The 43,686-nt window shown below is 72.1% G+C and carries 47 protein-coding genes and 1 pseudogene; 22 read left to right on the top strand and 26 right to left on the bottom strand.

Annotated elements, in window-relative coordinates:
- The coding region (locus ABD361_RS29700; RefSeq protein WP_344433288.1) for a biotin carboxylase N-terminal domain-containing protein at nt 1–127 on the bottom strand (127 nt) is incomplete at its 3' end.
- A gap of 293 nt (nt 128–420) precedes the next feature.
- A complete protein-coding gene (locus ABD361_RS29695) occupies nt 421–1,179 on the bottom strand; it encodes an IclR family transcriptional regulator (RefSeq protein WP_344439979.1) in 759 nt (252 codons plus the stop codon).
- Nucleotides 1,180–1,298: 119 nt separating this feature from the next.
- Between ABD361_RS29695 and ABD361_RS29690 the strand changes: the two genes are divergently transcribed.
- Entirely contained in the window at nt 1,299–1,874 is a 576-nt protein-coding gene (locus ABD361_RS29690) for a hypothetical protein (protein WP_344439977.1), read from the top strand.
- Nucleotides 1,875–1,877: 3 nt separating this feature from the next.
- Here the strand turns inward: ABD361_RS29690 and ABD361_RS29685 are convergent, their stop codons facing one another.
- From ABD361_RS29685 to ABD361_RS29665, 5 genes are all read right to left on the bottom strand, one after another.
- The gene (locus ABD361_RS29685) at nt 1,878–2,483 is read right to left on the bottom strand and encodes a Maf family protein (protein WP_344439975.1); all 606 of its coding nucleotides are present in this window, start codon (nt 2,481–2,483) and stop codon (nt 1,878–1,880) included.
- A gap of 55 nt (nt 2,484–2,538) precedes the next feature.
- Nucleotides 2,539–3,990 (bottom strand): peptidoglycan D,D-transpeptidase FtsI family protein, encoded by a 1,452-nt coding sequence (locus tag ABD361_RS29680; RefSeq protein WP_344439973.1) that lies wholly within the window; start codon nt 3,988–3,990, stop codon nt 2,539–2,541.
- Between the two features lie 103 nt (nt 3,991–4,093).
- Nucleotides 4,094–4,222 (bottom strand): morphogenic membrane protein MmpB, encoded by a 129-nt coding sequence (mmpB, locus tag ABD361_RS29675; RefSeq protein ID WP_344439971.1) that lies wholly within the window; start codon nt 4,220–4,222, stop codon nt 4,094–4,096.
- Nucleotides 4,223–4,301: 79 nt separating this feature from the next.
- Nucleotides 4,302–4,508 carry an acyl-CoA carboxylase epsilon subunit gene (locus ABD361_RS29670; RefSeq protein WP_344439969.1) on the bottom strand — a complete coding sequence of 69 codons (207 nt, stop codon included), beginning with the start codon at nt 4,506–4,508 and terminating at the stop codon, nt 4,302–4,304.
- A 68-nt stretch (nt 4,509–4,576) separates the two neighbouring features.
- Nucleotides 4,577–6,181 (bottom strand): acyl-CoA carboxylase subunit beta, encoded by a 1,605-nt coding sequence (locus ABD361_RS29665; protein ID WP_344439967.1) that lies wholly within the window; start codon nt 6,179–6,181, stop codon nt 4,577–4,579.
- Between the two features lie 125 nt (nt 6,182–6,306).
- Between ABD361_RS29665 and ABD361_RS29660 the strand changes: the two genes are divergently transcribed.
- From ABD361_RS29660 to hutH, 5 genes are all read left to right on the top strand, one after another.
- Complete coding sequence (locus ABD361_RS29660) at nt 6,307–7,158, top strand: biotin--[acetyl-CoA-carboxylase] ligase (RefSeq protein ID WP_344439965.1); 852 nt, start codon at nt 6,307–6,309, stop codon at nt 7,156–7,158.
- 130 nt (nt 7,159–7,288) lie between these two features.
- A complete protein-coding gene (locus tag ABD361_RS29655; RefSeq protein ID WP_344439963.1) occupies nt 7,289–8,443 on the top strand; it encodes an adenylate/guanylate cyclase domain-containing protein in 1,155 nt (384 codons plus the stop codon).
- Nucleotides 8,444–8,716: 273 nt separating this feature from the next.
- Nucleotides 8,717–9,517: an enoyl-CoA hydratase/isomerase family protein gene (locus tag ABD361_RS29650; RefSeq protein ID WP_344439961.1), complete on the top strand. Its 801-nt coding sequence runs from the start codon at nt 8,717–8,719 to the stop codon at nt 9,515–9,517.
- A gap of 117 nt (nt 9,518–9,634) precedes the next feature.
- Entirely contained in the window at nt 9,635–10,744 is a 1,110-nt protein-coding gene (locus ABD361_RS29645; RefSeq protein WP_344439989.1) for a diguanylate cyclase domain-containing protein, read from the top strand.
- A gap of 98 nt (nt 10,745–10,842) precedes the next feature.
- Nucleotides 10,843–12,381: a histidine ammonia-lyase gene (hutH, locus tag ABD361_RS29640; RefSeq protein ID WP_344439987.1), complete on the top strand. Its 1,539-nt coding sequence runs from the start codon at nt 10,843–10,845 to the stop codon at nt 12,379–12,381.
- A 147-nt stretch (nt 12,382–12,528) separates the two neighbouring features.
- Here hutH and ABD361_RS29635 read toward each other — a convergent pair whose 3' ends face one another.
- Nucleotides 12,529–12,795: a hypothetical protein gene (locus ABD361_RS29635; protein WP_344439959.1), complete on the bottom strand. Its 267-nt coding sequence runs from the start codon at nt 12,793–12,795 to the stop codon at nt 12,529–12,531.
- Between the two features lie 326 nt (nt 12,796–13,121).
- Here ABD361_RS29635 and ABD361_RS29630 point away from each other — a divergent pair, with 326 nt between their 5' ends.
- Nucleotides 13,122–14,399 carry a L,D-transpeptidase gene (locus tag ABD361_RS29630; RefSeq protein WP_344439958.1) on the top strand — a complete coding sequence of 426 codons (1,278 nt, stop codon included), beginning with the start codon at nt 13,122–13,124 and terminating at the stop codon, nt 14,397–14,399.
- 70 nt (nt 14,400–14,469) lie between these two features.
- Here ABD361_RS29630 and ABD361_RS29625 read toward each other — a convergent pair whose 3' ends face one another.
- Nucleotides 14,470–14,832, bottom strand: a complete 363-nt coding sequence (locus tag ABD361_RS29625) for a hypothetical protein (protein WP_344439985.1) — start codon at nt 14,830–14,832, stop codon at nt 14,470–14,472.
- A gap of 153 nt (nt 14,833–14,985) precedes the next feature.
- Between ABD361_RS29625 and ABD361_RS29620 the strand changes: the two genes are divergently transcribed.
- From ABD361_RS29620 to ABD361_RS29610, 3 genes are all read left to right on the top strand, one after another.
- Nucleotides 14,986–15,129, top strand: coding sequence for a hypothetical protein (locus tag ABD361_RS29620; protein ID WP_344439956.1), 144 nt, complete (start codon nt 14,986–14,988; stop codon nt 15,127–15,129).
- Nucleotides 15,126–15,434, top strand: a complete 309-nt coding sequence (locus ABD361_RS29615) for a hypothetical protein (RefSeq protein ID WP_344439955.1) — start codon at nt 15,126–15,128, stop codon at nt 15,432–15,434. The genes ABD361_RS29620 and ABD361_RS29615 overlap by 4 nt, the downstream gene beginning before the upstream one ends.
- Nucleotides 15,435–15,526: 92 nt before the next feature.
- The gene (locus tag ABD361_RS29610) at nt 15,527–16,756 is read left to right on the top strand and encodes a DUF2786 domain-containing protein (protein ID WP_425583363.1); all 1,230 of its coding nucleotides are present in this window, start codon (nt 15,527–15,529) and stop codon (nt 16,754–16,756) included.
- Nucleotides 16,757–16,801: 45 nt separating this feature from the next.
- Here ABD361_RS29610 and ABD361_RS29605 read toward each other — a convergent pair whose 3' ends face one another.
- A complete protein-coding gene (locus ABD361_RS29605) occupies nt 16,802–17,485 on the bottom strand; it encodes an HNH endonuclease family protein (protein ID WP_344439953.1) in 684 nt (227 codons plus the stop codon).
- Nucleotides 17,486–17,665: 180 nt separating this feature from the next.
- Between ABD361_RS29605 and ABD361_RS29600 the strand changes: the two genes are divergently transcribed.
- The 3 genes from ABD361_RS29600 to ABD361_RS29590 all read left to right on the top strand — a co-directional run bounded on the left by ABD361_RS29600 (nt 17,666) and on the right by ABD361_RS29590 (nt 20,345).
- Complete coding sequence (locus ABD361_RS29600; RefSeq protein ID WP_344439951.1) at nt 17,666–17,860, top strand: DUF1918 domain-containing protein; 195 nt, start codon at nt 17,666–17,668, stop codon at nt 17,858–17,860.
- 122 nt (nt 17,861–17,982) lie between these two features.
- Complete coding sequence (locus ABD361_RS29595; RefSeq protein WP_344439949.1) at nt 17,983–19,236, top strand: M20 metallopeptidase family protein; 1,254 nt, start codon at nt 17,983–17,985, stop codon at nt 19,234–19,236.
- A 182-nt stretch (nt 19,237–19,418) separates the two neighbouring features.
- A complete protein-coding gene (locus tag ABD361_RS29590) occupies nt 19,419–20,345 on the top strand; it encodes a ribosome-inactivating family protein (RefSeq protein ID WP_344439947.1) in 927 nt (308 codons plus the stop codon).
- A gap of 9 nt (nt 20,346–20,354) precedes the next feature.
- On the opposite strand, the pseudogene ABD361_RS29585 reads toward ABD361_RS29590, so the two are convergent.
- The 5 genes and pseudogenes from ABD361_RS29585 to ABD361_RS29565 form a co-directional block, all read right to left on the bottom strand.
- Nucleotides 20,355–20,653, bottom strand: a pseudogene (locus ABD361_RS29585) (histidine phosphatase family protein); the annotation flags it as partial.
- Between the two features lie 98 nt (nt 20,654–20,751).
- Nucleotides 20,752–21,198 (bottom strand): hypothetical protein, encoded by a 447-nt coding sequence (locus ABD361_RS29580; RefSeq protein ID WP_344439946.1) that lies wholly within the window; start codon nt 21,196–21,198, stop codon nt 20,752–20,754.
- A 179-nt stretch (nt 21,199–21,377) separates the two neighbouring features.
- Nucleotides 21,378–22,217: an ammonia-dependent NAD(+) synthetase gene (nadE, locus tag ABD361_RS29575; protein ID WP_344439981.1), complete on the bottom strand. Its 840-nt coding sequence runs from the start codon at nt 22,215–22,217 to the stop codon at nt 21,378–21,380.
- Between the two features lie 371 nt (nt 22,218–22,588).
- Nucleotides 22,589–23,878, bottom strand: coding sequence for a glycosyltransferase family 2 protein (locus ABD361_RS29570; RefSeq protein WP_344439944.1), 1,290 nt, complete (start codon nt 23,876–23,878; stop codon nt 22,589–22,591).
- A 224-nt stretch (nt 23,879–24,102) separates the two neighbouring features.
- The gene (locus ABD361_RS29565; protein WP_344439942.1) at nt 24,103–24,570 is read right to left on the bottom strand and encodes a hypothetical protein; all 468 of its coding nucleotides are present in this window, start codon (nt 24,568–24,570) and stop codon (nt 24,103–24,105) included.
- 1,337 nt (nt 24,571–25,907) lie between these two features.
- On the opposite strand from ABD361_RS29565, the gene ABD361_RS29560 reads away from it, so the two are divergent.
- On the top strand, nt 25,908–26,258 hold the full coding sequence (locus ABD361_RS29560; RefSeq protein ID WP_344439940.1) for a hypothetical protein: 351 nt from the start codon (nt 25,908–25,910) through the stop codon (nt 26,256–26,258).
- Between the two features lie 29 nt (nt 26,259–26,287).
- Here the strand turns inward: ABD361_RS29560 and ABD361_RS29555 are convergent, their stop codons facing one another.
- Nucleotides 26,288–27,058, bottom strand: a complete 771-nt coding sequence (locus ABD361_RS29555) for a MerR family transcriptional regulator (RefSeq protein WP_344439938.1) — start codon at nt 27,056–27,058, stop codon at nt 26,288–26,290.
- A gap of 161 nt (nt 27,059–27,219) precedes the next feature.
- Between ABD361_RS29555 and ABD361_RS29550 the strand changes: the two genes are divergently transcribed.
- The gene (locus ABD361_RS29550) at nt 27,220–28,011 is read left to right on the top strand and encodes a trypsin-like peptidase domain-containing protein (protein WP_344439936.1); all 792 of its coding nucleotides are present in this window, start codon (nt 27,220–27,222) and stop codon (nt 28,009–28,011) included.
- Nucleotides 28,012–28,042: 31 nt separating this feature from the next.
- Here ABD361_RS29550 and msrA read toward each other — a convergent pair whose 3' ends face one another.
- Together msrA and ABD361_RS29540 are read right to left on the bottom strand one after the other, a co-directional pair.
- Nucleotides 28,043–28,666 (bottom strand): peptide-methionine (S)-S-oxide reductase MsrA, encoded by a 624-nt coding sequence (gene msrA, locus ABD361_RS29545; protein WP_344439934.1) that lies wholly within the window; start codon nt 28,664–28,666, stop codon nt 28,043–28,045.
- 148 nt (nt 28,667–28,814) lie between these two features.
- On the bottom strand, nt 28,815–29,894 hold the full coding sequence (locus ABD361_RS29540; RefSeq protein ID WP_344439932.1) for a hypothetical protein: 1,080 nt from the start codon (nt 29,892–29,894) through the stop codon (nt 28,815–28,817).
- 106 nt (nt 29,895–30,000) lie between these two features.
- Here ABD361_RS29540 and ABD361_RS29535 point away from each other — a divergent pair, with 106 nt between their 5' ends.
- Entirely contained in the window at nt 30,001–31,146 is a 1,146-nt protein-coding gene (locus ABD361_RS29535; RefSeq protein WP_344439930.1) for a cystathionine gamma-synthase, read from the top strand.
- 59 nt (nt 31,147–31,205) lie between these two features.
- Here ABD361_RS29535 and ABD361_RS29530 read toward each other — a convergent pair whose 3' ends face one another.
- The 3 genes from ABD361_RS29530 to ABD361_RS29520 form a co-directional block, all read right to left on the bottom strand.
- Complete coding sequence (locus ABD361_RS29530; protein ID WP_344439929.1) at nt 31,206–31,448, bottom strand: hypothetical protein; 243 nt, start codon at nt 31,446–31,448, stop codon at nt 31,206–31,208.
- Entirely contained in the window at nt 31,445–31,867 is a 423-nt protein-coding gene (locus tag ABD361_RS29525; protein WP_344439927.1) for a sigma factor-like helix-turn-helix DNA-binding protein, read from the bottom strand. The genes ABD361_RS29530 and ABD361_RS29525 overlap by 4 nt, the downstream gene beginning before the upstream one ends.
- Before the next feature lie 88 nt (nt 31,868–31,955).
- Complete coding sequence (locus ABD361_RS29520) at nt 31,956–32,459, bottom strand: MarR family winged helix-turn-helix transcriptional regulator (RefSeq protein ID WP_344439925.1); 504 nt, start codon at nt 32,457–32,459, stop codon at nt 31,956–31,958.
- A 347-nt stretch (nt 32,460–32,806) separates the two neighbouring features.
- On the opposite strand from ABD361_RS29520, the gene ABD361_RS29515 reads away from it, so the two are divergent.
- Both ABD361_RS29515 and ABD361_RS29510 read left to right on the top strand, forming a co-directional pair.
- On the top strand, nt 32,807–33,790 hold the full coding sequence (locus ABD361_RS29515; RefSeq protein ID WP_344439923.1) for an ATP-binding cassette domain-containing protein: 984 nt from the start codon (nt 32,807–32,809) through the stop codon (nt 33,788–33,790).
- Nucleotides 33,787–34,665, top strand: a complete 879-nt coding sequence (locus ABD361_RS29510) for an ABC transporter permease (RefSeq protein WP_344439921.1) — start codon at nt 33,787–33,789, stop codon at nt 34,663–34,665. Before ABD361_RS29515 ends, ABD361_RS29510 begins: the two co-directional genes overlap by 4 nt.
- 76 nt (nt 34,666–34,741) lie before the next feature.
- Here ABD361_RS29510 and greA read toward each other — a convergent pair whose 3' ends face one another.
- Complete coding sequence (gene greA, locus ABD361_RS29505; protein ID WP_344439920.1) at nt 34,742–35,239, bottom strand: transcription elongation factor GreA; 498 nt, start codon at nt 35,237–35,239, stop codon at nt 34,742–34,744.
- A 211-nt stretch (nt 35,240–35,450) separates the two neighbouring features.
- Nucleotides 35,451–35,867: a DUF4307 domain-containing protein gene (locus ABD361_RS29500; protein WP_344439918.1), complete on the bottom strand. Its 417-nt coding sequence runs from the start codon at nt 35,865–35,867 to the stop codon at nt 35,451–35,453.
- A gap of 123 nt (nt 35,868–35,990) precedes the next feature.
- Between ABD361_RS29500 and mca the strand changes: the two genes are divergently transcribed.
- The 3 genes from mca (at nt 35,991) to ABD361_RS29485 (ending at nt 39,227) form a co-directional block, all read left to right on the top strand.
- Nucleotides 35,991–36,860, top strand: coding sequence for a mycothiol conjugate amidase Mca (mca, locus tag ABD361_RS29495; RefSeq protein ID WP_344439916.1), 870 nt, complete (start codon nt 35,991–35,993; stop codon nt 36,858–36,860).
- A 4-nt stretch (nt 36,861–36,864) separates the two neighbouring features.
- On the top strand, nt 36,865–37,083 hold the full coding sequence (locus tag ABD361_RS29490; RefSeq protein ID WP_344439914.1) for an RAMP4 family protein: 219 nt from the start codon (nt 36,865–36,867) through the stop codon (nt 37,081–37,083).
- Between the two features lie 113 nt (nt 37,084–37,196).
- On the top strand, nt 37,197–39,227 hold the full coding sequence (locus tag ABD361_RS29485; RefSeq protein ID WP_344439912.1) for a thioredoxin domain-containing protein: 2,031 nt from the start codon (nt 37,197–37,199) through the stop codon (nt 39,225–39,227).
- Between the two features lie 118 nt (nt 39,228–39,345).
- Here the strand turns inward: ABD361_RS29485 and ABD361_RS29480 are convergent, their stop codons facing one another.
- Nucleotides 39,346–39,969 (bottom strand): TetR/AcrR family transcriptional regulator, encoded by a 624-nt coding sequence (locus ABD361_RS29480; RefSeq protein ID WP_344439910.1) that lies wholly within the window; start codon nt 39,967–39,969, stop codon nt 39,346–39,348.
- 282 nt (nt 39,970–40,251) lie between these two features.
- Entirely contained in the window at nt 40,252–41,016 is a 765-nt protein-coding gene (gene trhA / locus ABD361_RS29475) for a PAQR family membrane homeostasis protein TrhA (RefSeq protein ID WP_425583362.1), read from the bottom strand.
- Between the two features lie 276 nt (nt 41,017–41,292).
- Here trhA and ABD361_RS29470 point away from each other — a divergent pair, with 276 nt between their 5' ends.
- The gene (locus ABD361_RS29470; RefSeq protein WP_344439907.1) at nt 41,293–43,113 is read left to right on the top strand and encodes a phosphoenolpyruvate carboxykinase (GTP); all 1,821 of its coding nucleotides are present in this window, start codon (nt 41,293–41,295) and stop codon (nt 43,111–43,113) included.
- Between the two features lie 60 nt (nt 43,114–43,173).
- Here ABD361_RS29470 and ABD361_RS29465 read toward each other — a convergent pair whose 3' ends face one another.
- On the bottom strand, nt 43,174–43,434 hold the full coding sequence (locus tag ABD361_RS29465; protein WP_344439905.1) for a hypothetical protein: 261 nt from the start codon (nt 43,432–43,434) through the stop codon (nt 43,174–43,176).
- Nucleotides 43,435–43,686: the final 252 nt, after the last annotated feature.

The following is a 43,686-nucleotide window of genomic DNA, read 5'->3' as shown; positions in this document are numbered from 1 at the left end:
CGCGGACATGCACCGCATCACGGTCGGGGTCCGCATAGACCGCCACACTGGCGATCCCCGCATCCCGGCACGCACGAGCGACACGGACAGCGATTTCGCCACGGTTGGCGATGAGCACCTTGCGCACGATGGCTCCCTCCTTGAAACAAGGTGAGTTTAGGTACTGGCGACACTCTGTGCCGACCCGAGTTCCGGGGTGACCTTGCCCACACGGAGCGTGAAAAGGGAGCCGTGCCCGGGCCCAAGTCCCCAGATCATCCACGGTACGCCCGGTCCGCCGGAGCGTCGGTCGCACCTTTGTGTGGTCAAGCTCTCGGGAGCGGGCCGGGAGTGGCACCGCCGAATTTTTGTGGAGTCCCTACGAACGGGTGACGCAAAGTTTGCGGTCCGTCCCGCACGGTAGGGGCGCTTTCCTCAGGTCTACCCGTCAGTAGAGGGGCTGATGTCCGCCGCATTCGGAAAGCTCGCGACCTCCGCCGCCACCTGGCGCAGCGCCTCGGCGACCGCCGGCCCGCGCCGGCGGAAGTCGGCGAGCGGCAGCGCCGCCGAGACGGCGGTGAGCGCACCGCGCACCGGCACCCGTACGGCCACGCAGGCCACGCCCGCCGCACTCTCCTCGATCTCCACCGCCACCCCCTCCCGCCGCACGCCCGCGAGCTGTGCGTCCAGGTGTTCGGGGGAGGTGATCGTCCGTGGAGTGAGCGCCCGCATGCCCGCCGCGTCCAGATAGCGGTGCCGGGCGGCCCGTGGCAGCGCCGCCAGCAGCACCTTGCCGTGCGCCGTGGCGTGCGCGGCGTCGTCCTGGCCGGTGCCGAAGCCGCCGGTGGGCGGGTCGGCGGCGGTCGCGCCCGCGAGGACGGCGATGTCGCCGTCGCGGTAGGCGCTGTAGTACGTGTCCGCCCCGGCCGTGCGGCGCGCCCGCACCAGCAGCTCCTGCACCTCGTCGCCCAGGCGCATCTGGCGCCGGAAGGAGCGGTGCAGCTCGGGCGTCCGGTAGCCCAGCGCGTACCCGCCGGGCGTACGGACCAGGTGGCCCCGGGCCGTCAGGGAGCCCAGCAGCTCGTACGCCGTGGAAAGGCCGCAGCCCAGCCGCCGGGCGAGGACCTTGGCCGGCACGGGGCCGGGCGAGGCGGCGACGGCGTCCAGGAGGTCCAGGGCGCGGTCCACGGACTGCGGCATGACGGGTGGGGCTCCTTTGCTGTGGAGGGTCGGGGGTCAACTGAGGCCGCCGGGGCGGGAGTAGGTCCCGGTGGTGCAGCGCATCGTGACCGATATTCCCCGACATCGTTGATGAAGTCATGATCAAGCGCATTGCTGCCGCTGCCGTTCTGGCCGGCGCCGCACTTTCCGTGTCCTCCGTCGCCACTGCCTCCGCCGAGCCCGCCGCGCCCACGCCGGTGGCCCCGCCGCCGTCCTCCAGCGCCGGGCCCATGACGGTGACCGCCCCGTCCGACGGGACCCCGGCCAAGCCGGTGCCGAAGGCGTCCAAGGCGCCCAAGGATTCGAAGGGCTCGAAGGGCTCGAAGGGGATGCCCCACAAGGGCGCCCCGGCGAAGCCCGCCCCGGCCAAGGGCACGGCGGGCAAGGGCGCCCCCGCGAAGCCCGGCTCGGCGAAGGCCGGCTCCGCGAGGACCGGCTCCGCAAAGGCCGGCTCCGCCGGGAAGGCGGCTCCCGCGCCGGCCGTCCGCGGCGAGTCCGCGCCGGCCGGTGCCCCGGACATGTCGAAGCCGCCGGCCGGCGTGCCCACCGAGGAGGAGATGCTGCCCTCGCAGGACCAGAGCCTGTACCCCGGCGTCGTCAACGGCCTGGGCAAGCTCAACAAGCTCGGCGAGCTCAAGCAGGTCGGCAAGGCCGCCAGCGCCCTGCCGCTGTAGGACTCACGCCCACAGGTCGGTGATGCCGACGCCGAGGTCCGCGAGCAGCCGCCGCAGCAGCGGGAGCGAGAGGCCGATGACGTTGCCGGGGTCGCCGTCGATGCCCTCGACGAACGGCGCCGAACGGCCGTCCAGGGTGAAGGCGCCCGCCACGTGCAGCGGCTCGCCCGAGGCCACGTAGGCGGCGACCTCGGCGTCGGAGGGCTCGCCGAAGCGGACCGTCGTCGAGGCGGTCGCCGAGGCGCGGCGGCCGGAGGCCGTGTCGATCACGCAGTGGCCGGTGCGCAGGACGCCGGCACGGCCGCGCATCGCCTTCCAGCGGGCGGTGGCCTCCTCGGCGTCGGCGGGCTTGCCGAGGGCCTGCCCGTCGAGCTCCAGCACGGAGTCGCAGCCCACGACCAGTGCCCCGGCCGCCGCGGGCATCGCGGCCACGGCCGCGGCCTTGGCCTCGGCGAGCACGAGGGCCAGCTCGGCGGGGGTGGGGGCGTCGAGCGCGTCCTCGTCCACACCGCTGACGATCACCTCGGGGGCGAGACCGGCTTGGCGGAGCAGCCCCAGCCGGGCGGGGGACTGCGAGGCGAGGACGAGGCGGCGGGTGCGGTTGCTCATGGGGGCAAGGTTAGGGGGTCTGTTCCCCGGCCCCGCGGAGAAGCCGCCCGCGGGGCTACCGGCCCAGGACCGCCTGCATGACCTTCTTGGCTATCGGGCCCGCCAGCTTGCCGCCGGAGATCTCGTCGTCCGGGACGCTGTCGTCCGGGTCGACCATGACCGCCACCGCCACCGGCGAGCCGTCGTCCGTCTTGGCGTAGGAGATGAACCACGCCAGGTTCTTCTGGTCCTTGCCGCGCTCGGCGGTGCCCGTCTTGCCGCCGACCGTGACGCCGTCGATCAGGGCGGCCTTGCCGGTGCCCTTGGTGGCGGTGTCCTCCATCATCTTCTGCACCTTCTTGGCGACGTCCGGGGACGTGGCCTGCGAGAGCTGTTCGGGCCGGTGCTTCTCGATCGTCTTGAGGTCGGGGTCGCGCAGTTCCTCGACCATGTACGGCTTCATGAGCTTGCCGTCGTTGGCGATGGCGGCCGTCATCATGGCGACCTGCAGCGGGGTGGCCGTCAGGCTGCCCTGGCCGATGCCGGCCATGGCGGTCTGGGACTTGTTGATGTCCTTGGGGAAGACGGACTTGCTGGCCCGCACGGGGGTGAGGACCTCGTCGTTGAAGCCGAACTTCTCCGCGGTGGCGCGCATCGTGTCGCGGCCCAGGTCCGAGCTGACCTTGCCGTACACCGTGTTGCAGGAGTTCTGCATGGCGACGTTGAGGGAGGCGTTGCGGCAGGGGGCGTTGGGGTTCTGGTTGGGCAGCTTGGTGACCGTGCCGGGCATGATCCACGGGTCGGGGGAGTCGGTGGCCGCGTCGACGTCGGTGTAGAGGCCGTTCTCCAGGGCCGCGGCGGCCGTCACGATCTTGAACGTGGAGCCCGGCGGGTACGTCTCGCGCAGGGCCCGGTTGTTCATGGGCTTGCTCTTGTCGCTCTCCAGGGCCTTCCAGGCCGCCTGGTCCTTCGTGGAGCTGCCGGCGAAGACCGAGGGGTCGTAGGACGGGGTCGAGGCCAGCGCGAGGATCTTGCCGGTCCGCGGGTCGAGGGCGACGACGGCGCCCGTCCGGTCGCCCAGCCCCTCGTACGCGGCCTTCTGCGCCTTGGGGTCGATGGTCGTCACCACGTCGCCGCCCCGCCGCTGCTTGCCGGTGAGCATGTCCGTGGTGCGCTGCAGGAAGAGCCGGTCGTCGGTGCCGCTGAGCAGCTTGTTGTTGACGCCTTCGAGGAAGGTGCTGCCGTAGCTCTGCGAGGAGAAGCCGGTGACGGGCGCGTACATCTTCCCGTCGGTGAACGTGCGCTTGTACTTGAGGTCACCGCCGGTCTCCGCCGATCCCGTGATCGGCCGGCCTCCGACGATGATGTTGCCGCGCGGCTGGGAGAAGCTCGCGATGGCGACCCGCCGGTTCTTCTCGTGCGACGACAGCTCCTCGCTGCGCACGAACTGCACCCAGGTCGCCCGCACCAGCAGCGAGAGCACGAGCACTCCTGTGAAGACCGCTATGTGGCGTACAGGCTTGTTCATGCCCGTCATGACGGGAATCGGACGAATACGGTTGCGGTCGGGGCAAACCTATGAGGCCACTGTGGCGTCTGTTGCGGCGCCCGTTGCGATGCCGGTTGCGACCTCAGTGCACTCCCAGCACCAGGAACAGCACCACCATCCCCACCGCCAGCACCACACCCGCCCGCCGGAGCATGGCCTGCGCCTCGCGCAGTTCCTCGGGCGGTTCGTCGGACGGGTCGGACCAGAGCATGACCTCCATGCTCCGACCGGAAGGCGCGCGGCGCCTGAGTACGCGTACTCAGGCGCCGCGGCCCGGCGGATCCCGCCGGTCAGGCGGGCCAGTACGTGCTGCGCCAGGCGCCCGGGCCGGGGCGCGGCGTGTGCCGCGCCGCGGCGAGCCGGGCCGGGGCGGACCACTGCGTCAGGGCGGGGGCGTCCGGCGGGGCGGCCGCGCCCGCCGCCGCCCGCGCCTGGACCACCGCCAGTGCGGCGGCCAGCTCCTCCGGCGTCGGATTGCCCCGTACGACCTTGATCACTGCACCCTCCCGAGGGCCTCGATGCGGATCCGGACGATATGGATCCGGATGCGGATCCGGATGCGGATCTAGAGCGGAATGTTCCCGTGCTTCTTCGGCGGCAGCGCCTCGCGCTTGTCGCGCAGGGCGCGCAGCCCCCGCACGATGTGGCGGCGGGTGTCCGACGGCATGATCACCGCGTCCACGTAGCCGCGCTCGGCCGCCACGTACGGGTTGAGCAGCGTGTCCTCGTACTCCGCGAGCAGCTCCGCGCGCAGCGCCTCCTGCTCCTCGGGCGAGGTGGCCGCCGCCAGCGAGCGGCGGTGCAGGATGTTCACCGCGCCCTGGGCGCCCATGACCGCGATCTGCGCGGTCGGCCAGGCCAGGTTGAGGTCGGCGCCCAGGTGCTTGGAGCCCATGACGTCGTACGCGCCGCCGAACGCCTTGCGGGTGATCACCGTGATCAGCGGGACCGTGGCCTCCGCGTACGCGTAGATCAGCTTCGCGCCGCGCCGGATGATGCCGTTGTACTCCTGGTCGGTGCCCGGCAGGAAGCCCGGGACGTCGACGAAGGTGAGCACCGGGACGTTGAACGCGTCGCACGTGCGCACGAAGCGTGCGGCCTTCTCGCTCGCGGCGATGTCCAGGCAGCCCGCGAACTGCATCGGCTGGTTCGCGACGACGCCCACCGGCCGGCCCTCGACCCGGCCGAAACCGGTGACGATGTTCGGGGCGAACAGCGCCTGCGTCTCCAGGAACTCCCCGTCGTCCAGCACGTGCTCGATGACGGTGTGCATGTCGTACGGCTGGTTCGCCGAGTCCGGGATCAGCGCGTCCAGCTCCCGGTCGGCGTCGGTGAGCTCGGTGTCCGCCTCCTCCGGGAAGGCCGGCGGCTCGGAGAGGTTGTTCGACGGCAGGTACGACAGCAGCGCCTTGACGTACTCGATGGCGTCCTTCTCGTCGCCCGCCATGTGGTGCGCCACGCCCGAGGTGGCGTTGTGCGTGCGCGCGCCGCCCAGCTCCTCGAAGCCCACGTCCTCGCCGGTGACCGTCTTGATGACGTCCGGGCCGGTGATGAACATGTGCGAGGTCTGGTCGACCATGACCGTGAAGTCCGTGATCGCCGGCGAGTACACCGCGCCGCCCGCGCACGGCCCGACGATCAGCGAGATCTGCGGGATCACCCCCGAGGCGTGGGTGTTGCGGCGGAAGATCTCGCCGTACATGCCCAGCGAGGCCACGCCCTCCTGGATGCGGGCGCCGCCCGAGTCGTTGATGCCGATGACCGGGCAGCCCGTCTTGAGGGCGAAGTCCATCACCTTGACGATCTTCTGGCCGAACACCTCGCCGAGCGCGCCGCCGAAGACCGTGAAGTCCTGCGAGAACACCGCCACCGGGCGGCCGTCCACCGTGCCGTACCCGGTGACGACCCCGTCGCCGTACGGGCGGTTGGCGTCCATGCCGAAGTTCGTCGAACGGTGCCGGGCGAACTCGTCGAGCTCCACGAACGAGCCCTCGTCCAGCAGCAGATCGACCCGCTCGCGCGCCGTCAGCTTGCCCTTGGCGTGCTGCTTCTCCACCGCCCGGGCCGAGCCGGCGTGCGTCGCCTCCTCGATCCGGCGCTGCAGATCCGCGAGCTTGCCCGCGGTGGTGTGGATGTCGAATCCATTGACGTTGACGTCTGTCTCGGACACGGGATGCGGCTCCTGCTCGTCCGGAGGGAGGGTTACCGGGTCGTAGCGTAACGGCGGGACTGCACCGCGGCACTGCGTCCTTGGCCACACCGATTCCTCCCCGCTCGCCTCCTATGGTGGGTCTCATGACCCCCTCCGACGCCCCCCGAGGCCGCTGGTCCGACCTCGACCGCCCCCCGCTCAACGCGACCGCCCTGCGCCGGGCCCTGCTGCGCCCCGGCGGCCTGTGGACCTCCCTCGACGTCGTCGAGCGCACCGGCTCCACCAACAGCGACCTCGTCGCCGCCGACGGCCCCGAGGGCGCCGTCCTCGTCGCCGAGGAACAGTCCGCCGGCCGCGGCCGGCTCGACCGCACCTGGAGCGCCCCGCCCCGCTCCGGCCTCTTCCTCTCCGTACGCCTGACCCCCGGCCCCGGTGTCCCCGCCGACCGCTGGGGCTGGCTGCCCCTGCTCGCCGGCGTCGCCACCGCCACCGCCCTCGCCCGCGTCGCGGGCGTCGACACCGCCCTGAAGTGGCCCAACGACCTGCTGGTCACCGTCGGCGACGAGGAGCGCAAGACCGGCGGCATCCTCGCCGAGCGCACCGGCGACAGCGTCGTCGTGGGCATCGGCCTCAACGTCACCCTGCGCGCCGACGAGCTGCCCGTGCCCACCGCCGGCTCCCTCGCCCTCGCCGGCGCCGAGCTCCTCGACCGCGACACCATCCTGCGCGCCGTGCTGCGCTCCCTGGAGGAGTGGTACGGAACCTGGCGCGCCGCCGGCGGCGACCCCGCCGCCAGCCGCCTGCAGGAGGCCTACGCCGCCGGGTGCGCCACCCTCGGCCGCACCGTGCGCGCCGAACTCCCCGGCGGCACCGACCTCGTCGGCGAGGCCGTCGCCGTCGACGGCGACGGCCGCCTGGTGCTCGCCACCGCCGACGGCGTCCAGGAACCGGTGGGGGCGGGTGACATCGTCCATTTGCGGTCCGCCGCCTCGTAAACGTCGTAAAGAGTGAGCACTGACCCGTGGGGAGAGTGAGCTACGGCACACCTGACGTATCGTTGTGCGCGGAACCTAAGCGAGCAGCGATCGGCAGGGCAGTGCGCACGGATCGGACAGGGGGCGGGCGGTGACCGCCGACGACGGGGGCACCTCCCGTGCCGTCAGGGCCACGGGGGAGGACGGCGCCGCGCACGGCGCGGCGACCGGCAGCGGGCACGGACGCCCGGGCGAGACGCACGGCAACCACGACAACGGCCACGCCGAGGAGGGCGACCCCCTCGCGCTCCGGCTCGAATCCCTCATCCTCGGCGCCGAGCGCCGCTACACCCCCTTCCAGGCCGCCCGCGCCGCCGGCGTCTCCATGGACCTCGCCGCCCGCTTCTGGCGCGCCATGGGCTTCGCCGACATCGGCCAGGCCAAGGCCCTCACCGAGGCCGACGTGCTGGCCCTGCGCCGGCTCGCCGGCCTCGTCGAGGCCGGGCTGCTCAGCGAGCCCATGGCCGTCCAGGTGGCCCGCTCCACCGGCCAGACCACGGCCCGGCTCGCCGACTGGCAGATCGACTCCTTCCTCGAAGGCCTGACCGAGCCTCAGGAGGGTCTCAGCCGCGCCGAGATCACCTACCCGCTCGTCGAGCTGCTCCTGCCCGAGCTGGAGGAATTCCTCATCTACGTCTGGCGGCGGCAGCTCGCCGCCGCCACCGGACGCGTGGCCCAGGTCGCCGACGACGCCGAAATGGTCGACCGCCGCCTGGCCGTCGGCTTCGCCGACCTCGTCGGCTTCACCCGGCTCACCCGGCGGCTGGAGGAGGAGGAGCTCGGCGAGCTCGTCGAGGCCTTCGAGACCACCGCCGCCGACCTCGTCGCCGCCCACGGCGGCCGGCTCATCAAGACCCTCGGCGACGAGGTCCTCTTCGCCGCCGACGACGCCGGCACGGCCGCCGAGATCGGCGTACGGCTCATCGAGACCCTCTCCCACGACGACACGATGCCGGAGCTGCGCGTGGGCATCGCCTTCGGCACGGTCACCACCCGCATGGGAGACGTCTTCGGCACCACGGTCAACCTCGCCAGCCGCCTGACCTCGATAGCACCGAAGGACGCGGTGCTCGTCGACGCGGCCTTCGCGGAGGAACTCTCCCGCAGCGGCGACGCGCCGACGTCCGAGGCGGAGGTCCCGGAGGAGGAGCGCGCGAAGTACCGCTTCGCACTCCAGCCGATGTGGCAGCGCCCGGTCCGTGGCCTCGGCATGGTCGAACCCTGGCTCCTGACGCGCCGCGCGTGACCCCTGCTTGTGCCCGCACGACGGCGCCCCGTAAGGGGCGCGGGCAGTGCGTCGGCTGCGGGCCGCCGGTGGCCGTTCGCGCAGTTCCCCGCGCCCCTGACGGGGCACATGCCGCACCACGACAGGGGCGCGAGGAACTGCGCGACAAGCCACGACGCAGCTGCAGACCGGCACTGCCCCGCGCCCCTACGGGGCACACGGGTATGGCCCCAGCCGCAGCGTCCCGGCATGATCGGGGGCACCCATCGCGCCGACACCGAAAGGGTGACCCCCGTGAGTGAACGCCGCTTCGGCGAGTGGATCGCCGTCCGCCGCCACGACGACGGCCACGTCGCCGAGCTCGTCCTGGACCGCCCCAAGGCCATGAACGCCGTCTCCACCGAGATGGGCCGCCTGATCGGCGAGGCCACCGCGGCCCTGGCCGCCGACCGGGACGTCCGCGTCGTCGTCCTGACCTCCACCCACGAGCGCGCCTTCTGCGTCGGCGCGGACCTCAAGGAGCGCAACTCCTTCACCGACGCCGACCTCGTCCGCCAGCGGCCCCACGCCCGCGCCTGCTACACCGGCGTGCTGGAGCTGCCCATGCCGACGATCGCCGCCGTGCACGGCTTCGCCCTGGGCGGCGGCTACGAGCTGGCGCTGTCGTGCGACGTCATCGTGGCCGACCGCACCGCGGTCGTCGGCCTGCCCGAGGTGTCGGTCGGCGTCATTCCCGGCGGCGGCGGTACGCAGCTGCTGCCGCGCCGCGTGGGGGCGGCCCGCGCCGCGGAGCTGATCTTCAGTGCCCGGCGCGTGGAAGCCCCCGAGGCAAAGGAATTGGGCCTGATCGACCAGCTCGTCGACGAGGGGCAGGACCGTACCGAGGCCCTCGCCCTGGCCTCCCGCATGGCCCGCAACTCGCCCGTGGGGCTGCGGGCCGCCAAGCGGGCGCTGCGCCTGGGCCACGGACTGGACCTGCGGGCGGGGCTGGAGGTGGAGGACTCCGCCTGGCGTTCGGTGGCCTTCTCCGGCGACCGTGCCGAGGGCGTGGCGGCGTTCAACGAGAAGCGCCCGCCGAACTGGCCGGGCGAGTAGCGCCCGGCGTTCTTACCCTGGAGTGCGGGACGCACGTGCACGGAATGTGAGGCTCGGGTGGCTGGTGCCGGGGAGTTCGACGACCGCCTGCGCGCCGTGGTGGAGCTGGCGCAGGCGATGGCGGCGGCCCCCACCCCCCTGGAGAGCGTGGAGGCCGCGGCCGAGGGCGCCCGCCGCGCGCTGGGCGGCACGTTCGCGGCCGTGTCGGTGTGGGAGCGGGAGCGGGGACGGCTGCGGGTCCTGGCCAACGCCGGTGAGCTCGCCGAGGGGGAGGAACGTTTCCCCCGCGACGAGTCGTACCCCGTCGACGTCTTCCCGGAGATCGCCGAGTTCCTGCACGAGAACTGGCTGGGCGGCCAGCCGCACGCCTGGGTGGAGACCGCCCGCGCCGAGGAGGAGGCCGGGCCGCCCTCCCAGCGGGTCGCCGCCCTGCGCCGGCGCGGCCGCGGCTCCTGCGTCGTCGCGCCGATCGTGCTGCACGGCCGCGCCTGGGGCGAGCTGTACGTGGCGCGGTCGGTGCGGGCGCCGGTCTTCGGCCCGGCCGACGCCGACTTCGCGACCGTCCTCGCGGCCGTCGCGGCCTCCGGCATAGCGCAGAACGAGCGGCTGGAGGAGGTGCGGCGGCTGGCCTTCACCGACCCCCTCACCGGCCTGGCCAACCGCCGGGCCGTGGACGCGCGGCTGGACGAGGCCGTCGAGCGGCACCAGCGCGACGGCACGGTGGTCAGCCTCATGGTGTGCGACCTCAACGGCCTCAAGCGCGTCAACGACACCCTCGGGCACGCGGTGGGCGACCGGCTCCTGGAGCGGTTCGGCTCCGTGCTCTCGCTGTGCGGCGCCAAGCTGCCGGGGGCGCTGGCGGCCCGGCTGGGCGGGGACGAGTTCTGTCTGCTGGCGGTGGGCCCGACGGCGGACGAGGTCGTCCGGGTGGCGGACGAACTGTGCCGCCGGGCCGGGGAGTTGGAGCTGGGGGAGGGGGTCGCCTGCGGCGTCGCCTCCACCGGCGACCCCATCGGGCCCGTCCGCTCGGCGCGCCGGCTGTTCCGCCTGGCGGACGCGGCGCAGTACCGGGCGAAGGCCGCCCGCGCGCTCAAGCCGGTCGTCGCCGGCCGCGAGGGCGGCGGCCCGGGCCGGGAGGACCCGGTGGTGCGGCTGGCGAACCGGCCGCCGGAGCGCCCGCAGGCCGGCGAGCGCCGCCGCTTCCGCGGCCGCGGCGCCCGGGACTGAGCCGGTCGCCCTCCGTGTGCGCGGCGTACCGGAATGGTTGCCACCCGGACGACTAGTGACAGCTAGCGATTCAGTCTCTAGGGTGCCTGAATATGGATATGCACACTGTGGTGGTGGGGACGTCCGGCACGACCGCCGAGGACGTGCTCGCCGTGGCCCGCGGGGGTGCCCGCGTCGTCGTCTCGGAAGAGGCCCTCGCGGCCGTGGCGCGCTCGCGGCAGGTCATCGACGACCTCGCGGCCAAGCCCGACCCCGTCTACGGCGTCTCCACCGGCTTCGGCGCCCTCGCCGTCCGGCACATCAGCCCCGACCTCCGTACCCAGCTCCAGCGCAACATCGTGCGCTCGCACGCCGCCGGCATGGGCCCGCGCGTCGAGCGCGAAGTGGTGCGGGCCCTGATGTTCCTGCGGCTGAAGACCCTCGCCTCGGGCCACACCGGCGTGCGGCCGGTCGTCGTCGAGACCATGGCCGCGATCCTGAACGCCGGCATCACCCCAGCCGTCCACGAGTACGGCTCCCTCGGCTGCTCCGGCGACCTCGCCCCGCTCTCGCACTGCGCGCTCACCCTGATGGGCGAGGGCGACGCCGAGGGCCCCGACGGCACCCTGCTCCCGGCCGCCCACCTGCTGGCCGAGCACGGCATCGAGCCGGTCGTCCTGCGCGAGAAGGAGGGCCTCGCCCTCCTCAACGGCACCGACGGCATGCTCGGCATGCTCGTCATGGCCTGCTCCGACCTCGCGCGCCTGTTCACCTCCGCCGACATCACCGCCGCCCTGTCGCTGGAGGCGCTGCTCGGCTCGGAGAAGGTGCTCGCCCCCGAACTGCACGCCATCCGCCCGCACCCCGGCCAGTCGGCCAGCGCCGCCAACATGCTGCGGGTGCTCGACGGCTCCGGCCTCACCGGCCACCACCAGGACGAGGCGCCGCGCGTGCAGGACGCGTACTCGGTGCGCTGCGCGCCCCAGGTCGCCGGCGCGGGCCGCGACACGCTGGCGCACGCCCGGCTCGTGGCCGACCGCGAGCTCGCCGCCGCCGTCGACAACCCCGTCGTCCTGCCCGACGGCCGGGTGGAGTCCAACGGCAACTTCCACGGCGCCCCCGTCGCGTACGTCCTGGACTTCCTCGCCATCGCCGCCGCCGACCTGGCCTCCATCGCCGAGCGCCGCACCGACCGGCTGCTCGACAAGAACCGCTCCCACGGACTGCCGGCCTTCCTCGCCGGCGACGCCGGCGTCGACTCCGGCCTGATGATCGCCCAGTACACGCAGGCCGCCCTGGTCAGCGAGCTCAAGCGGCTCGCCGTACCGGCCTCGGTGGACTCCATCCCCTCCTCCGCCATGCAGGAGGACCACGTCTCCATGGGCTGGTCGGCGGCGCGCAAGCTGCGCACGGCGATCGACGCGCTGACCAAGGTCGTGGCGGTGGAACTGGTCGCGGCCACGCGGGCCGTCGAACTGCGCGGGCTGTCCGCGGCCGCCCCCGCCGCACGCGCCGTCGTGCAGGCCGCGCGGGCCGCGGGCGTCGAGGGCCCGGGCGAGGACCGCTTCCTCGCCCCCGACCTCGCGGCGGCCGAGGCCTTCGTCCGCAGCGGCGCCCTGGTCGCCTCCGTCGAACCGGTGACGGGACCGCTCGCCTGACGCTCCTTCCGGCGCCCCACAGGGGCGCGGGGAACTGCGCGATCAGCCACGACGCGCCCGCAGGCGAGGTGCTGTGCTGCGCCCGGAGGCCAGGGTGGCGCGTCGGCTGCGGGCCGTCAGTGGCTGGTCGCGCAGTTCCCCGCGCCCCTACGGGGCGCTGTGCGCCCCGGGGCGGCGGGACGCTCGTACAGCCGTCGTGACCAGCGCACCACCCGCCGTGACGAACGCAAGACCGCCGATGACGTACGGCGTGGTGTCCACGCCACCCGTGTCGGCGAGAACCGCCCCCGGCGCCTCCTGCACGCTCCGCGGAGCGGCCGGCTCGGGCGTGGCGTCCGCGGTCGGTACGAACCACAGGGCGCTCAGCACCGTACCGGCGACGACGGCGGTGATCAGCGGACGGCGTGCGGTCACGAAAAATCTCCCTGGGCGCGGCGGAGATTGACGGGGGATCGGCCGGGCCGATCGGCGGGCGCTGACAGGATGTTAGTGAGACCGCGCCCGCCGGGAAAGCCGCGTGCGCCATCGGCCCCGTATTCCCCCATCCGTCCCTGCCGCGTTTGTCAAGACCCGGGTTGCACCGACCTCCCCCCGAGGGGCTTTACTGGCGTGGTCTTCCCCACACATGGCCGAGCGCTGGAACGGCTGGGGCTCCACAGGCGTTCCCTGAGTAGTAGCCGGGATACGTGTAGCCCCATGAGCCCCACGACCGGCTCGGGGGATTCCGGGGTCCAGGAGCAATGGAGAAGCGTGTGATGACGTACGGCAAGCGCCGCAAGGGCCTGGCGGCCGCGGCCGCTGTGCTCGGCGGTGTACTGACTCTGGCCGCGTGCAATGGCGACGGCGGTGACGACGCCAAGGGCGGGGGCGACGGCAAGGGGGCGTCGCAGGGCCAGATCGATGCCGCGGCCGCCAAGGAGGCCTCCAAGGCGCAGATCACGATCACGCCCAAGAGCGGTGTCACCGACGCCGGCATCACGCCCGAGGCCGTGAAGGTCACCGTCAGTGACGGCGAGCTCACGAGCGTCAAGATGACGACGGAGAAGGGCACCCCCGTCGAGGGGACGATCTCCTCGGACAAGAAGTCCTGGAAGCCGAACGCCCAGCTGGAGCGCTCGACCAAGTACAAGGTCGTGGCCGAGGCCAAGGACTCCAAGGGCCGCAAGGCCACGGAGAACTCCTCCTTCTCCACGGTCTCGCCCCAGAACAGCTTCATCGGCTCCTTCACGCCGGAGGACGGCCAGACGGTCGGCGTGGGCATGCCCGTGTCGATCAACTTCAACAAGCCCATCAAGGACCGCAAGTCCGTCCAGTCCCACGTGCAGGTCACCAGCAGCAGCGGCCAGCAGGTCGTGGGCCACTGGTTCAACGACCAGCGCCTGGACTTCCGCCCGCAGGAGTACTGGAAGGCCGGTTCGGACGTCACCCTGAAGATGGATCTCGACGGCGTCGAGGGCGCCCCGGGCATCAAGGGCGTCCAGAAGAAGACCATCAACTTCAAGATCGGCCGCAGCCAGATCTCGACCGTCGACGCCAAGACCCACAAGATGACCGTCACGCGCGACGGCCAGGTGATCAAGACCATCCCGATCTCGGCCGGCAGCGCGAAGAACCCGACCTACAACGGCAAGATGGTCATCTCCGAGAAGTTCGTCGAGACCCGCATGGACGGCTCCACCGTCGGCTTCTCCAAGTCCGACGGCAAGGGCGAGTACGACATCAAGGACGTCCCGCACGCCATGCGGCTGTCCACCTCCGGCACGTTCATCCACGGCAACTACTGGGGCGGCGGCGTCTTCGGCGTCACCAACACCAGCCACGGCTGCATCGGCCTGGAGGACAAGCAGGGCGCCGACGACCCCAACACCCCGGGCGCCTGGTTCTACAGCCAGTCGATCATCGGCGACGTCGTCGAGGTGAAGAACTCCGACGACAAGACCATCTCCCCGGACAACGGCCTCAACGGCTGGAACATGGACTGGCAGCAGTGGGTCGCCGGCAGCGCCACCGGCGCCTGACCGACCCCGCACCACCACCCCAAGGGCCCTCCCGGCACGCCGGGAGGGCCCTTGGGGCACCACCGGCCGATCAGGCCGCGCCGGCCGGCGGGTCGGCCTCGGCTTCTGCGGCTTCGTGGATCCGCCTGATCTCGGCAATGGCTTCTACCGGGTCCTGCGTCCCCTCGTTCACCAGGCGTTCCAGTTCACGCAGGCGGGCGGCGCGCTGGGGGTGCCGTTCGATGGCGACGAAGACCGCCCAGGAGTGGACGAACGCCCGCAGGGGGGCCAGGTTCTGGCTCTGCTGGGCGTGCGTGGTCGCCTCGAAGAGGTGCTGCGTGAGCGCGGGAATGCGGCTCGGTGCGATCCGGGCGACAGCGGTCCGCAAGGCCTCCGGCGTCAGCTCCGGCATCGGGATCAACGGCCCGTACGGGCCGTCGGGATGCGCACTCACGATGACCTCCGGTGGGTCGAAGTCGGTCCGCACCACCGTACCCGCAGGGCCCCTCGTGACTTGGGCGTAACAGGCGCGCGTGCGTGCGGTGCGTGGGACGCTTGAGCGCACACCGCGAGCGCGTGTCGGGGTTCGGGAGAGCGGGAGAGCCGTATGAGCAGCGGCCAGGGGTTGCCGCCGGAGAAGGAGTGCGACGACTGCGGGGGCGAGGGCAGCGTCGTGTGGGAGGCGTACGACGGGGGCCGCGTGACGACCTCGTGCAGTTCCTGCGGCGGTACGGGCACGGTGCTCGCATGAGCCTGTTCCCGGCGCAGACCTACGCCGCCGAGCTGCCGCCCGAGCGGGTGCCGCTGGGCCAGGCGGCCTGCCCCAAGTGCGAGGTGCGGCCCATCAAGCTCGCCGGGGTGCGCAGCTGGCTGTGCCTGCACTGCTACGCCACCGAGTGCCGGGAGCTGGCCCGGCAGGCCGGCCGGGGCCAGAAGTACGCGGCGGCGATCGTCGCCGGGCCCGAGTGCCCGGTGTGCGGCGGCAGCGAGGTCGACGCCAACGGGCGGCTGTGGTGGTGCCGGCCCTGCGAGCTGGTGCAGCGGGTGCGCGACTGAGGCAGAGGGGTGCGGCACATGATTTCGGCCGCTCGTCCGCGCGTGCGAGAAAATGGAATCTCCTGCCCCACAAGGAGAAACCGGAGAACCCCGTGCACAGCACCGAGTCGCCCCTGGAGACCGTCGCGGCCGCCGTACGGGGACTGCGCACGGTCCGCGGGGACGCGCTCGACGACGCGGTGTACGCGGCCGCGTCCGTCCTCGCGGCCGCCCCCGCCGGCTACGAGGCCGTCAGCGCCGCCGTCGTCCGGCACGCCTCGGCCACCCTGCGCCGCTGCTGGGAGCACGGCTGGCAGCCCGCCGACGTCCTGCGCGTCGTACGGCGCGAACTGACCGCCACCGACGTGCGCTTCGCCGTCGACCTCGTCGCCGCCGAGGCCCGGCGCTACGCGCCCGACACCCTCGGCGCCCGCTGGTCCGCCCAGCTGGAGGAGCACACCGAACCCGTGTGGTGGGACACCGACGACACCTTCCTCGACGGCTTCGCGCGCCGCGAGCGGCTGAGCCGCTTCGAGACCGCCGCCTGCGCGCTCGGCACCCTGCGCCTGATCGACGGACTGCCCCGCATCGGCGCCGTCGGCCCCCTGCCCGGCCACGCCGGCCGCCCCCGCCCCGGCACCGGCACCGGCGCCGCCGTCGTCCCGCCGCGCATGCTCGGCCGCGTACGGGCCCTGCTGGCCAAGGCCGAGTCGACGCAGTTCCCCGAGGAGGCGGAGGCACTGTCCGCCAAGGCGCAGGAGCTCATGGCGCGCCACTCGATCGACGAGGCCCTGCTGGCCGCCGGCACCTCCGCCACGGCGGACGACGGCCCCGGCGCCTGCCGCATCGGCATCGACGGTCCGTACGAGTCGGCGAAGGCACTGCTCCTCGACGCGGTGGCCGCCGCCAACCACTGCCAGGCGGTGTGGTCGAGCGAGTACGGCTTCTCCACCGTCGTCGGCTTCGACGCCGACCTCGAACTCGTCGAACTCCTCTACACCTCCCTGCTGGTGCAGGCCACCACCGCCATGAACCGCGAGGCCGACCGCCACCACGCCCGCGGCCGCGCCCGCCGCACCCGCGACTTCCGCGAGTCCTTCCTGATCGCCTACGCGGGCCGCATCGGCGACCGCCTCGCGGCGGCCGTCCGCGACGTCGCCGTCCAGGAGGCCCGCCCCGAAGTACTCCCCGTCCTCGCCGCCCGCGACGTCGCCGTCGGCGAAACGGCGGGCCGCCTCTTCCCGGAGACGACGTCGTTCCGGCTGCGGGGCCGCGACCTGGACGGCTGGGAACGCGGCACCGCCGCCGCCGACGCCGCCCGCCTGGCGCGCGGGGGCGCGTAGGTCGCGGAGCGCCACGGTTCCCCGTCAGGGGCGCGGGTGACGCGATCAGCTGCCACAGGTGTCGAGCATGTCGACGAGGGCCTCCTGCTCGGGCTTGGTGACGTTCAGGCCGTACGTGTGCTTCACGTGCGTCCAGGCCCGGGCGTACGTGCACCAGTAGGACTTCAGTGGCGGCTTCCACTGGTCCGGGCTCTGGTCGCCCTTCTGGCGGTTCGAGGCGGCGGAGACCGCAACGAGCTGGGGGCTGTCCAGGTCGTTCGCGAACCGCTTGCGCCGCGGGGTGTCCCACTTGTCGGCGCCGCTGCGCCAGGCGTTGGCGAGCGGGACGACGTGGTCGATGTCGAGCTGCCCGGCGACGGCGAACTGCTTCCCGTCGTACGGGCTGACCCAGGTGCCGGCGACCGCCCGGCACTGTGCGTCGGTGCGGACGTCCCTGCCGTCGCGGGCCAGGACCGTCTCGCGGGTGTCGCACTGCCCCTGCTGGATGGCCCAGTGCGGGAACTTGGCCCGGCTGTAGCCGGTCATGGAGTGCGGGGCCTCGACGTCGAGCTCGGCGAGCTCGTCGCGGGCGACGTCCGCGGAGGGCGGCTCGGGCAGGTCGAACCGGGCGGCGGCGGGGGACGTGGCGGGAGTGGCCGTCGCGGGGGAGACAAGGGCGGCGGCCAGGCACAAGGTCGCTGTGGCGATGACACGGGCCCGGCCCCTGCCCCCGAGGAAACGTTTGGTCATGCCACAACGGCTACCGGCTCGGCCTCGTGCACCGACGGAATGTCACTCAAAAGAAGACGCGTCCTGAATGGCCTGTTGACCTCCTGGGCCGGGTGGGCGAATTGGAGTGCTGGTGGAATACCGGAGGTGGTGCCGGGGGAGTCACCATCCGGTCGGTTCCAGAAGGGTGGTTGAGTGGCAATGCGCGCGACGAACGGTGACCGGATCCGGATCCATGGCCGCAACGTGGGGATGGGGGAGCAGAGCGGTGAGATCGTCGAGGTGCGGGGGCCGGAAGGCCAACCGCCGTACCTGGTGCGCTTCACGGACGGTCGCGAGTCGCTGATCTTCCCCGGCCCGGGCTGCGTCATCGAACAGCGCCTCGTGGAGGACTGAAAGCAGTACCGGCAGGGGGTTGTCCCCACCCCCTGGACGGCGGTTCACCGGATGGGCGCCGGAGCCTCCGACCCCGAGGATCTACGGAAGAGATCGACTTCCGGGATCAGGGGGAAACGGCCATGAAGACGGTGAACCGTCGTACGGTGCTGGGCGGCGCGGTGGCGGCCGCGGCGGGAATCGTGTGGGGCGGCGCGGGACGGGCCGCCGCGGCGCCTCCTCCCGTACCCGTATCCGTACCCGACCTGACAGCGCTGCGGCGCGACCTGCACGCCCACCCCGAGGCGCCGGGCCGGGAGGCGCGTACCGCCGCGGTGGTGGCCGGCCGCCTGCGGGCGGCCGGGCTGGCCGTCACCACGGACGTGGGCGGCCACGGCGTCGTCGCCGTCCTGCACGGCACCCGGCCGGGCCGCACGGTCGCGTACCGCGCGGACATGGACGCCGTACCCCCGCAGGACATCGTCGGCGGGGGCACGGCCGCCGCCCACCTCTGCGGCCACGACATCCACACCACGGTGGCCGTCGGCGTCGCTGAGGCCCTGGCGCGGCAGCGGTCCCGACACGGCCACGGCCACGAGCTGAGCGGAAGCGTCGTCTTCCTCTTCCAGCCCGCGGAGGAGGCCCTGGCCGGGGCCCGCGCCCTGCTGGACGCGGGAGTGCTGGAACGGCACGGCGTCGAGGAGATCCACGCCCTGCACTGCGGGCCCTTCCCGGTCGGGCAGTTCGCGGTGACGCCCGGCTACGGGCTGCCCGGCCAGGACCGCGCCGAGATACGACTGGCAGGCGTGGCCGGGGCGGCTGCCGGCGCCGCCCGCCGCCTGGCCGCCGACATCGCCGCGCTCGCCACCGTGACCCCGCCGCAGACGCCGGCCGAGCTGGAGAAGATGGTCGCCGACGTCCGGACCCCGGACGGCCCCCTCGCCCGTTTCGTGGCCGTCCGGGCCAGGGCCGAGGAGGCCACCGTCCGGGTGTCCTTCCGCTGCTGGCCGCAGGAACGGTACGTCGGGATCCGCGAGGAGATCCGCCGCCTGGCTGGCGCCTGTGCGGGGGCCTCCGTCACCTTCCCCGCCGCGCCCTTCCCGGCCATGGTCTGCCCGGAGCCCGAGGCCCGCGCCCTCGCCCGCCACCTGCGCGGCACCCTCGGCCGGCAGTCGGTCACCGAACTCCACGCCGCCTTCCCCTTCAACGGCGAGGACTTCGCCCTCTACCTCGACCGCGTCCCCGGCACGTACACCTTCCTCGGCGTCCGCACCCCCGGCGCCCCGGTCACCACCGCCTACCCGCACTACCCCGACTTCACCCCGGACGAGCGCGCCATCGGTACGGGCGTGCGCGCGATGACGGGCTGGATCGCGGAACGGACGCGGCGGGGGTAGCAGGGGGGCGAACGCGGGCAGGGCCGGCCGGGCCGGCCGGGCCGGCCGGGCCGGCTGTGCGCTGCGGGAACAGAAGGGTGCACGCAGAGAACGCTCGCGCCACCGACCACGGCAATACGTTGCCTGTGACCGAGCGCCCCCGCGCCCCGCGTCCCGCGCTTCACCGAAGGAATGACATCACCATGCGTACGTCCCGGCTCGCCCGTTCCCTCCTCATGACCGGCCTCGGCCTCGCGGTCACCGTCACCGGCACCGTCGCGTCCACCGGTACGGCGGAGGCGCGCACGGACTGGCGTCACCTGTCGCACGTCTACATGAACCTGTCGGACGACGGGGCCGGCGAGCGCCAGCGCATCGACTACTCGAACTTCCTCGCCAGCCTCCGCGCCGCGGCGGCGGGGCCCAACGGGATGGAGACGCAGCTGGAGGACTTCGGGCTGATCAGGGTCACCCTGGGGGCGCCGGACGACCGCCACGTCCGGCGCGAGGCAAGCTTCTGGATCAACCCCGCCAACCTCTATGTGTGGGGCTTCTCCAACGAGAACGGCATCACCTACCAGTTCAACGACATCAACGGCGCCCTGCGCACCCGCATGGCGGAGACCACCACGCCCGCCCCCGGCGTCAACACCGACGTCCGCACGCTGAACTTCGGATCCAATTACAACTCGCTCAGCGGAACGGCCAACCGCGGTCGCGAGAACATGCCGATCAGCTGGAACGACATCCGCGCGTCGATCGTGCAGCTGGCGACCGCCGACAATCCCAGCAGCGGCAGCCAGCGCGAGAACACGGCCCGTTCGCTCAGCCTGATGATCCAGATGCTGTCGGAGGCCGCGCGGTTCAACGACGTCGAGGGCACGTTCCGCGCGGCCATGGGAACCTGGGGCGTCCAGCACCTGCCGCAGCAGCAACAGGAGCTGGAGAACGCCTGGGCCGCGCTCTCGGAGAACTGGCAGCGCTCCTCCGCCCGCCTGCAGACCACCCCGGTCCGCATCCCCTCGATCGGCAACGTCAACGGCACCGACCAGGTCCGGCGCTACGTACGGCTGTCCCTCGGCCGCCCCGGCCTGACCAGGGGCGGCGACTGGGGCCACGACGAACTCTGACCGCCGCAGCTAGGCGGGCAGATGACCCGTGTCGTTGAACATCACGACGCAGGACGGCCGCCCCGGCGCGTAATGGATGACGGTCAACGCGGCGTTGCCGTGGTTCAGGCCCAGCCAGCGCCACGCGGGGGCGTCCAGGGCATCCCGTACGAGCCAGCCGAGTCGGCCGGCAGCTCCTGCCGGCCCGGGAAGTACGGCACGTAGTCGCCGGCGGCCTCGTCGGCCCGGACGACGGCGCCCTCCAGGTGCTCACCGATCAGCTGTGCGGTCCGGGCGGCCCGGGCCAGCGGCCCGTGGTGCACCACCGACGGACGCGGGACGGAGGATCACCCACCGCATGGAGTAGACGGGCGGACGTACGGCAGAAGGCGGCGGTCGGGTGACCGCCGCCCGTGGGCCGGGTGCTCTACTCCGCTTCGATCGGGCTCACGAACTCCAGCGTCCACGTCTCCTGGAACTCGGGCTTGGGCGGCACGATCTCGATCTGCGCGCCCCGGTGCCCGGCGCGCAGGGCGAGGCCCTTGTCCGAGAGGATCTTGACGCCGCCGATGACCCGCTCGAACGTGAACTTCGCCCACTCGGAGCGCTGGACGCTGTTCACGAACAGCTTGTCGTCGGCGATCACCAGCCCCGCCGCCTCGTGCTGGGCGAGGTGGATCACGTACGGCGCCCCGGGCACCGGCTCGGCGGGCTCGATGATCCACTCCTGTTCGATCGGGAGCGGGTTGAGGCGGTCGGTGATGACGGGGGCACCGTGCTTGACCGCGAACTCGGTCGCCGTCAGCAGGCTGGTCGGACCGATGATGTGGGCGTGGATCTTGTAGATGCCAGGCTTCACCGGGATCGGAGGCATGCGCGAACGTTCCTCTCGCTCGGTCCACTTCCCCGGCGGCGAACCGCCACCGGGCGTCCTCCACCACCATCAGCGGACGTCCGGCCTCGACGCAGCACCGGATGTCGCCAAGTCGAGGACGGCGCAGACCGCTCGATCGCAGGAGCGAATGCGGTGCCGACGGCGCCCGCGGCGCCGGCTCAGGGAGCGATCGGCAGCTGCCGCTTGTGCTCGGTGAGCCGGTAGCGGCGGACGATGGCCTCGAACGCGGCCTCGGCGACCGGCGCCCCCTCCAGGAAGTCGTCGATGTCGTCGTACGTGACGCCCAGCGCCACCTCGTCCGGCTTCCCCGGATCCAGCGTCTCCAGGTCGGCGGTAGGGGTCTTCTCGGTCAGCGACGCGGGCGCGCCCAGGACGCGCGACACGGCCCGTACGCGCCGCTTCGTCAGGCCCGTGAGCGGAACCACGTCCGCCGCACCGTCGCCGAACTTCGTGAAGAAACCGGACACCGCTTCGGCCGCGTGGTCCGTACCCACGACCAGACCGTCGTGCGCACCCGCAACCGCGTACTGCGCGATCATGCGCTGCCGGGCCTTGATGTTGCCGTGCACGAAGTCCTGGTGGTGCGCGTCACGGAAGACCGTACCGGCGGCCACAGCCGCCTCCAGCGCGGCATCGCTGGCGGGCTTCACGTCCACCGTCAGGACGCGGTCGGCCCGGATGAACTCGAGCGCCAGCTGCGCGTCCTTCTCGTCGGCCTGCACCCCGTACGGCAGCCGCATCGCGAAGAACGTCGCCTCACGGCCGGTGGCCCGCACCCGCTCGACGGCGAGCTGGCACAGCCGCCCCGCGGTGGTGGAGTCCACCCCGCCGCTGATGCCCAGCACCAGGGAACGCAGCCCCGAGGAGATCAGCTGCTCGGCAAGGAAGGCCACCCGGCGCTCGACCTCCTGCTGCGCGTCGAAGGACGCGCTCACCTGGAGATCCCGGGCGATCTCCTGCTGCAGGGATATGGACGCCTGGGTCCGGTCCTGGTCGATCACGGTTGCTGCTCCTTGGGGGCGGGCACGAGCGGGGCCTCAAGCACTTTAAGCGAGCGGGTGCGGGTGCCCGTCCGTGGGCTGGTGCGGGTCAGAGCTTTGGCCGGCTACGAGGGGAGGGGTGGGGGGCGTGCCTTTGTCGCCGGGCTGCGGGCCGGTGGGGTGCTGGTCGCCGTTCTCGTGCCGTCGCGGGGTGGGGGTGCGTGAGGAGATCGCGCTCTTGGTTCGTGGCTGAGGGGGAGCCGGCTGCTGCCGCGATGTGGCTCGGGCCGGTGGAGACGCTCCGCTCGTTTCCGGTGGGTACGTGGCCGGGCGTCCGGCTGCGGACCGTCCGTGGTGACAGCAGGAACCTTCACCGGTGGGAGGGGACGTCAAGCGTGACCGTCGGCAGTTCGTTCGTCGGCGCGGTCGGTCTTGCTCCACCCGTGGCGGCCGGTGGCGATGCGGTAGATGGCGCGCCAGCAGGCGATGAAACTGACATAGAGCCACGGCATCAGCAGATGAGCGCAGACGATCGCCCTCCACAGGGGGAGGTCCTCCGCACGGCGCCAGTAGACCACCGCCCAGGCCAGGTGGGCTGCGAAGGTCATGACGTAGCAGGTCAGAGCACTCAGCCAGGGCGATCCGGGTACCGGCCCGGGGCCCTCCAGGAGGCGCAGGAGGAGGAGCTGCTGGATCACGGAGTAGGGCAGCGTGATCAGGTAGGGAACGAGCAGATAGCCGGTGAGCTCCAGCCGCCCGGCGAACCCGATGGCCCCTGGCTTCCAGAGTTCGGGCAGGCGGGTGATCGCGCTCATGTGGCCCTGGGCCCAGCGGGTGCGCTGCCGCAGCAAGCGGCGTGGATCGGTCAGCCCCTGCTGTGAAACGAACGCACCCGTGCAGGAGACCACCTTCCAGCCCCGGGCCGCGAGACTGATCCCCAGGTCCAGGTCCTCGGTCAGCGAGGCCGACCACGGCTCGGGACCGACGCTGTCGAGGGCGGAGAGCCGGGCGAACTGGGCGTTGCCCGCCATGCTCACGGTGCAGGTGGCGATCCGGCCCAGCTGAGTCAGCGCGCTCAGGCCCCAGAACTCGAAATCCTGGATGCGCAGCGCCCAGTGGCTTCGCCCTCGGATGCTGACGACCAGCTGGGCACCGCCGACTTCTCGATCGTCGAAGAGGGAGACGACCCGAGCGGCTGCGCCAGGGGACATCCGTCCGTCGGCGTCCATGACGCACACCAGCACCCGGCCCGGATCAAGGCCTTCCACCCCGACCTGCCGGCGCACGACGGACAATCCGGCATTGAGGGCGGCACCCTTGCCCTGCCGCGCAGCGGGCAAGGACCGGCGAACCAAGGTGACACGCCCTTCACCGGCCATGACGGCGGTCTGCGCGGTCGCATCGTCACTGCCGTCATCGATGACCACGACGCGCACGCCCGGCTGGTCGTCGAGCAGGTTGCGCACGGTGGGGCCGATGACCTTCTCCTCGTTCAGGCAGGGCACCATTGCAAAAACGATCCACCCCGCCGGGAGCGCGGTGACAGCGCCGGCGCTCAGCCTGGTACGGGACCGCAGCGAGCTGCCGGACCTGCGGACCACCACGATGCCGGTCACGATGAGCGGAACGTTGTACAGAAGCGTGTAGCCGAAAACGACATATGCCGCACGCTCCAGCACGGCCCCCCAAGTCACCATCCGGCCTTCCCCCCGGGCCTCGACGCCAAAAACAGCCGACAAGGGGACTGTGCCCGCTATATACCAAATGGAACGAGGGTGACTATTTGTAGCGTCGTCGTGTGCAGCACGTCGGCTGGTAATGAGCCAAAGTTCTGACCCGCACCAGCCCACGGACGGAGACCCGCACCCGGAAGCTCGGGGGCGCGGGCTCCGTGCCGTGTGGGTTACCGGCCCCAGATCCTCCAGGTCACGTTCGCGTTGTTGCCCGAGCCGCCCTCGCGCACGAATAAGAAGGCGTTACCTCGCTCGCTGTACTGGTTGGAGCCGACGTACGGGTTGTCCCAGTGCAGCTCGATCTCCTTGTAGTTGAGCGACGGGTTCCCGCAGTTACCGGTCTGGAAGGTGGCGCGACCTTCCGTCCCGGTCATGAACCCGTTGCTCTCCGAGGCCCAGTCGAGCTTCTCCCCGTCGCGCACGAGCTGGGGCACCTCGACCGTCCAGATCCCGTGGTCGAGGGACTGATTGGTGCGGTAGAGGTCGCAGCCCGTCCGGTTTTCGAGGTTGATGACGGTGCTTCTGGCGGCGTACGTGGTGACGGGGGCGGCGCTGGCGCTGCCGACGGTCGCGAGGGCGGCCAGGCCCACGGTCAGGGCCGCCACGGCCGCGGTCTTGACTGTCTTCGGACGACGCATGCGTGTCTCCTGGTCTTCGAGGACGAGGCGTACCCCCGCCCTGCTCGTTGTGGTGGCACTCCTGCCACCACGCGAAGACTCCCGGCCGCGCATCTTCGGAAGGTGAACGTTCGCTCAACGCGCTTTCATGCGCGTGCGGTTGCATGACTCAGGGGACGCATGGTGTTCATGGACCCGGCCGGTCACGCCATGGAACTCATCACCGTGCCCTACGGCGGCTGGTCCGCCGAGAACGTGTCCGCCCGGACGGGGCGTCGTTGATCCGGCCGCCAGGCCGTGATGATGAGCGGCCCATATGACAGGAGTGCAGCGATGATCTTGCCCTTTGTCGGTCAGCTCTTGGGTTGGTTCGCGGCCGGGCTCTACGCCTTCGCCGGAGGCGTGATCCACCACGTGGCCAACCTGCTCTGAGAGCAGTGCACCTTACGTGATCGTCGGGCCGAGGGGGCCCCAGAGGTTCCCTCGGCCCGACGTGTCCGCGATTCGAAGCGAATACCCGGGCCGGAACCGAGTGCTTCCGCTGTCTCGCCGGTGCGGTCGCGTCGCCCGCCACGGTCTGCAGCCGGACGCCCAGCCACATCACCGGTGAATCGAGCGGAGCGTCTCCACCGGCCCGAGCCACATCGCGGCAGCAGCCGGCTCCCCCTCAGCCACGAACCAAGAGCGCGATCTCCTCACGCACCCCCACCCCGCGACGGCGCGAGTACGGCGACCAGCACCCCACCCACCCGCAGCCCGGCGACAAAGGCGCGCCCCCCACCCCTCCCCTCGTAGCCGGCCAAAGTTCTGACCCGCACCAGCCCACGGACGGAGACCCGCACCCGGGGTTAAGCCCCGGCCCCCGAGCCCGTCCTCATGTCCTCACTCTCGCGGGTGATTGCCTGGGCCGTGCACGTGCAGAAGGATTCAGGTGGCAACTGAATGCCCTGGATTGACGCGCTGTTCGTCCCAGGAGGTCGTCATCAGACGGTACGTGTCCCGTGGTGTTGTCGTAGGAGGCTCAGCGCTCCTGGCCCTCGCCCTGTCGCTCCTGCCCTCGTCCGCGGCCGCCACCTGCGAGGTGAGGTGGTTCGCGGGTGGTGTCACCTGGATCTCGCCGGGGATGGCTGCCGGTTCCTGCCACACCACCGGCGCCGACGGTGCGGAGTGGGTGGATTCCACCCCACGGTCCGCCGAGTGGAGCTTCTATCCGTCCCCCGACTGCACGGGTGACCCCGTGGCCCTCGGTAACGGCTTCCGGCGTTTCTCCCCTCCCGGGCAGCCGTTGCATTTCCGGTCCGTGAAGATGGACACCTGTCCCTGAGGCTCCACGCTCCACTGCCGTTTGGGAGGCCGTCATGCCGCTGTGTCGTCGATCAGTACGCACGCTCACGTCCATCGCCGCCCTCACCCTGACCCTTGTCGTCGGTACGGCAACCGCCGCGGCGCCTGCCGGCACGTGCACATTGCGCGTCCAGTCGCATGGCACGTCCGGTTTCCGCAGCGGACTGACGGCAGGCAGCTGCGTCAATCCCTCCCTGCGGACGGGTGTCGACGACATCGCCGCCGGCAACAGCACCGGCAAGGCCGACTTCACCGTCTTCAGCGGCGCCGACTGCACCGGCACGGTCCTCGCGCAGGCTACGGGTGAGGCGTTCTTCGTACCGCCCATCGACATCGGCTCGGTGCGAATCGACAGCTGTCCCTGAGCCGCGGCATCCGACCCCTCGCGGTCCCCCTACCGCAGTCGCGCCTCGGCGTAGACCGTCATCGCCTCCTGCTGGTAGGCGGCGAGCCCCTCAGCGATCTTGTCGAAGTTGGCGCGGAACTGCGGGTCGTCGGCGTACGTCGCGGCCAGGCCCTTGTACGCCTCCGCGTTCGGGGTCCAGAAGCGGCACACGCCCCGGTAGTGGGCGTCCACCTCGGCCTGCACCGCCGCGTCGGCGGCCGGGGTGCCGGCGGCCATGAACTCCGCCATGCGGATCATCTGCGCCGTCGCCTCGCGCTGCCAGCGCTCGGCGTCCTCGGGGGTCATCGCCTCGACGGCCCGCCGGGACTGCTCCCACGCCTGCGGCCACCGCTCCCGTACCTCGGCCTGCATCTCGGCGTCGTGCTCGGAGGGCTCGAAGCCCTCGAAGAGGTTTTCCGGCCTGTTGATGTGCACCATGTCGTTGTCCCTGCTTCCTCCCAGTTCGGCGATGGTGCGGTCGACGGTGCGGGCGAGCGTCGCGAGGCGCTCCTGCTCGGCCACCAGCCGGGCGCGGTGCTCGCGGAGCACGTCCACCTGGTCGGCCCGGCTGTCCAGTACGGCGCGGATCTCCCGCAGCCCTACGCCCAACTCCCGCATCAGCAAGATCTGTTGCAGGCGCAGCAGCTCCGTCTCCGTGTAGTAGCGGTGCCCGTTGCTGCCGGTCCATGCGGGTGGCAGCAGGCCGATCTCGTCGTAGTGCCGCAGTGTCCGTGAGGTCACTTTGGACATCCGGACCACGTCCGCCGTCGACCAGGCCATGACCGGCCCGCCCCTTCCGTTTCCATCGCCGGCCGGTCCTTCCGGCCGCACGGATGACGTTAGAAGTTGACGCAACGTCACTTGCAAGTGGTGACAAACACGCGTTCGTGCTCTTCGATGTGCGTGTCCGGTTCGACTTCAGTCCGTACAGGAGTGATCACATGCTGCGTGCGTTACGCGCCCTCGGCCTCGCCGCCGTCCTCACGGCGGGCCTGACCCTCACCGCGGCCCCGGCCGCGACCGCCGCACCCGCTGCGGCCCCGGCCGCCTCCACCAGAGCGCTGACGCCCATCGGCGGCGGCACCGGCATCATCTTCCGGATCACCCCGTCCCCGGAGGACCGGCAGAGCTTCTACGTCTGCACCCTCACCGCCGTCGGCCGGGACAACGCCGGCAACCTGGTCGGTCTGACCAACGCCCACTGCTTCATCGACGAGAAGGGCAACAAGCTCGTCGGCGAGAAGGTCTACCGCGACACCTCTCCCGCCGGCACCGCCACCGCCCCCGCCGACCTCAACGCCAGCCGCCCCGACCTGGAGACGGGCGCCATCGGCACCGTGACCTACGTCAGCACGCCCAACAACCTGCTGAACACCGGCCCCAAGGGCCTCGACTACGCCGTCATCAAGCTGGACGAGACGCGGGTCGCCCCCACCGCCACCGTCGGAGGCGTGACCATCTCCTCGATCGGCGCCCCGCCGCCCAACGGCACCCGCATGTGCAAGCAGGGCCACCGCACGGGCCTGACCTGCGGCATCAAGCTGGGCACCCACGACATCTGGTTCACCCACCTGATCTGGACCAACGGCGGCGACTCCGGCTCCCCCGTGGTCAGCGGCCAGACGCTGGTCGGCAACGCATGGGGCGCCCAGCACAGTTCGGCGATCCTGGACATCATCGCCGAGATGGACGCCAACGGCGGCGTCGGCGCCGGCTTCCACCTGGCGAGCTGAGCCCCTCCGGTGCGACCGGTGAAGGCGGTGCTCAGCCCTCCGCCTTCGCCACCCCCACCGGGCAGCTGACCCCCGTGCCGCCGATGCCGCAGTAGCCGTTGGGGTTCTTGGCCGGCGACAAGTACTGCTGGTGGTACGGCTCCGCATAGTGGAAGGGCGGCGCCGGGGCGATCGTCGTGGTGATGGGGCCGTAGCCGGCCGTCGTGAGCACCTTCTGGTAGGCGTCGCGCGAGGCCTCCGCCGCCGACTGCTGGGCGGGGGAGTGGGTGAAGACCACGGAGCGGTACTGGGTGCCGACGTCGTTGCCCTGGCGGTTGCCCTGGGTGGGGTCGTGGGACTCCCAGAAGAGCTTCAGCAGCGACTCGTACGAGACGACCGAGGGGTCGAAGACGACGCGGACGACCTCGGCGTGGCCGGTCAGGCCGCTGCACACCTCCTCGTACGTGGGGTACGGCGTGCGGCCGCCCTGGTAGCCGACCAGGGTCGTCCACACGCCCGGCGTCTGCCAGAACTTGCGCTCCGCACCCCAGAAGCAGCCCAGGCCGAAGTCGGCCGTCTCCAGGCCCTCGGGGTAGGGGCCGGCCAGGGGGGTGTCCAGAACGGTGTGGCGTTCCTGGAGGGGGTGGCCGGGGGCGGTGCGGTCGGTGGACATCATCGGGCTCCTCGCTTCGGCGGTCCGTCCGGGACAACGTACGAGCCGCCGCCGGGATTCCGGCCCCGGCCGGCGGCCCGGGGCGCGCGGAGGGCGAACGCGCCCCGCCGCGCCCCGCCCCGCCTCTTCCCGCCCCGCGCCGGCGCCGCCGTCAGCCGCGCTGGGCGCCCGCCACCGCCATGGCGCGGAAGGCCGTGTACGCGGCGACCGGGTCCTGCTCGTACGTCCAGGGAATGGCGCCGATGTGGCCGTCGACCTTCTGCAGCTGCTCCAGTGCCTCGCCGTAGCGCTCGGCGCGCACCAGGAACCACGCCAGCAGGTGGCGGACGTGCGGCAGCACCGGGTGGTCCTGGGGGGCGTGCAGCACCGCGAACTGCGCCGCCTCGATGGCGTCGGTGATCACCGCGCTCTGGAACAGGCTGCGCACCAGCTGCACGTCGGGCAGGTGGTCGTGGACCGCGAACAGCGGCAGTGCCGGCAGCAGGCTGCCCTCGCCGGCCCCGGCGGCCGCGCGGCGGGCGAAGTCCTCGGCCCGGTCCTGGGAGCCGTGCCAGGAGGCGCTCCAGTAGCGCAGTGCCGCCAGGTGGGCGCCCATGTGGCCCGGGGCGCGCGAGACGACGGTCTCCCACAGGGACTGGAACTCCGCCTCGCTCGCCCCCAGGCCGCGGGCCACGTTCAGGGCCACGATGTGCGGCACGACGTCGTCGGGCGCCAGGCGGGCGGCCTCGGCGCACACCGTACGGGCCTCCTCCAGGATCATGCGGTAGTCCTGGGAGGAGGGGTTGCGCAGGGCCTGCTGCACCAGGAACTCCGCCTGCACCGCGGCCCCGCCGGCGTCCTCGGGGGCCACCACGCGCCAGTGCCGCAGCCACACGCCGCCCGTGCCCGGCGACTCGGCCAGCTCCTGCGCCGCCGCGCCCGCCAGGGTCTGCACCCGCTGCCAGCGCAGCTCGTCGGCGCTGCCGGCGGGGGTGCGGGAGAGCAGGTCGGCCGCCGGCTTCCAGTCCTGGGTGCGCCGCGCCTCGCCCACGGCCGCCAGCAGGTCGTCGTCGGGGCCGGGCAGCCGCAGGTCCAGGCGCTCGGGCGGGACGAAGCCGTACGCGCCGTACGGGTCGACGGCCGCTCCGGCACCGGCCGCGGCGTCCTGCAGGGCCCGGCGGCGGCGCGCCGCCGGGACGACCAGGAACCCGCAGACGATCACGACGGCGAGCAGGATGAAAAGAAACTCCATGGACCTTCCTGACGAAAGCGACGAGTGCGACGAGGCAGACACTGTTCATCCGCCTGCAACAAGTGAACAGGACCGTTCACGTGAACGGGGTACTACTCTCGGGACAATGAGCGACCAGCACAGCTTCGAGACCCTCGCCATCCACGCGGGGCAGGAGGCGGACCCCCTGACCGGGGCAGTCGTACCGCCCATCTACCAAGTGTCCACCTACAAGCAGGACGGCGTGGGCGGGCTGCGCGGCGGCTACGAGTACAGCCGCAGCGCGAACCCCACCCGTACCGCCCTGGAAGAGAACCTGGCGGCCCTGGAAGGCGGTGTGCGCGGCCTGGCCTTCGCCTCCGGCCTGGCCGCCGAGGACTGCCTGCTGCGCACGCTGCTGTCCCCCGGTGACCACGTGGTCATCCCGAACGACGCCTACGGCGGCACGTTCCGTCTCTTCGCCAAGGTCGTCGGCCGCTGGGGCGTGGAGTGGTCGGTCGCCGACACCTCCGACCCCGCCGCCGTGCGCGCGGCGATCCGCCCGCAGACCAAGGTGGTCTGGGTCGAGACGCCCTCCAACCCGCTGCTCGGCATCACCGACATCGCCGCCGTCGCGGGCGTCGCCCACGAGGCCGGCGCCAAGCTGGTGGTCGACAACACCTTCGCCAGCCCCTACCTGCAGCAGCCGCTGTCGCTGGGCGCGGACGTGGTCGTGCACTCCACCACCAAGTACATGGGCGGCCACTCCGACGTCGTCGGCGGCGCCCTGGTGACGGCCGACGCCGGCCTCGGCGAGGAGCTGGCCTTCCACCAGAACGCCATGGGCGCGGTGGCCGGGCCGTTCGACGCGTGGCTGACCCTGCGCGGCATCAAGACGCTCGCGGTGCGCATGGACCGGCACACGGCCAACGCCGAGCGCATCGTTCAGATGCTGGTCGCCCACCCCAAGGTGACCCAGGTCTACTACCCGGGCCTGCCCGAGCACCGGCTGCACGAGGTGGCCGCCAAGCAGATGCGCGCCTTCGGCGGCATGGTCTCCTTCCGCGTCGCCGGTGGCGAGGAGGCGGCGGTCGAGGTGTGCAACCGGGCGAAGCTGTTCACGCTCGGCGAGTCGCTGGGCGGCGTGGAGTCGCTCATCGAGCACCCGGGCCGCATGACGCACGCCTCGGTGGCGGGCTCCGCGCTGGAGGTCCCGGCGGACCTCGTGCGCGTCTCGGTCGGCATCGAGTCGGGCGACGACCTGGTGGCGGACCTCACCCAGGCGCTGGGGTAAACGATTCCCCCCTCCCCGGTCCTCCCCCTCGGTCCCTCGGGGGAGGGCCGGAGGTTTCCTCACGGGTACAGCCCGTCGTTCGCCTCCGGCGCCACCCACGGCTCGGCGACCGCCGCCCACAGCGCGAAGGCCACCACGGCGGCCAGCAGCAGCGCCCAGCCCACCGCGGCCAGGGCGCGGCGCCGGCGCAGCAGGCGCCGGCCCTCCTCGGCGGCCCGTGCCGCCAGCTCCGGCGGCACCACCGGCCGCACCTGCCGCAGCCGCCGCAGGGCCTCGGCCTCCCGGCGGTCCAGGCCGCTCACCGGGCGACCAGCGTGCGCACCGCCCGCGCGCACAGCGTCCGTACCCGCTCGACGGGCAGCCCCAGCACCGCGGCGATCTGTTCCTCGGCGACGTCCTCGGACAGCCGCAGCACCAGCACCAGCCGCTGCGGCGGGGGCAGCGGGCCGAGCAGGGCGCCGGGCACCCGGCCGTGGCGCCGGGCGGAGCGGGCGAAGGCCTCGACCAGCTCGGTGCGGGCCCGCTCGTACGGGTCCTCGCCGCGCAACCGGTCCCAGGCGGCGTACGTACGGGCCAGGGCGGCCGTCAGCAGGCGTTCGGCCGTCGCGGGCTCCCCGGTGAGCAGCAGCGCGACGTGCAGCAGCCGGCCCCCCGCGCCCCCGACGAACGAGTCGAACTCCCGGGCGCGCAGGCGTTCGTGTTCGGCCCGCCGCTCTCGCACGCTCCCAGGACACGGCAGGTGCGCGGGGCGGTCAAGGGCCCGGGCGCGATGCGGTCAGGGGTGCGATGCGGTCAGCGGCGCGAGGCGGTCAGGAGGCGGGCGGCACCTGTGCGGGCTGCCCGAAGTGGATGTGGGACAGGGCGGCGTTGAAGCGGGTGAGCAGCGAGCAGAAGACGGCGCGCTCGTCCTCCGACCAGTCGGCGGTGACCAGGCCCATCAGCTCGCGCCGTGAGGTGCGCACCTCCTCCAGGCGGGCCTTGCCGCGGGGGGAGAGCTGCAGCACCACGGCCCGGCCGTCCTCGGGGTGCGAGGTGCGCTTGACCAGGCCGGTGTCGACGAGCGGGGCCACCTGGCGGGTCACCGTGGAGGAGTCGATGCCCATGCCCCCGGCCAGGGCCTTGACGCCCATGGGGCCTTCCTGGTCGAGGCGGTTGAGCAGGAGGTAGGCGGCGCGGTCCATCGAGTTGTGGACCCGGCCGACGCCGCCGAGGCGCGTCTGTTCCGCGCGCCGGGCGAAGACGGCCACCTGGTGCTGGAGGGCGTCGAGGACACCGGGGGCGAGGTCGGTCGTCATGTCCTGAGAGGTGGGCATGGCCTGGGGCTCACTTCGTGCGGTGGGCAGGGGACGAGGTGCAAAGTGCAGGGGTATTGCTCGCAGAGAATGCCGACAGGGTACGCGGCCTGCGGGCTGCTTGTACCAGTGCTCCACAAACCGGTCGGTATGTATGTATGGGCAGCCCGGAAAGCCCGGATTCGTCCACCCGGAACGCCGCATTCACCCAGGTACGGGGCCTGCCCGCGCGCGACGAACCGGCAACCGGTGCACAGGGAAATCGCTCACGGTATATGCGTCATATGCGGGGGGATGCATTCAGAGGGCGGAAAGGGGATGCCGAACGTAAAATCAACCATTACGTCACCCGAACGGGGAGAACACCCATGACAGGTGCCATATATGCCGAAGGCCTGGTCAAGTCCTTCGGCGACGTCAGGGCTCTGGACGGCGTCGACCTCGACGTTCCCGAAGGCACCGTGCTGGGTCTGCTCGGCCCCAACGGCGCCGGCAAGACCACCGCCGTCCGCGTGCTCACCACCCTCATCCGGCCCGACCGCGGACGGGCCGTGGTCGCCGGCATCGACGTCCTGAAGAAGCCCAACGAGGTCCGGCACGCCATCGGGCTGTCCGGCCAGTTCGCCGCCGTCGACGAGTACTTGACGGGACGTGAGAACCTGCGGATGGTCGGGCAGCTCTACCAGCTGGGCGCCCGTGACGCCAAGGCGCGCGCCGTCGAGCTCCTGGAGCGCTTCCACCTCACCGACGCCGCCGACCGTCCCGCCCGCACCTACTCCGGCGGCATGCGCCGCCGCCTGGACCTGGCCGCCGCCCTCGTCGTCAGCCCGCCGGTGATGTTCATGGACGAGCCCACCACCGGCCTGGACCCGCGCAACCGCCAGCAGCTGTGGGAGGTCGTCCAGGAACTCGTCGCCGGCGGCACCACCCTGCTGCTGACCACGCAGTACCTGGAGGAGGCCGACCACCTCGCCCACGACATCTGCGTGATCGACCACGGCCGGGTCATCGCCCGCGGCACCTCCGACCAGCTCAAGGCCCGCACCGGCGGCGAACGCGTGGAGCTGGTGGTGCACGAGCCCGGCCACCTGGAGCCCGCGCTCGGCGTCGTCCGCGCCTTCGGCGAGGGCGAGCCCACCGTCGACCGGCACACCCGCAGGGTCACCGTCCCCGTCTCCGGCGGCGCCCGGCTGCTCGCCGAGATCATCCGGGAACTGGACGCCCGCGACATCGAGATCGACGACATCGGCCTGCGCCGCCCGACCCTGGACGACGTGTTCATCTCGCTCACCGGGCACGCGGCGGAGGAGACCGCGGAGGCCCCCGCACCGCGCCAGGAGGCGGCACGATGAGCACCACCGGCACCGCCGGCCCCACCGGCAGCGCTCTTGCCCGCCGGCCGGCCCCCGTGGGCCGCGGCGGCCCCCTCGGATCCGTGCGCGACTCCCTCGTCGTCGCCCGCCGCAACCTCATCCGCATGCTGCGGATCCCCGAGGTCGTGGTCTTCGGCCTCGTCCAACCGATCATGTTCGTCGTGCTGTTCAGCTACGTCTTCGGCGGCTCGATCGCGGTCGGCGGCAGCACCGATCCGGGCACCTACCGGGAGTACCTGATGGCGGGCATCTTCGCCCAGACCGTCACCTTCGCCACCGCGGGCGCCGGCGCGGGCATCGCCGACGACATGCACAAGGGCCTCATCGACCGCTTCCGCTCCCTGCCCATGGCCCGCGGCGCCGTCCTGACCGGCCGCACCCTGGCCGACCTCGTGCAGACCGCGCTGACCCTCGTCGTCCTGGCGATCGTCGCCGTGATCGTCGGCTGGCGCATCCACGAGGGCCTCCTGCGCGCCCTCGCCGGCTTCGCGCTGCTGCTCCTGCTCGGCTACGCCTTCTCCTGGATCGGCGCGCTGATCGGCCTGTCCGTGCGCACCCCGGAGGCGGCCACCTCGGGCGGGCTGATCTGGCTCTTCCCGCTCACCTTCATCTCCAACGCCTTCGTGCCCGCCGACAACATGCCCACCGTGCTGCGCACCATCGCCGAGTGGAACCCCTTCAGCGCGACCGTGCAGGCGGCGCGGGAGCTGTTCGGCAACCTTCCGGCGGGCTATCCCGTACCGTCCGCGTGGCCCATGCAGCACCCGGTGTGGGCGTCGCTGCTGTGGTCGGTGCTGATCATCGTGGTCTTCCGGACGCTGGCCGTGCGCAAGTACCGCTCGGCGACGGCATGAAACATGCCAAAAACCAAGGGCCCCGGCCGCTCCCGAAGGAGCGGCCGGGGCCCGGCGCGCAGTGCTGCGCGGTGGCTCAGCCCTGGTACGGCTTGGCGTCGAGGATGCGCACGGCGGCCTTCTTGCCGTTCGGCAGCTCGTACACGGCGTCCTCGCCGACCTTCTTGCCGTTCACGCCCGAGCCCAGGGGGGACTGGGGCGAGTAGGTCTCGATGTCCGAGCTGGCGTACTCACGGGAGGCCAGCAGGAACTGCAGGGTGTCGTCCGGGTCGCCGTCGAAGGCGATCGTCACGACCATGCCGGGGGCGACCACACCGTCGGCCGCGGGGGCCTCGCCGACCTTGGCGGACTCGAGCAGCTGCGTCAGCTGGCGCACGCGGAGCTCCTGCTTGCCCTGCTCCTCCTTGGCCGCGTGGTAACCGCCGTTCTCTCGCAGGTCACCTTCCTCGCGGGCCGCCGCGATCTTTGCGGCGATCTCGGTGCGAGCGGGACCAGACAGGTACTCCAGCTCGGCCTTGAGCTGGTCGTACGCCTCCTGAGTCAGCCAGGTGACGTTGTCGCTGGTCTGGGTCACAGGTGCTCCTCGTCGGTACTGGGGGAATGCCGGGTGTACATGTCGATACAAATGAACGCCCTACTCAGAAGGGTGCACCTTCAAAGCGGGGCGAAACCACGAGCCTAACAATTACGTCCGGAAAGGGGGAAGGAGTGAGCGGGGCGAACGCCGCAAGAATCGCGTCAATGCAGGTCAGAAGCTGTGACCTGGAGTACGCGCCGGGCAGGTGTCACCGCGTGTGGCCGGAGGCGGTGCGGCAGCCCTCCAGCTGCGTGGCCGCGGCGTGCTCCGTGGTGCGCATCGTGATCCGCTCGGTGTAGTTCTCCGCACGGCGGTCGAAGGTCACGTCCCTGCGGCCGACCTCCCTGCCGTCCGCGCCCAGGGAGTACAGGGTGCACACGCCCACCGCGTCCGCGTCCTTGCGGACCTCCACCACGGCCTGGACGGAGGTGTCGGAAACCGTCTGCGAACGCAGCAGCTGGCCCGTGACGTCCGACTTCGTGACGTAATGCACACCGGCCCAGCCGACGAAACCGACCAGCGCGGCCCCCAGCACCCAGGCGGCGATCTTCAGCTTGCGGTCGGCCCGCTCGTCCGCCGACCGGCCGTAGCGCCCGGCGGGCGGCGCGTCGTGCTCCGCTGCCATGATCGTTCCCTCCTGGGCGCCGGTTGATGAACGCGGAATGAAACGGTGCCCGCTTCGGTCACTATAGGAGGCGCCCCGCACGTCCATGGGAGGGGCCATGAACCAGTGACTGAGGATCGAGCCTTGACTGAGCAGCTGCGAATGATGGCCGTTCACGCCCACCCCGACGACGAGTCGAGCAAGGGCGCGGCCACGATGGCCAAGTACGTGTCCGAGGGGGTGGACGTGCTGGTCGTCACCTGCACGGGTGGGGAGCGCGGCTCCATCCTCAACCCCAAGCTTCAGGGCGACCCCTACATCGAGGCGAACATCCACGAGGTGCGGGCCAAGGAGATGGCCGAGGCCCGCGACATCCTGGGCGTCAAGCAGGAGTGGCTGGGCTTCGTCGACTCCGGCCTGCCCGAGGGCGACCCGCTGCCCCCGCTGCCCGAGGGCTGCTTCGCCCTGCAGGACGTCGAGGAGGCCGCCGGCCGCCTGGTGAAGAAGATCCGCCAGTTCCGCCCGCACGTGATCACCACGTACGACGAGAACGGCGGCTACCCGCACCCCGACCACATCATGACCCACAAGATCTCGATGGTGGCGTTCGAGGCCGCGGGCGACCCCGAGCGCTACCCCGAGGCCGGCGAGCCCTGGCAGCCGCAGAAGCTCTACTACAACCAGGGCTTCAACCGGCAGCGCACCCAGGCCCTGCACGACGCGCTGATCGAGCGCGGCATGGAGTCGCCCTACGGCGAGTGGCTGGAGCGCTGGCACACCATGGGCCGCGACCGCACGCTGACCACCTTCGTGCCCTGCGGCGACTTCTTCGAGATCCGCGACAAGGCCCTGATCGCCCACGCCACCCAGATCGACCCCGACGGCGGCTGGTTCCGGGTGCCGCTGGACCTCCAGCGCGAGGTCTGGCCCACCGAGGAGTACGAGCTCGCGAAGTCCCTCGTGGACACTTCCCTCCCCGAGGACGACCTCTTCGCGGGCATCCGCAACAATTGACACCATGATGAGCGCGACCGCCTCCCTCGCCGCCACGCTGCCGCTCGCCGCCCAGGACCTCGACCAGGACAAGGTCACCCCGGGTGTGCTCGGCTTCATCGTCTTCGCCGTCATCGGCGGAGCCGTCTGGCTGCTGATGAAGAGCATGAACAAGCACATGAAGCGGGTCGACTTCGAGGAGGCGCCGGAGACCTCCGGCGAGGCCGGCAAGACCGCCGCCTGAGCCCCGAGCCGTAGGCTCCCCCGCCCGCCGGGCCGCCGCCCGTACGGCCGACGCGTCAGCCGTACGGCGACCGGCGGCCGACGGGCGGCCCCGGCGTGCGCAAGGATGGGCCCATGCCCAACCGCCTCGCGCACGAGACCTCCCCCTACCTCCTCCAGCACGCGGACAACCCCGTCGACTGGTGGCCCTGGTCGCCCGCCGCGTTCGCCGAGGCGCGCCGGCGTGACGTGCCCGTCTTCCTCAGCGTCGGGTACAGCTCGTGTCACTGGTGCCACGTCCTCGCCCACGAGAGCTTCGAGGACGAGGCCACCGCCGCATTCATGAACGAGCACTTCGTCTCGGTGAAGGTCGACCGGGAGGAGCGGCCCGACATCGACGCCGTGTACATGGAGGCGGTCCAGGCCGCCACCGGGCAGGGCGGCTGGCCGATGTCGGTCTTCATGACGCCCGACGGCGAGCCCTTCTACTTCGGCACCTACTTCCCGCCCGCCCCGCGCCACGGCATGCCCTCCTTCCGGCAGGTCCTCGAAGGCGTCCGGGCCGCCTGGCAGGACCGGCGCGAGGAGGTGGGCGAGGTCGCGCAGCGGATCGTGCGCGACCTCTCCGAGCGCTCCCTCGCCGTGGACACCACCCGTCCGCCCGGCCCCGACGACCTGCACGCCGCCCTCATGGGCCTCACCCGCGACTTCGACGCGTCCCGCGGCGGCTTCGGCGGCGCCCCCAAGTTCCCGCCGTCCATGACGCTGGAGTTCCTGCTGCGCCACCACGCGCGCACTGGGTCCCAGGGCGCCCTGGAGATGGCCGCGGCCACTTGCGAGGCCATGGCCCGCGGCGGCATCTACGACCAGCTCGGCGGCGGCTTCTGCCGCTACTCCGTCGACGCCACGTGGACCGTCCCGCACTTCGAGAAGATGCTCTACGACAACGCCCTGCTGTGCCGGGCGTACGCCCACCTGTGGCGGGCCACCGGCTCCGAGCTCGCGCGCCGGGTCGCCCTGGAGACGGCCGACTTCCTGGTGCGCGAGCTGCGCACCGGCGAGGGCGGCTTCGCCTCCGCGCTCGACGCCGACAGCGACGACGGCTCGGGGCACCACCGCGAGGGCGCGTACTACGTGTGGACGCCGCAGCAGCTGACCGAGGCCCTCGGCGAGGAGGACGCGGCGCTCGCGGCCGAGCACTTCGGCGTCACCGAGGAGGGCACCTTCGAGGAGGGCGCCTCCGTGCTGCGCCTGCCCGACACCGAGCAGCTCGTCGACGCCGGGCGGCTCGCCTCCGTACGGCAGCGGCTGCTGGACGCCCGCGCCCGGCGCCCCCGGCCCGGGCGCGACGACAAGATCGTGGCGGCCTGGAACGGCCTGACCATCGCGGCGCTCGCCGAGACCGGCGCCTACTTCGACCGCCCGGACCTCGTCGAGGCCGCCACCGACGCCGCCGACCTGCTGGTGCGCGTCCACATGGACTGGAACGGGCGACTCGCCCGCACCTCCCTCGCCGGCACCGCCGGCCGCAACGCGGGCGTCCTGGAGGACTACGCCGACGTCGCCGAGGGCTTCCTCGCCCTGGCCGCCGTGACCGGCGAGGGCGTGTGGACGGAGTTCGCCGGGCTGCTCCTCGACACCGTGCTCACCCACTTCGCCGCCGCCGACGGCACCTTCCACGACACCGCCGACGACGCCGAGTCCCTCATCCGCCGGCCCCAGGACCCCACCGACAACGCGGCCCCCTCCGGCTGGACCGCGGCCGCCGGCGCCCTGCTGACGTACGCCGCCGTCACCGGCACCGCGGCGCACCGCGAGGCGGCGGAGAAGGCCCTCGGGGTCGTCCGCACCCTCGCCGGCCGGGCCCCGCGCTTCATCAGCTGGGGCCTGGCGGTCGCCGAGGCCCTCCTCGACGGGCCGCGCGAGGTCGCCGTCGTCGGCCCGCCGGACGACCCGGCCACCCGCGAGCTGCACCGCACCGCCCTGCTGTCGACCGCGCCCGGCCTGGTCGTGGCCGCCGGCGAACCGGACGCCGACGAGGTACCGCTGCTGGCCGGCCGCCCCCTGCTGAACGGCCGCCCGGCGGCGTACGTGTGCCGCAACTTCACCTGCGACGCCCCGACGGCGGACCCGAAGGTCCTGGAGGGGCTGCTGCGCCGTCCCTAGGGCGTCAGCCGCGTAGGGGCGCGGGGCAGTGTCGATCCCCGGCGCGCAGCACGGCACTTCATCTGCGGGTGCGTCGTGGCTTGTCGCGCAGTTCCCCGCGCCCCTGCGGGGCGCGGGGTCACAGTCGCAGGCCGTCCGCCAGCAGGCGCAGCGCGCGGTCGGCCAGTGCGAGCAGGTCCGCGTCGGTGCCCTCCCGGCCCCGCTCGATCCAGTGCATCATCGTCTCCTGCAGCGCCCCCAGCACGGCCGCGACCAGCACGCGCAGCTCCAGGTCGTCGGCGGGGCGCCCGGTGCGCGCGGCGAGCACGGCGCACAGGGCGCGGCCCGACTCCGCCAGGCACTCGGCCGTCCGGCCGCGCAGCGCCGGCACCTCGTGCACGAGGGCGGTGCGCTGGCGCAGTTCGGCGGGGTCGTGTTCCAGGATGTGGCCCAGGACGTCCAGTACGGCCCGGTGCACGGACGCGAGCGGCGGCTCGCCGGCCGGCCGTGCGCGCACGGCGGCCGCCAGCATCTCGTCGTACTCGTCGGTGAGCACGATGTCTTCCTTGGTGGGGAAGTAGCGGAAGACGGTGCTGGGGGAGACGTCCGCGGCCTCGGCGATCCGGTCCACGGGCGTGGCGTCGTACCCGCGTTCGGCGAAGAGCCGGTAGGCGGCCCGGCGGATCGCCTGCCGGGTCCGGATCTTCTTCCGCTCGCGCAGGCCGGTCCGGGGCATGGCGGGGGAGGTGTGTGCAGAGGCCATGCAGGCATTCTCGCCGGGCCGCCGCATTGACGGGACCCTGATTGTCAGTGGCGCATGTGACCCTGAGTACGGGGCAGGTGAACGGTCGGTTCGACCTGGAGGGGGTTCGTCGTGTTCTTGGGTGCTTTGGTGGTTGCCGCGCTGTGCGTCGCGGGCTTCGTGCTCGCCGGAGAGGTGGCCGTGCTCGTCGTGGTGGTGGCCGGCGTCGGGGGCCTGGCATGGCGGGTGGGCGCGGCCTCCAGGCCGCGGCCACCGCGCAGGGGCTCGTCCGCCCGCCCGCTCTCACGCGTGCGAATAGGCCACGAGCGAGATGCCCACGTAGTGCGCGATGAAGGCGGCCAGCGTGAGCGAGTGGAAGACCTCGTGGAAACCGAACCACCGCGGTGACGGGTTGGGGCGCTTGATCCCGTAGATGACGCCGCCCGCGGAGTAGAGCAGGCCGCCGACGATCACCAGGACGAGCACGGCGATGCCGCCCTTGCGCAGGAAGTCCGGGAGGAGGAAGACGGCGGCCCAGCCCATCGCGATGTAGCAGGGGGTGTACAGCCAGCGCGGCGCGCCGACCCAGAAGACGCGGAAGGCTATGCCGGCGAGGGCGGCGGCCCACACCCCCCACAGCAGCAGCTGCCCCCGGCTGCCGGGGATCAGCAGCATGGTCAGCGGGGTGTAGGTGCCGGCGATGATCAGGAAGATGTTCGCGTGGTCGAGGCGGCGCAGCACGGCCGTCGCCCGCGGGCTCCAGTTGCCGCGGTGGTACAGCGCGCTGATGCCGAAGAGCAGACAGGCGGTCAGCACGTACACCGCGCAGGCGATCCGGCCGCGGGTGCTGTCGGCGAGCGCGGTCAGGAAGACGCCGGAGACCAGCACCGCGGGGAACATGCCCGCGTGCAGCCAGCCGCGCAGCCGGGGTTTGACCGGCAGGGAGGCGCTGTCGTCGGCGGGCGGGGCGGTGATCGGTGCGTCGACCGGTGCGGCAATCGGTGCGGCGGTGGCCGCCCCGGCGGAAGCGGAGTGCGCGGGCAGCGCTGCGTCGGGCGCGGGAGTCATGGCGGTCATGCTACCTACGCCACCGTAGGTTACGGATCAGTACCGGGTGGCGATGGTCACCCGGGCGCCCCCTGGACAGATCGGATGAGAGGTCGGATGATCAAATGAGTGCGGGCGGCACCGGATGAGCGAACACACGAGAGCGTCTGGGTCGCAGCCCCCAAGGGGCAACACAAGTGCAAAGGCGGACCCGGACGTCCCTGGCTGACGAAGAGGGCCCGCGACCACCCTCAACATCTGACGCCGGACAGCGGGTTCCGGCGGAACGGAGTGATCGTGGCGCGCAGCAGTGCGGCTCCCACCACACCCACCAACCACCAGGAGCTCATCGCCTGGGTCGACGAGATCGCCGCTCTCACCCAGCCCGACCGCATCGTGTGGTGCGACGGATCCGAGGCGGAGTACGAGCGGCTGTGCGAGGAGCTCGTCGCCAAGGGCACCTTCCGCAAGCTCGACCCGGTCAAGCGCCCCAACTCCTACTACGCCGCCTCCGACCCCACGGACGTGGCGCGCGTCGAGGACCGCACCTTCATCTGCTCCGAGAAGGAGGAGGACGCGGGCCCCACCAACCACTGGAAGGCCCCCGCCGAGATGCGGGAGATCTTCGCGGGTGAGCAGGGCATCTTCCGCGGCTCCATGCGCGGCCGCACCATGTACGTCGTCCCCTTCTGCATGGGCCCCCTCGGCTCGCCGCTCTCCGCCATCGGCGTCGAGATCACCGACTCCGCCTACGTCGCCGTCTCGATGCGCACCATGACCCGCATGGGACAGCCCGTCCTCGACGAGCTCGGCGACGACGGCTTCTTCGTCAAGGCCGTCCACACCCTCGGCGCACCGCTCGCCGAGGGCGAGGCGGACGTGCCCTGGCCGTGCAACTCCACCAAGTACATCTCGCACTTCCCCGAGGACCGCGAGATCTGGTCCTACGGCTCCGGCTACGGCGGCAACGCCCTGCTCGGCAAGAAGTGCTACGCCCTGCGCATCGCCTCCGTCATGGCCCGCGACGAGGGCTGGCTCGCCGAGCACATGCTCATCCTCAAGCTCACGCCGCCCACCGGTGAGGCCAAGTACGTCGCCGCCGCCTTCCCGTCCGCGTGCGGCAAGACCAACCTCGCCATGCTGGAGCCCACCGTCTCCGGCTGGACGGTGGAGACCATCGGCGACGACATCGCCTGGATGCGCTTCGGCGAGGACGGCCGCCTCTACGCCATCAACCCCGAGGCCGGCTTCTTCGGCGTCGCCCCCGGCACCGGCGAGCACACCAACGCCAACGCCATGAAGACCCTGTGGGGCAACGCCGTCTTCACCAACGTCGCCCTCACCGACGACGGCGACGTGTGGTGGGAGGGCATGACCGAGGAGACGCCCGCCCACCTGACCGACTGGAAGGGCAACGACTGGACGCCGGCCTCCGGCACCCCGGCCGCCCACCCCAACGCCCGCTTCACCGTCCCCGCCGCGCAGTGCCCGATCATCGCGCCCGAGTGGGAGGACCCCAAGGGCGTCCCGATCTCCGCGATCCTCTTCGGCGGCCGCCGGGCCAGCGCCGTTCCGCTGGTGACCGAGTCCTTCAACTGGCAGCACGGCGTCTTCCTCGGCGCCAACGTCGCCTCCGAGAAGACCGCCGCCGCCGAGGGCAAGGTCGGCGAACTGCGCCGCGACCCCTTCGCCATGCTGCCGTTCTGCGGCTACAACATGGGCGACTACATGGGCCACTGGGTCCGCACGGGCCAGGGCCGCGACCAGGAGAAGCTGCCCAAGATCTACTACGTCAACTGGTTCCGCAAGGACGCCGACGGCCGCTTCGTGTGGCCGGGCTTCGGCGAGAACAGCCGCGTCCTGAAGTGGATCGTCGAGCGCCTCGACGGCAAGGCGGACGGCGTCGAGACCCCCATCGGCATCCTGCCGACGAAGGAGGCCCTGGACACCGACGGCCTCGACATCGCCGACGCCGACCTCGACCTGCTCCTCACCGTCGACCGCGAGGTCTGGCGCGAGGAGGCGGCACTGGTGCCCCAGCACCTGGAGACCTTCGGCGACCACACGCCGAAGGAGCTGTGGGACGAGTACCGCGCCCTCGTGCAGCGCCTGGGGTGATCCCCCGCTCCGCCTCGCCCGCCCCGCCCGCTCCAGCAGCGGCCGGGGCGGGCGCGCTGACTACCCGGTCGCGAGGCCGGCGAGGGCGGCGGAAATGTGTGTGTCGGCGAGGAGATTGTTGAGGACGCTCAGGTAGTTGAGGAAATTGCTGTTGGCGAGGAGGTTGTTGAGGGCGTTGATGGATCCGATGTTGAGGCCAACAATGCCGCCGGCGACGCCGGAGTCGACGTCGATGCTCGCTGCTTGGGACGGGGCGGCGAGGACGAAGGCGAGCAGGGTGATCAGGACGGCGGCGATGAGGACGCGGGGAGTGCGCCGCATGACAGGCCCTTTCTGCCAGTTCGCGAGAAAAAAAGCGGCAAGCCGCAGGTTGAGGGCTTTCCTGTCCGCCAACCGGGTTAACCGCGTGTCACCCGAACGTGTTGTCCGGCAGTCGGGGTCCCTAGGGGCGTGTCCGGTGGATCGTGCAGCGCCCCGAAGGGGCGCGGGGCAGCGTCAATCTGCGGCTCCGCCGCGCGGGCGCGACAAGCCACGACGCGCCCGCAGACGGAGTGCCGTGCTGCGCCCGGGCCC

This window comes from Streptomyces luteosporeus, assembly GCF_039532865.1.
Lineage (GTDB): Bacteria > Actinomycetota > Actinomycetes > Streptomycetales > Streptomycetaceae > Streptomyces > Streptomyces luteosporeus.
The sequence above is the reverse complement of the archived record's forward strand: the minus strand, read 5'-3'. Positions and strand labels throughout refer to the sequence as shown.

Bases quoted from the DNA above. Each gene is read 5' to 3' on its own strand.
- ABD361_RS29695 (WP_344439979.1), bottom strand. From the start codon at position 1,179: ATGCCGCAGTCCGTGGACCGCGCCCTGGACCTCCTGGACGCCGTCGCC.
- ABD361_RS29690 (WP_344439977.1), top strand. From the start codon at position 1,299: ATGATCAAGCGCATTGCTGCCGCTGCCGTTCTGGCCGGCGCCGCACTT.
- ABD361_RS29685 (WP_344439975.1), bottom strand. From the start codon at position 2,483: ATGAGCAACCGCACCCGCCGCCTCGTCCTCGCCTCGCAGTCCCCCGCC.
- ABD361_RS29680 (WP_344439973.1), bottom strand. From the start codon at position 3,990: ATGAACAAGCCTGTACGCCACATAGCGGTCTTCACAGGAGTGCTCGTG.
- mmpB (WP_344439971.1), bottom strand. From the start codon at position 4,222: ATGCTCTGGTCCGACCCGTCCGACGAACCGCCCGAGGAACTGCGCGAG.
- ABD361_RS29660 (WP_344439965.1), top strand. From the start codon at position 6,307: ATGACCCCCTCCGACGCCCCCCGAGGCCGCTGGTCCGACCTCGACCGC.
- ABD361_RS29645 (WP_344439989.1), top strand. From the start codon at position 9,635: ATGGCGGCGGCCCCCACCCCCCTGGAGAGCGTGGAGGCCGCGGCCGAG.
- hutH (WP_344439987.1), top strand. From the start codon at position 10,843: ATGCACACTGTGGTGGTGGGGACGTCCGGCACGACCGCCGAGGACGTG.
- ABD361_RS29630 (WP_344439958.1), top strand. From the start codon at position 13,122: ATGGAGAAGCGTGTGATGACGTACGGCAAGCGCCGCAAGGGCCTGGCG.
- ABD361_RS29620 (WP_344439956.1), top strand. From the start codon at position 14,986: ATGAGCAGCGGCCAGGGGTTGCCGCCGGAGAAGGAGTGCGACGACTGC.
- ABD361_RS29615 (WP_344439955.1), top strand. From the start codon at position 15,126: ATGAGCCTGTTCCCGGCGCAGACCTACGCCGCCGAGCTGCCGCCCGAG.
- ABD361_RS29605 (WP_344439953.1), bottom strand. From the start codon at position 17,485: ATGACCAAACGTTTCCTCGGGGGCAGGGGCCGGGCCCGTGTCATCGCC.
- ABD361_RS29600 (WP_344439951.1), top strand. From the start codon at position 17,666: ATGCGCGCGACGAACGGTGACCGGATCCGGATCCATGGCCGCAACGTG.
- ABD361_RS29595 (WP_344439949.1), top strand. From the start codon at position 17,983: ATGAAGACGGTGAACCGTCGTACGGTGCTGGGCGGCGCGGTGGCGGCC.
- ABD361_RS29590 (WP_344439947.1), top strand. From the start codon at position 19,419: ATGCGTACGTCCCGGCTCGCCCGTTCCCTCCTCATGACCGGCCTCGGC.
- ABD361_RS29580 (WP_344439946.1), bottom strand. From the start codon at position 21,198: ATGCCTCCGATCCCGGTGAAGCCTGGCATCTACAAGATCCACGCCCAC.
- ABD361_RS29565 (WP_344439942.1), bottom strand. From the start codon at position 24,570: ATGCGTCGTCCGAAGACAGTCAAGACCGCGGCCGTGGCGGCCCTGACC.
- ABD361_RS29560 (WP_344439940.1), top strand. From the start codon at position 25,908: ATGCCGCTGTGTCGTCGATCAGTACGCACGCTCACGTCCATCGCCGCC.
- ABD361_RS29555 (WP_344439938.1), bottom strand. From the start codon at position 27,058: ATGGCCTGGTCGACGGCGGACGTGGTCCGGATGTCCAAAGTGACCTCA.
- ABD361_RS29550 (WP_344439936.1), top strand. From the start codon at position 27,220: ATGCTGCGTGCGTTACGCGCCCTCGGCCTCGCCGCCGTCCTCACGGCG.
- msrA (WP_344439934.1), bottom strand. From the start codon at position 28,666: ATGATGTCCACCGACCGCACCGCCCCCGGCCACCCCCTCCAGGAACGC.
- ABD361_RS29540 (WP_344439932.1), bottom strand. From the start codon at position 29,894: ATGGAGTTTCTTTTCATCCTGCTCGCCGTCGTGATCGTCTGCGGGTTC.
- ABD361_RS29535 (WP_344439930.1), top strand. From the start codon at position 30,001: ATGAGCGACCAGCACAGCTTCGAGACCCTCGCCATCCACGCGGGGCAG.
- ABD361_RS29520 (WP_344439925.1), bottom strand. From the start codon at position 32,459: ATGCCCACCTCTCAGGACATGACGACCGACCTCGCCCCCGGTGTCCTC.
- ABD361_RS29515 (WP_344439923.1), top strand. From the start codon at position 32,807: ATGACAGGTGCCATATATGCCGAAGGCCTGGTCAAGTCCTTCGGCGAC.
- ABD361_RS29510 (WP_344439921.1), top strand. From the start codon at position 33,787: ATGAGCACCACCGGCACCGCCGGCCCCACCGGCAGCGCTCTTGCCCGC.
- ABD361_RS29500 (WP_344439918.1), bottom strand. From the start codon at position 35,867: ATGGCAGCGGAGCACGACGCGCCGCCCGCCGGGCGCTACGGCCGGTCG.
- ABD361_RS29490 (WP_344439914.1), top strand. From the start codon at position 36,865: ATGATGAGCGCGACCGCCTCCCTCGCCGCCACGCTGCCGCTCGCCGCC.
- ABD361_RS29485 (WP_344439912.1), top strand. From the start codon at position 37,197: ATGCCCAACCGCCTCGCGCACGAGACCTCCCCCTACCTCCTCCAGCAC.
- ABD361_RS29480 (WP_344439910.1), bottom strand. From the start codon at position 39,969: ATGGCCTCTGCACACACCTCCCCCGCCATGCCCCGGACCGGCCTGCGC.
- trhA (WP_425583362.1), bottom strand. From the start codon at position 41,016: ATGACTCCCGCGCCCGACGCAGCGCTGCCCGCGCACTCCGCTTCCGCC.
- ABD361_RS29465 (WP_344439905.1), bottom strand. From the start codon at position 43,434: ATGCGGCGCACTCCCCGCGTCCTCATCGCCGCCGTCCTGATCACCCTG.